Source organism: Prevotella sp. TF12-30 (assembly GCF_003436715.1).
In the GTDB taxonomy this organism is placed as follows: Bacteria; Bacteroidota; Bacteroidia; order Bacteroidales; family Bacteroidaceae; genus Prevotella; species Prevotella copri_A.
The window spans coordinates 1-56,483 of the sequence record NZ_QSQJ01000024.1 but is presented as its reverse complement, the minus strand read 5'-3'; the positions used below and the strand labels follow the sequence as shown (position 1 = coordinate 56,483).

The window sequence follows — 56,483 nt, the reverse complement described above, 5'->3', positions numbered from 1 at the left end:
AAGGGCAGAAGCTCCTAGCCCAGGGCAACGCCCTGGGTATAAGAGCAATCAGTAAGACGCCCTGAAAGGGCAAAAGCTTTGTATATTCTACTGCTTCAACGAACGATGAATTTTCGAGAGACTATACGCCAGAGAATCCAGGAACAGGAAAAGGCCCAGCAGCCAATAGCCCCAAGAATCTGCATCCCACAACCATACTACACCTCCTATCAGCAGCAGATTGAGAAGATGAACCACCAGATGCTTGCCTGCCAGGAAACTCAGGCGATAGGCATAATGAACATGACAGAAGATAAAGACTCCTACCGACTCCAGGACATAGGCAACAACAATACCTGCTCCCAAACCATCCAGACCATACCATAGATAGCCGATGATTTCGCTGACGATGAGCAATAATACGCAACAGCATTCCTGAACCAGAAATATCCGAGCCTCACCCCTAGACAAAGGTATATACTCCAGCGGCAGATAAAACGCCTTCCATAATAACCCTGCTGCAGCAATCTGAGTCATACCCAAGACACCTAGAAACTGACTGTTGTATAACAAAGGTATGCCTATAGGAAGCAACAGGATAATGGCAATGATGATTGGCCCCATCAAGAGGATATTCATCTCTAACTGTCTGTTAACAATCAGATTACGGTTTTCCGCCTCTACCCTACCACTCTCCTCACTCTTTACTGCAGAAAGACGGGGATAATAATCAGTTTCCATCACCGAAAAAATCATACCACCATACACCAGCACCAGGGTAATACCGGAATTGAAAAGACCAACCACGGCGAGATCTCCCTGCTGATTGAGAAAGGCTCTTACCAGAAATTCTGCCCCACTACTCATCATTCCAGCCAAGACAAACGAGAGTCCCAGACGAACCATCGGGAAAGCTTGAACCAACTGGCTCCTGGAAAAGCACAAGCGAAACGGCTTTTCCTTACGTGAAAACCAAAAGGCAAGAAACCATTGGCTTAATGCCAACAGAAAAAGTACTACGAGAATTCCCTGCTCTCCGAAGTAGCCATAGATGGGCACAGAAACCAGCAAAGACAAGAGCGCCAATAAAGAAGACTGCACAGCCAATGCCTTGAGCTTACCCAATCCTTTGAGAATAGCCGTCTCGCCACCAGCCAATATGGTAAAGAAGATAGTAGGAGCCAACAATATGAAATGCAGAGTATGGTTTCCCCACGAAAAGGTGAAGAGATTAAGCAAGGGGCCTAAAAGAGCACAAATCAAAGCACCCAGAAAAGCAGAAAGCAGACAGAGTGAACGGACCTGGGCAACAGCCTGGTCTATCCCATTTCCGGTATCAGCCTCAGAAACCACTCTAACGCCACTGGTAGGAATACCGAGATTGGAAGCAGAAGAAAGGAAATTGGAAGTAGAATTGAAAAGAGACAGCAATCCCATACCAGAAGGTCCCAGGAACATAGCGGTAAATTTATTCCTGACTACACCAACGAGCATATTCAGCCCCTGTACTCCTCCAAACAATCCGGTATATTTCAATATATGCGAATAGCTGTTCTTTTCTGAATCCAGTCTTTCATCCATTTTCTTAGTCTTTCCCATAATACTTTAACGCAAATCCAGGATATTTATTGTAAAAACGGGATATTTATTGTAAAAACAGACAACAAAAAAAAGGCCGACACTCTTCATAAGAGTAATCGACCTTTATACTTTTCAATCTCCAAAGAAGATTCTTTTAGAAGATTAAGCCTCAGCTGGAGCCTCCTCTGTAGCCTCAGTCTCAGCAGCAGCCTCTGCAGCAGCAGCGGCAGCAGCAGCCTTCTTCTCAGCTACCTTCTTAGCGATTGCCTCGTTCATCTTCTTCTCAGCCTCGAGCTCCTTAGCAGCAGCTTCCTTCTTAGCCTTAGCGTCGCCCTCGCGAACAGCAGAAACCTTAGCGTCCTTGCCATTCTTCCAAGCGTCGAAACGCTTCTGAGCCTCAGCATCGTCGAATGCGCCCTTCTTAACGCCACCCTTGAGGTGCTTCATCAAGTAAACGCCCTCGCCCTTGAGGATGTTGCGAACTGTGTCTGTTGGCTGTGCACCTGTCTCTACCCAGTAGAGTGCGCGCTCGAAATTCAAATCTACAGTAGCAGGATTGGTGTTAGGGTTGAAAGTACCAATCTTCTCAGTAAATTTACCATCACGTGGTGCTCTAACGTCAGCGATTACGATGCTATAGAAAGCATAGTTCTTACGACCGCCGCGCTGCAATCTGATTTTTGTTGCCATTTTTTAAATCTAATTTTAATTTAATTATTAATGAGGTTTGAATTTTATGCTGTCATCTCGTGACAGCGGGTGCAAAGGTACTACTTTTATTTGGTACCCACAAATTTTTCTCCTATTTTATAGGCTTTTTTAGCATTTCTTTTAAGAATCAGGGCTTTATCGGATGCGATCAGCGGCTTTTACCAGCTTTTCGTCATCATTTACGCCCTTATATGCCATAACGACAAGTATCAGGCTGACGATTGGCAGACAGGCTGCGAACTCGATGCCCATCTTGCCCTGAACCTCTGGAATAGGAATGATACCCAAGAGAATCAAGACATAATCAATCACCCACAATACCTGAAGCAGCATAGTACATTTGCAGATACTCATCTGTACCTTGCGATTCTTATAAAGGAATATCGTTACCAACGATAAGATTGCTGTTACGCTGAGCAGGACAAACAGAGGGATGCAGGTGGCAGAGACAGCAAGACCGCCCTCGCCTGTCACCACACCCAGATTGTAAACCATACTGTCTGTTCCCATTCCCTCTGGCGCTATACTGCCAATAGGAAAGAACAGACCCAGCGCACATACAATAACAGCTAAAAGCAAAAACAGGGTTTGTTTACGCTGTATCATAACTCTACCTGTTGTCTTGTTTAGAGTTCATCCTCATCAGAAGAGTGAGCTGGCACACTTGGATCACGCCAATAGATGCTCTTCTCTACAAACTCCTCTGTAGCAATCAAAGTTGGCTTTGGCAACTTCTCATAGAAACGAGAGATCTCAATCTGCTCACGGTTCTCGAAGACCTCTTCCAAAGAATCGTTGTAAGAAGCAAACTCAGAGAGTTTCTTGCTCAAGTCCTGCTTAATCTCAAGCGAGATCTGGTTAGCTCGCTTAGCGATGATTGCAACACTCTCGTAAATGTTATGCGTATCATCACAGAGATCCATGATGTTACGGGTAACTGTGTTAACTGGTGCTTTTGATTTCTTATAATCCATAATTTATAGTACTATATATATTATTCTATTTTTATCTATCGTTTCTTCTACTGGTAAGCTGTGAGGGGCATTATTTGTTGTCCCCTGCGAGCTTGTCGAGTGTATCCTCAGGATGTGCCTTCTCGAAAGCCTTGCACTTCTCGATATATTTCTCGGCAGTGGCACGCTCCTTAGAATCCGGATACTCATTGATGAAGCCATAGCATTCATCCTCAGCATCCTGATAGCGCTCCAGCTGCTTGCTCTCAACACTCATCTTCGCCAGTTCATACTTGCTCTTCATGATGAGTGTAGCAAATTCCTCGCGCTTGTTGCTGTAAGGATAATCCTTGAGGGCATTCTGCGCTGTAACGATGCAAGCCTCATAATTGTTGCCGCCGTTGGTGCAGTTGCCGAAGTAAGTACCCATATCGAAGTACATGCGTGCACTCTTATACTCCTTCTCTACCAGGAGATCCTGCAAGGCAAAGAGACGGTTGGTTGCCTGAGCCTTGAGATGAGCATCCGGGAAGAGATCGAGAAACTCCTGAAAGGCTGTAATCGCAGTATAAGTAGTACTCTGGTCGAGTCGAGGCTCCGGTGCATTCTGATAGAGGCTTTCGCCCACAAAGTACTTCGCCATCTCTGCATACTGTCCCTTCGGATAGCTGGCATAATATTTCTTGAAATACTCTGATGCCGTTTCGTAATCCTTCAAGCCATACTCAGCCATTGCCAACATATAGAGACACTCCTCGCCCTCAGTTGAACCCTTCTTCATGGTTACAACTTCCTGCAACAGAGGAATGGCACGAGAATACTTGCCCTGTGCAAAACACTGCTTGGCATACTCGTACTTATAGGTAGGTGTTGCTGCCTTATATACCTGATTATATTCGCTCGCACAGCCAGTAAGAAGCAATGCTACACTAGCTGCGATTAGTATTGATTTCTTCATATTATTACTTTTGTGGATGCAAAGTTACAGATAATTTGCTTATTATCAAAAGAAAAAATACATTTTTTCGCAAATAATTAATCTTTATAACGATTAATGCCGTTTTTTTTGTATTTTTGCACCCAAAAACAGAGATTATGGACTTTAAAATCACTTCAGAATATCAACCGACGGGTGATCAGCCGCAAGCCATCCGACAACTCACCGAAGGCATCCAGCAGGGAGAGCCCGCACAGGTGTTGCTTGGCGTAACCGGTTCCGGCAAGACCTTCACCGTAGCAAACGTGATAGCCAACGTGGGCAAACCGACTCTTATCCTGAGTCATAACAAGACGCTTGCCGCCCAGCTTTATCAGGAGATGAAAGGCTTCTTCCCCAATAATGCCGTGGAATATTACGTTTCCTACTACGACTATTACCAGCCGGAGGCATATCTGCCAACCACGGATACCTATATAGAAAAAGATCTCGCCATCAATGATGAGATCGACAAGCTCCGTCTGGGTGCCGTTTCCGCTTTGCTTTCAGGCAGAAAAGATGTCATCGTGGTATCTTCCGTATCATGCATCTATGGTATGGGTGGACCAGTAGCTATGCAGGAAAACATCATCAAGATTCACAGGGGGCAGCAACTCGACAGAAATGAATTCCTCAGGAAACTGGTAGATGCCCTCTATGTAAGAAACGACATCGAACTGCAGCGCGGCAATTTCCGCGTAAAGGGAGAAACGGTAGATATCTTCATGGCGTACAGCGACAATGTGCTGCGAGTAACCTGGTGGGATGACGAGATAGACAGCATCGAGGAGGTAGATTCCCTCACCTATCACCGACTCGCCTCCTTCGAAGAATATGAGCTTTATCCTGCCAACCTTTTTGTAACCAGCAAGGAGCAGCAGGAAATCGCCATCAGAATGATACAGGACGACCTGGTGAAGCAGGAAGAATTCTTCAAGAGCATAGGCGATGGCATCAAGGCACAGCGCATCAAGGAGCGTGTGGAATACGATATGGAGATGATCAAGGAGCTGGGACACTGTTCGGGCATCGAGAACTATTCGAGATATTTCGATGGCCGACACGAAGGAGAACGGCCATACTGTCTGCTCGATTTCTTCCCGAAAGATTTCCTTCTGGTGGTAGATGAGAGCCATGTGAGCATTCCGCAGATCGGTGCGATGTATGGTGGCGATAGAGCCCGAAAGAAGAATCTGGTGGAATATGGTTTCCGATTGCCTGCCGCCTTCGACAACCGTCCGCTCACCTTCGAGGAATTTCACAGTATGATTCATCAGGCCATCTACGTGAGTGCCACCCCAGCCGACTATGAGTTGAGAGAATCTGAAGGTGTGGTAGTAGAACAGCTGATCCGTCCTACGGGATTGCTCGATCCGGAGATTGAAGTCCGCCCAAGCGAGAACCAGATAGATGATCTGCTCGATGAGATTCTGACCAGAACCCACCGGGATGAACGTGTACTCATCACCACCCTTACCAAACGTATGGCAGAAGAGCTGACCGAGTTCCTGCTGAACCACGATGTAAAGGCTGCCTATATCCATAGCGATGTGGCAACGCTCGACCGCGTGAAGATCATGAACGATCTGCGAGCTGGTGTGTATGATGTACTGGTGGGTGTGAATCTGCTCCGCGAGGGACTTGACTTGCCTGAGGTTTCGCTTGTCGCCATCCTCGATGCAGACAAGGAGGGATTCCTGCGCAGTCACCGTTCCCTGACCCAGACCGCCGGCCGTGCCGCCAGAAACGTGAACGGTAAGGTGATTATGTATGCGGATAATATCACAGACAGCATGCAGAAGACCATTGATGAGACTGCTCGCCGAAGAAGCATCCAGCTGAAATACAATGCCGACCATGGAATTACGCCAAAACAGATTCAGAAGGCGATTACCTCTGCCCTGCCTATGGGCAAGGAAGAAGAAGCAGCTTCAGGTGCAGCCACCATCAAGAGCATCAAGAGTGCCGAGAAAGCCAAAGGCATCATGGTTCATAAGAGCATCAAGGGAGCCGAAGGGTCCAGACAGCGTGTCTATATCGAACCAGATAGCGCCACGATGGTTGCCGACCCTATCGTCCGCAGCATGAGCAGGGAGGAACTGGAGAAGAGTATCGCCAACACCACCGCCCTGATGAAGCAAGCCGCCAAGGACCTCGACTTCATGCAGGCAGCACAATATCGCGACGAAATCATCCGATTGCAGAAGGAATTGGAAGAAAAAGGATAGATATACGAAGAGGGTATGTCATAAGTCCTGATAATGGTAGCCCGAGGACGGATAAAAGCCCCAAAGTACCTAGGTGTCTTCAAGAGCGTAAACCCGCCAGGCGTCCCGGCGGATTTGAAATCCGCCGTAAAAAAAGGTTCGACCTATAAACACCGGGGGATTTGTAATCCCCCAATAAAAGGAAAAGCATACTCCTTTGCTGCGGATTGCAAATCCGCAGAGCCTAAATAGGTTAGGACATTTTTTAACGCCGGATTGCAAATCCGGCGGGACGCCTGGCGGACTTACGTTCTTTAAAAACTAAAAAAGGGTGCGTTGTGGACTTATGACACACCCTCTTTCAGGGCGTGTGGGAACTCTGTGATTTTCCGTTATTCAAACGACAGTTTTTTCAGGCGGGTACGCAATTGCTCAGCCTCGCTCTTCCTGATTGACAGCTTGATGCTGCAGGTATTGTCGAAAGTCTGATCCACAATACGGGGATTCATCTCTTTCACTATCCTCATCACATCATTCATCATTGGATAGGTGAAATCATAGGTTACGATTTCCTCTACCTGCTGCGTTACCTCCTCGCAATGCGCCAGGGCATCTATCGCTGCTTCACGATAGGCAACGATCAATCCGCTGGTACCCAACTTCACACCTCCGAAATAGCGGATGACGACAATGAGAATATCCGTCAATTCTGCCTTTGTTATTTGTCCCAGTATCGGTTTTCCTGCCGTAGAAGATGGTTCACCATCATCATTGGCACGGAACTCGGTGCGCTCAGGACCCAACATATAGGCATAACAACAATGTCGGGCATCGTAATATTTCTTACGGTACCCGGCAACAATCTCCTTCACCTCGTCAACAGTGGTAACGTGGTGAGCAAAGGCGAGAAACTTACTCCTTTTCTCGGTGTAATATCCCTCGCCTACAGTATCTGATATGGTTTTAAATTCGTCAATCATTAATCCAACTTGTGAATAATCAATCCGCTGCGCAACTTTGGCTCAAACCAGGTTGCCTTAGGAGGCATAATCTTGCCACTGTCAGCGATGTCCATAATCTGCTGCATAGTAACTGGATGCAAGGCCAATGCCATCTTCATCTCGCCACTATCTACACGACGCTTCAACTCGCCGAGTCCACGAAGACCGCCCACGAAGTCGATACGCTTATCAGAACGCAAATCCTTGATGCCCAGAATATCATCCAGAATCAGACGGGAAGAGATATCTACATCGAGCACGCCGATAGGGTCCTCATCATCATAGGTTCCTGGCTTGGCAAACAAACCATACCATTTACCGTCGAGATACACGAGGAAAGAATGGAGAGCGGCAGGCTTCAGAATATCCAAGCCAAACTGCTCGATTGCTTCATCAATGGCAATCTTCTCATAGCATGGGATACCCTCCTCATCGCCTGATACATTCACATTAATCGCATCAATCTCTATCACCTCGAAGTTCTTGGTAAGAGCATCGAGGAACTGTTCTGATGTCAAGCCATTCAGATCCTTTACTACACGGTTGTAATCAAGAATAGTGAGCTGACTTGCCTGGAAGCAGACAGCCATGAAATAGTTGTATTCCTCCTTACCGGTATGGTTCGGATTCTGCTTCGCCTTCTCAGCACCCACCAAAGCTGCGGCAGCAGAACGGTGATGACCATCGGCGATATAGAGGCTAGGCATCTTGGCAAATTCAGCGGTGATGGTTTCAATATCCTTGTCATCGCTGACAATCCAGAACTGGTGACGGAAGCCATCGACTGGAGCGATGAAATCATACTCCGGTGCTGTAGCAGCATAACGCATCAGAATCTCATTGAGCACAGAATTATCAGGATAAGCAAAGAAAACCGGTTCGATGTTTGCATTGCAGACACGAACGTGCTTCATACGATCCTCTTCCTTATCACGGCGGGTAAGCTCATGCTTCTTGATGACACCCGTCATATAATCATTAACGTATGCACCCACAACAAGACCATACTGTGTCTTGCCATTCATGGTCTGTGCATAGATATAATACTGTTCTTTATCATCCTGCTTCAACCAGCCGTTCTCCTGGAACTTCCTGAAGTTCTCTGCAGCGCTTTCATAGACGCGAGGATCATATTCAGATGTACCTGGTTCGAAGTTGATTTCAGGTTTAATGATATGATAAAGGCTTTTCTCGTTATCGCCAGCCTCAGCACGAACTTCCTCTGAATCGAGGACATCGTATGGACGAGACTCAACTTGCTCTACTAAATCTTTTGGAGGGCGAATGCCCTTGAAAGGTTTTACTATTGCCATAATGTTTTATTTACTTTGAACTTTGAATTTTGAACTTTGAACTTTATGATTAGCATTATTGATGCTTGGTAGATTTTACAATTTTAATCAAAACAGCTTGTAGATGTTCACAATCATCAGATATAGAATCATAAGCTTCTTTAGTAATGTAATCCGCATCATATAACAAATCCAACCAATAACCACTTTCTGTTGCTTCTTTTAATGAAATATTCATTTTAGAAGAGAAATCCGGACGAGATTGCGCATTCTTTGCTTCATGCACATTGGCCCCAATACTAGTGCCACTTCGTAAGAGCTGCTTAGAAATTACATATTCATGTTTTTGCTCTGTAAGAAACTTATATAGATTTACTATTCGTAATGCAAAAGCCTTAGATAAAACATAAATATCATTCTCAACGACTTTTCGTTCTAACATAACCAAAAACCACAAAACTTTGGGACTCGAACTAAAACTATACAATTATTGGTAATCATAAAGTTCAAATCTCAAATCTCAAAGTTCAATGTCATTATTACTTATTTACCTGGAACTTGGTGCAGCCATCTGCAAAGAATGCATTGATCTGCTTGGCAGCTGCGATACCAGCATTGATGTTAGCCTCGGCTGTCTGCGCACCCATCTTCTTAGGGGTTGAGAAGTAGCGGCCCTCGAACTTGGCGAAGTCGGCGTCAGCATCTGGCTTGATGTCGGTGATGAACTTCAAATCCTCACGCTCAGCAAGAAGCTTCAGGAGCTCAGGCTCATTGATGACCTCCTTGCGGGCTGTATTGATAAGAATACCATCCTTTGGCAACTGGTTCACGGTCTTGTAATCGATGCTCTTGATAGTCTCTGGAGTAGCAGGGATATGAAGAGAAACGATATCGCAAGTCTGGAACAGCTCATCCTGAGACTTCACGGCGTGAACACCGGCAGCCTCGATGACATCTGCAGGGCAGAAGGCATCATAAGCAGACACTTCCATACCGAAGCCCTTGGCGATGCGAGCTACATTGCGACCCACGTTACCAAATGCCAGGATACCCAACTTCTTACCCTTCAACTCACAGCCAGCCTTACCATTGTAGAAATTACGAACGGCAAATACCAGCAAGCCGAATACCAATTCGGCTACAGCGTTAGAGTTCTGACCAGGAGTGTTCTCAGCTACTATGTTGTGAGCAGTAGCAGCAGCCAGGTCGATATTATCATAACCGGCACCGGCACGAACGATAATCTTCAGGTTCTTGGCTGCGTCGAGCACCTCGGCATCAGCCTTGTCAGAACGGATAATCATCGCATCCACATCCTTCACGGCATCGAGAAGCTGAGCCTTCTCTGTATATTTTTCGAGCAGCACGAGTTCGTTGCCTGCTCCCTCTATTTCTTTCTTAATGCCCTCCACAGCAGCTGCTGCGAATGGCTTTTCTGTTGCAACTAATACTTTCATATTACTTTGAACTTTTTTACTTGGAACCTTTTTACTTTGAACTTGGAACTTTGAACTTTGAACTTTATGATTTGCTTTTTCCTTTAAAAGCTCCCCATTTATAATAGATTATAATCTTTGGAGTAATCATAAAGTTCAAAGTTCAAATCTCAAAGTTCAAAGTTTCTCAAAATCCTGCATAGCCTTGACGAGTGCCTGAACACCCTCCATGGTCTGTGCATTGTAGCAGCTGGCACGGAAACCACCTACAGAACGGTGACCCTTGACACCAACCATGCCACGCTCTGTAGCGAAATCAAGGAATGGCTTCTCCAGCTCCTTGTACTCATCGTTCATCACGAAGCAGATGTTCATCAATGAGCGGGATGCTTCTTCTACGGTACCCTTGAAGAGCTTGTTGCGGTCAATCTCAGCATAGAGAACCTCAGCGCGCTCGTGAGCTCGCTTGTCAGCAGCCTCTACACCACCATTTGCCTTCAACCAGCGGAGGTTCTCCATCAAAGTATAGATAGGAACTACAGGAGGAGTATTGAACATACTGCCCTTCTCTACGTGAGTACGATAGTCGAGCATGGTAGGAATCTCGCGAGGAGCCTTGCCGAGCATATCATCCTTGACGATGATAACGGTAACACCAGCCATAGAGAGGTTCTTCTGGGCACCAGCATAGATGGCGGTGTACTTGGAAACATCTACCGGACGGCTCATGATATCTGATGACATATCAGAAATCAAAGGCACGTTCACGTCTGGATCTACACGGAGTTCGGTACCATATATTGTATTGTTGCTTGTGAGATGCAAATAATCACAATCGGCTGGCACAGTGTTAGGAACCTGAGGATAGAAAGTGTAGTTGGCGTCGGACGATGATGCGATCTCCACGACCTCACCAAAATGCTTTGCCTCTTTCATTGCCTTCTTAGCCCAAGTACCAGAATTAATGTAGGCAGCCTTCTTGATGAGGAAGTTGGCAGGAATCTGCATGAACTGCAACGACGCACCACCACCAAGGAAGATTACGGAGTAACCCTCAGGAATGTCAAGAAGCTCCTTGAAAAGGGAGACAGCCTCATCAACAACTGGCTGGAAATCCTTAGCACGGTGGCTGATTTCCATCAATGAAAGACCTGAACCATTAAAATCCAAAATCTGCTTTGCTGTGTTCTCAATCACTTCACGTGGAAGCATTGATGGACCTGCGTTAAAATTGTACTTCTTCATCTTGTTTAATTATTTTAGTTTTCTGACCATGCCATTCCTGTTAGCAGGAACAGTATAAGCGCAATCCACCCATATAGTCAAATGAGCAACCCTTATGTATGGATTTACGGATGCGAAATTACATATTTTATTTGAATCTACCAAATTTTCCTGCACATTTTTAGCGATTTGGGCAAAAATCTTTCATTTTGTCAGTGCTTTTAACATATTTATCGCATATTTATGCCATAAATATCAATTTACAATAAGAAAAGCCTCCTCTGGATATAATTTCCAAGAAGAGGCTTTTATCTATATTAAAATCATCGCACTTCTTCTACGATGGTCTTTACGCCCTTAATTTTCTCACCCTTTACATTGTTGAGCACACTTCTCAACTTTGGTCGGGCTATCGCTGCATAGGCATAGCGGTCGTTGACATCAATCTTTCCAATTTCAGACGAATTCAAACCGCCCTTCTTGCAAAGGAAGCCCAGGATATCGCCCTTGCTGATCTTATCCTTCTTTCCCTTACCTATATATAAGGTAGCCATTTTTGGCTTTGCAGGCATCGGCAACTCCTCTACGGCAGGAATCTCGTAATCCTCTACCTCTGCATCAACATATTCAGGAATGTGCTCCTCCGGACCCAACAGGAAGAAAGCTCTACCCTGCGCCTCCCATCTTGCGGTACGCCCTACACGATGGATATAGCCATCCTCGCTTTCCGGCATGTGGTAATGGATGATGTTATCGATGTCTGGGATGTCGAGACCACGTGATGCGAGATCGGTGCTTACCAGGATATTGGCACTGCCATTGCTGAAACGATAGAGTGAAGCCTCGCGCTCCTTCTGCTCCAGACCGCCATGGAAGAAAGAGGTAGAGAACCCCTGCTCCACCAGATACTTATTGGTACGCTCTACGCTATCACGATAGTTCAGGAAGACGATGGTGCTCTGGTCGCCCAAACTGCGGAGCAACATACCCAGACTCTCCAGTTTATCCTTCACCGGACTTTCCACCTTATATATATGTACACGTTCAGGTACCTGCTCCTCGTCCATTCGATAATCAATCTTCTCTACTCTGCCCATGTGTACGAAACGCGGAATTTCCTCAGCCTCGGTAGCAGAAAGCAGGAAGTGACGGCGCAAGCCTGGAAGCGATTTCACCAGACGGCTCATCTCATCCTGGAAACCCATTTCCAGACATTTGTCAAATTCATCAATTACGAGATATCTGATATGGTAACGGTTCAGATTACCCTTATCAAGATGATCGTTCAGACGGCCTGGAGTTCCGAAGACAATCTGTGGGCGCACCTGCTTCATCACACGATGCTCATCCATTGTTGCACGACCTCCATAGCAAGCCATGGCACGAAGTCCGCTACCCATATTCTTGAGCACGGTGGCAGACTGCAGCGCCAGCTCTCTACCAGGAGTCACCACGATAGCCTGCGGCTCGTCGTCGCCGGCATCAATGAGTTGCGAGATCGGCAGGAGATAAGCCAGCGTCTTACCACTACCCGTAGGCGAAAGCACTACCACATCTCTATCGGTGTGCAGCACGGCCTGCATCGCATCCTGCTGCATATCGTTGAGTTCGATACCCAACTTATCTAAAATTCTATCTATCATTGTCTTTTATTTATTGAAAAAGAGATTACTTTTTCTTCATGATTTTATCTATTTCATCAAACTCCTTACCCATATTCAGGTTCAGATAGATGGTATAGAGCGGAAAAGCCCACTTGGATTGTTCATTAGGCTGGAGCTTTCTGTATTTTACCAAATAAGGGAGTGCCTTCCTGTAATTGGCATCCACCTGTTCACGCACCTTTCTCGAAGTCTGCGAACTCTTATCCTGCTCCACTGCCATATTGAAATAACAGATGCCTGCATTATAATATGGATCGGCAAGTTCCTCATTCACGGAGATAGCCTTATCGCTTACCTTGATACACTCCTGGAGCTTGCTCTGTTCGAAGAGGATGTTGCTCTTGGCAACAAGATACATATCACTGTCTGGCACAATGGTGAGAGCCTTATCTACTACTGCCATCGCAGAATCCAGCTGATTGATATCTACATAAAACTCCACGAGTCGTGGGAAGAAATACGGGAAGGTAGGTACCCGTTCGAATCCTTCCTTGAGCGATGCCAGATAGCGCGCTGTATCCTTCTCCAGATAATAGGTTTCGGCAAGATACTGCAACATATAGTTGTAATGCACGGTATCTTTCAGCGCTACATAAGAATGATGCAGCGTTGCCTTGGGATCCTTCATCTTATAGCCGGAATATACGGCATAATAGGCAGCCAGAGGCAGATGCTTATCCTTCTGACTGTAATCGTATGACTGGAACAGCGGCTGGTTGGCACAATCTATATAACGGTCGAAGAACTTATAGGAATCGGCATACTTCTTCTTACCGAGGAACCACAGTCCACCATTAAAGAGATTGGTGCGGATATGGGAAAGATAATCAGCATGCTGCTTACGGAATTCGATTTCCACCTTTCCCTTTTTATTAGGAACCATCTCAACAGAATCAAACTGCTGCGCAATCTCGAAGAGCTGTCGGGTGAGGTTGAAGAGCTGGGCTGTATCATACTTCTGCTTGAGATAGAGCTTTTCGTTACCCTGCTCGTATTGCTTGCGCACAGCATCGAAGTAAAGGTTCCAGATTTTCTTGTTGTTCTGATTGGCAGAATCAGCCAGAAGTTTCTGCATGCTCGCCTGCGCTTGAGGCAGGTTCTTGCCCGACTTCACCTGATCCTTCGCCAATTGTATTTCCTTCTTCTGGGCAAAGCCCGCAGATGGCACAAGAAGGAGCATCCACAATAGGACACTCGCCAAGTTGCGGAAAAACGGATATCCCCATTTACTACTATATCCCGATATTTTATGTCTCAATCTATTATTTATTTCCATAATCATAATAGTACCAATATGTGTTGCTGTATGTATCGCGGAGAACAGACTGGCGTTCTACCGGATTGCTATATTTACGCTCCATCGACTGATAATCGGCAAAATCGGCATCCATCACGTTGTCGTGAAACTCTACGATAGGATGCGTCCGAAGATGACAATAGAGCAAAAGTGCCTCTTTGTAATGAGTTGGCAGCTTGGTCAATTCGTGATACTTAACCAGCTTGCGGACAAATTCATCGAGCTTCTTGTCCAGCAGGAGCGCACAAAGCTCGTACTCCTTCGAGAGGCGATACTTCAGGCGATGTTTCTTCATCCAGGGCGATGTTCCATACATCCACACCGGAGCCTGCCACATCAATGCCTTGACGGACGTGCCATTGATATACATCGACTGGCTGCCGCCTACCAATGGATAGGAGAAAAGACGGCTGCCCAGCTCGCCCGTTCTATAAAGACAGGCTATACGGAGCATCGTAAGCGACGAATCGGTCTGCAGGGATTTCTCTCCAACCTCTAAAGCTTTTTCATACTGTTTTTCTTTCATCAGATGTTCCATCTTCATTCTTTCGTGAAAGAGGCGATCATTGTTGGTGATGAAGATAACAGCCAGCATCATCACGACAAGCTGGGAGATGTTCACCCATGAGTAACGCGAGAACCAGCCGAAACTATGTGGCTCCTGCTCAAGAGGTTCCAACTGTCTGGCGACCCAAATCACGCCAGCCCAGACCAGCAGGCTGAAAGGCAGGACAAGCCACCACCAGCCCAGCGACACGCCAGCATCTACATGGGTAGGCACATCGGCTATCAGGGCCAGCAAAAGGAATGAAGGGAAATAAGTAAGTCCGTGGAAGCGGCGCTTCACACGGGTCACCGCGTATGCTCCCAACTGCAGCAGAAAGCATACAAAGGTAACAAGCAGCGGTGCAAGCGTATAGAAATAATCAGTCTTACCTTCTGATAAGACATGCTGCGCCACGGCTAGAATATCTGCCTGGTAACAAGCCAGGAATGTATAAGCAAAAACTAAAAAAATGATAGCACAGGCGAAGCGCATCTTCGCCGTGCTATTCCTTTTATGATCCATATATCTATGTTTAATTTTTCTTGAGCACCAGTGCCGAACGGGCTGGCAAGTAGAGCTTCAACCACTCCTTGCGATCGTTCACATACACAGGGTCATAGTTGGTGAGGTGGGTCATCTCGTCATCATTCAGACCGTTGCCACCAAACGCCTTGTTGTCAGTATCGAGTACCACGCTATAGGCACCGGTTGGTACCAGGAAGCCATAGTCGGTAAACGAGCGGGTTGGCGAGAAGTTGAAGACGAAGAGCAGGTCGCCTCTCATATAAGCGAGCACCTGATCGCCATCATTGTGCCAGATTTCAACAACTGGTGTCTTGTTAAAGTTCTTTTCACTCTTAATTGTCTTGAGCATCTCCTTGTCGAAGTCGCCGAGATAGTGATAGCAGAGATCCTTGTTATCTACCAGATTCCACTGTCTGCGAGCATACTTGTAGCTCCATCCGTTACCCTCGCGAGGGAAATCAATCCACTCTGGATGGCCGAACTCATTACCCATGAAGTTCAGGTAGCCGCCATTGATGGTAGAAGCAGTAGCCAGACGAATCATCTTGTGCAAGGCAATGCCTCGGTGAACCATATCGTTCTCATCACCCTTCTTGAAGTGCCAGTACATATCAGCATCTATCAGGCGGAAGATGATGGTCTTGTCGCCTACCAGTGCCTGGTCGTGGCTCTCGCAGTAAGAGATGGTCTTCTCGTCTGCACGACGGTTCTTGATTTCCCAGAAGATGCTGGATGGCTTCCAGTCTTCATCCTTCAGCTCCTTGATGGTCTTGATCCAGTAGTCTGGAATATTCATCGCCATACGATAGTCGAAGCCATAGCCGCCATCGGCAAACTTGGCAGCCAATCCAGGCATACCGCTCACCTCTTCGGCAATGGTGATGGCATTCTTGTTCACCTCGTGAATCAGACAGTTGGCAAGGGTAAGATAGCAGATAGCATTATCATCCTCATGGCCATTGAAGTAGTCACCATAATTGCAGAACGCCTCTCCCAGACCGTGGCTGTAGTAGAGCATAGAGGTTACACCATCGAAGCGGAAACCATCGAAGTGGTATTCGCTGAGCCAGTACTTGCAGTTGCTCAGGAGGAAGTGCATCACCTCATCCTTACCATAGTCGAAGCAGAGACTGTCCCAAGCTGGATGCTCATGTCTGTCGCCAGGGTAGAAGTACTGGTTAGGATCACCGGCAAGATTGCCGAGACCTTCCATCTCGTTCTTCACTGCATGAGAGTGAACGATATCCATAATGACAGCTATGCCATTCTGATGGGCTGTATCGATGAGATCCTTAAGCTCCTCAGGGGTTCCGAAACGGCTGCTGGCAGCAAAGAAGCTGCTAACGTGGTAACCGAAGGATCCATAATAAGGATGCTCCTGGATTGCCATGATCTGAATGCAGTTGTAACCATCCTCAATGATACGTGGCAGCACCTTCTCCTTAAACTCTGTGTAGGTACCAACCTTCTCTGCATCCTGTCCCATTCCGATATGGCACTCATAGATGAGCAGCGGAGTGGTGTTAGGTCTGAAGGTCTTCTTCTTCCACTTGTAAGGCTCAGGGCTCCATACCTGCGCAGAGAAAATCTTGGTCTGCTCATCCTGAACCACACGGTTAGCCCATGCAGGGATACGCTCGCCTTCTCCACCTTCCCAGTGCACTTTCATCTTGAAGAGATCACCGTGCTTCATTGCCTTTTCCGAGAGTTTCAACTCCCAGTTGCCGGTGCCCTTGATACGCTTAGCACGATACTTAGGGCTTTCCTGCCAGCCGTTGAAATCTCCGATGAGATAGATATCTGTAGCATTTGGCGCCCACTCGCGGAACACCCATCCCTTCTCCGTCTTATGCAATCCGAAGTAGTCGTATCCGTTGGCGAAATCGCTGAGCGAAATCTTGCCGTTACGGGTAAGCTGGTTGAGTTTCCAGAGCGCATGCTCATGTCTTCCTACGATAGCAGGCTCAAAGTCTGCCAGATATGGATCGTTCTTCACGAGTCCGATATGTTTTGGGGCAGCAGCCTTCACGGTTTTCTTGGTAGCGCACTTGGCGGTTGCCTTGCAGGTAGCCTTCTTGGCTGTTGTCTTCTTTGCTGTAGTATTTTTAGCTGAAGTTTTCTTTTCTGTTGCCATATATCATGATTTTAGATGGTTCTACTATTTGATTAAGGTTTTTAAGCCTTTACCTTGAAGATAGCCTTATGGATATCACCCTTGCCGATGCATGGCTGATGACCGTCCTGTGGGAAGAAGATAGCAAACTGGCCTGGCTTGCAGGTTACCAGTGTCTGAGCCTTCACGCCAGGATACAAGGTGCAATCCTTAGCCTCGTTGTATTCCACTTCCGGGAGATCCTTCACTGGAGAATATCCATAGGTTTCCTCTGTATTCATAGGAATCTGAATATCAATCATCTGACGATGTGCCTCGATGGTAGCTTCTTCCTCGGTCTTGCCGTGAGCTACAGCGATATTCACAAAGAGATCATCACCCAGGATAGGATGCTTGCCGGTCTCCAACTTAGTGAGATCATTCTCGTTGATAAACTTCACTACTTCTGTGAAGAGTGGATTAAGAGAAACATATTTCTCCAAATTGTCTAATGTATCAATTACCATAGTATATTGAATTTTGTGATTGATTTCTACTTTCTTAAGTTTATATTTCAGGAAAGCATAGAAGCGGATAAGCATTTCATTGCCTCTAGATTGAATCATAATTCAATTCTTGCCGGAAGTTTAATCCTCAAATCGCTTTCCGTTCTCATATACACCCTTGGCTGTAACCTGACCATTGCGGTCTTTCTCTACAAATCTGCCATCGCGTGCATCCTTCTTATAGTTGCCCTCGAAGCGCTTGCCGTCCTTGTTTTCCTCGATACAGAAGCCCTCGCGCTTGCCATTGTGATAGACACCCTTGAAGCGGTTGCCGTTGGCGTAATGTATCACCACATTGCCATCGACATATCCCTTCTTGAACTCGCCTTCAAAGATGTCACCGTTCTTCTTGGTCAGCTTTCCCCTACCATTCTGCAGGTCGTCCTTCCAGCTGCCAACATAGATGTCGCCATTCTTCCATACGAAAGTACCCTGTCCGGAACGCTGGCCATCCACAAACTGTCCGGTGTATTTCGAACCGCTGGCTGAGCGGAAAATTCCTTCACCGGTACGTTCACCCTGCGAATAATCACCTTCGTATATATCGCCATTATGGAATTTGTAGATACCCTTACCGTCCTGGATATCATCCTTCCAGTCACCAATATAGGTATCACCGTCAGCATATTTAAAGGTACCCTTGCCTGAGCGCTGGTTATCTACCCACTGTCCATCATAGGTGGTTCCATCTCCCCAGTCAAAGAATCCATTTCCATTCTTCATGTCGTTCATCCACTGGCCTTTGTATTTGGCACCGTTGGAATAGGTGTAGGTACCCTTTCCCTGTCGCTTATCCTTATACCAGTCTCCGTCATACTTATCACCATTGTAATAGTACATCACGCCATGTCCGTGCTGGAAATCGCGGAACCAGAGTCCTACATACTTATTATTGTTCTGGAAGTAATAGGTACCCTTGCCGTGCTGCTGGTCCTGCAGCCACTGTCCTTCGTATCTCTCGCCATCCGAGAAAGTATAAACGCCATAACCACTGCGCTTTCCCTTGACGTAGGCACCCTCGTAAGTATCACCATTCTTATAAACGGTAGATCCCTTACCCTGTGGTTTGCCGCTTACCATCTCTCCCTTATACTGACCGCCATCACGGGTGATGCAGCTACCGAGCGAGATTTTCTGCGCCGACATGGCAAGAGGCGAACATGCCAGCATCATCGCCAGCATCATCTGCTTACCTGTAAGCAAAAACGTGCTTACAGAAAAATATCTTATAGAATTGTTTTTCTTATCATTCATGTCGTTTATCATCATTTTGATTTCGAAAAGAACCGGTATTACAGCCATTCCCGGACCACATGATTGCGAGTCCAGAACGGAGTTTGACCGATTCCGAACCGATATATTCGATTCAATCCCCAAAAGTAACGCTTTTTCGGCAAACTGCCAAATAGATTAAGCAAATTTAAGGGAAAAAGAATAAAAATAAGATTTCCAGAAAAAAAAGCTCTTCCGGATACAATAAAACGCAAAACCAGCCGTTATTATGCAAATAAATGATAATACCATCAAACTAATCAAATAAAATAAGTATGATATTAAACTGCGCTATCATAGATGAAGATCCTGAGGCTTTGGCTTTGCTGAAGCATTATGTTGAGGAGACACCATCCCTCAACCTTATCGGTGCGTACCACAACGCCATCGAAGCTGTAGATGGAATCCACCACAACCATCTCGACATTCTGTTTCTTGCCATCCACATGCAGCAGATCAGCGGACTCGAGTTTGCCAAGCTCGTGCCGATGAACGTGAAGATTATCTTCACCACCGCATTCAAGGAGTATGCCATCGAAGCATACAAGGTGAACGCCTTCGACTATCTGGTCAAGCCTATCCTATACGAAGACTTCATGCAGACATGCCAGAAGGTATTCGACCATTATATGCAGGACGATGCCTACAACCCCATCAAGCGCGATGGCTTTGTAGTGGTGAAGAACGAAAGCAAATACACCAGGATTCCTTTCGAGAACATACTCTTTATCGAGAGCGTGAAAGATTACGTGAAGTTCCACATGGCGGATGGACGCAACATCATGACCCTGGGCAACCTGAAACGCCTGGAAGAGAAACTTCCGCGCGAGAAGTTCAGAAGGGTGCACCGCTCTTTCATTGCCAATCTAACTAATTTCGATTACATCCAGAACATGAAGGTCATCTATGGCAAACTGGCGGTGCCTATCTCTGACACCAACAAGGATGATGTGGTGAAATTCGTAGAAGAACACGGAATCAACTAACAGATCTGCAGTGGGGATGTAACAAATATTCTAGCATCATGTGCGATAAGGAATTCGAGATTCCGGAATCCCCAAAGCACACTGATGCAAGGCATTCCGCTGTTCTTGGCGGTCATGACATCCACATCACTGTCGCCGATATAGACAGCGCTTTCCCTATCAGCATTCATCTGGCGCAAAGCCTCATTTACCGTATCTGGGGCTGGCTTTTTCTGAATATCCTCACGCTCACCTATAGCCACATCTACCAAGTCGCCAAAGAAATGGCGGCAGAGGGCTTGGGTGGCAGCATAAAACTTATTGCTCACCACGGCAATATTCTTGCCTCTATCCTTCAATTCCTGTAACATTTCCATCACACCCGGATAAGGCTGCGTGGTATCAAGATTATGCATCATATAGTGCTTGCGGAAATCGGCAAACACCTGTTCAAACTTCTCATTTTCCCAACCATCCGGAATGGCACGTTCCATCAATTTCTTGACACCGTTTCCAACAAAGCGGCGCACCTCATCTATGCTTCGCTCAGGAAAGCCATTCGTCTTGAGGGCATAATTGCAGCTCGCAGCCAAATCGCCCAGGGTAGAAAGCAAGGTACCATCCAAGTCGAAGATATAGGTATCGAAATTAAACTGAGCATGAGGCGGCATTTTCTTCACACGGAATTCACCGCCATGAAGGATACAGACATCCTTGGAATAAAGTCGGATTTCATCCGGACCGCTAGCCGCATAGCGGTTGGCTTTCTCCTCCTCATCATGGCCATAGGCAATACCTGTTCCCATGGTGCGATTCTCACCAAACTCCCATCTCTTGAACTGATGGGTCTTGGCATCCACTACCACATATTTATACTCCAGCGGAGCCTCCAAAGCCTGTACGTTGACAGAGAGCACCCAACTGGTTCCGCCCTGATGAATCATCGGAAGATAATGGTCGGTATTCCACTCGCCCAAGGTTGGATGATTACCCAGCAGTGCCACAGCCTCACCCTCGTGAAGCTGAGGAGCAGAAACCTTGAAGATCACGGTCTGCTCGAACAGAGGCAGCTTGGCAACCTCATCACCCGTCCAGACTACCGGAGCCGTATAGTTGATGAAACCGCCCAGCAGCTCATTCTCATCATCCAGCCAGAAGTCGGACAGGATATAGTTTCTGTTCGCCTCATACACATAGGCTCTAGGAGAAGCAACAGATTCCCTGCGCACCACATTTCCCTCGGCATCTACCACCTTATAATAATAGGCTACAGCCACAAAGGGATGATGACGGTTTTCCAAAGTATGGGTTTCAGCCATCCAATGATAACCATCTACTGTGTTCATCGCCAGATCTACCACCTTCCGCTTTCCGTCACGTGCGAAGAAGGTGATATCAGCATGCAGAGACTCCCCCCACTCTGCCTTGTATGATATTGTAAATTTCATTCTCATATCATCAATCGTTTTAATATGTCAATATTCCTCAGTTTCAATGATGCAAAGGTAATGAAATTCTTCATACCACGGATAAAGAATCGGCGAATTAACCTATTTTAATTGCATACGCTTTGCTATTTGGCATTTTTACTGTACTTTTGCACCAAAATGTTTCAAGAAGAACAGATCAAGTTCAAAGACAAACAGAAATGTTTCAAGAAGAACAGAAAATATTTTAAGTAGATAAAGAAAATGAAGAAAAAGAAAACAACTTCTAAGTTTTACCTCTATGGCGCCATCGGCTGCATCGCCGCCATCGCCATCGTAGGTTATCTCTACTGCTTCTCATCATTCTCGAAAAGCAGCGAAACCAAGTATGTATATATCGACGCCGATGACAACATCGACTCTGTATATAATAAGGTGCAGCCTTTCGCCAAGAGCATCCCGATGCAGGCATTCCGCACACTCACCCTTCATTCAGGCTATGCCGACCACATCCGCACCGGTAGATACGCCATCCATCCTGGAGACGGAGCACTCAAGGTCTGGCGTCACATGAAGAACGGTTTGCAGGAACCTGTCAACCTCACCATACCTTCCGTACGCACCATCGACAAGCTCGCCGTGGAGCTGAGCAAGAAACTAATGCTCGACAGCACAGAAATCAAAAAGGCACTCACTGATGAGGCGGTTTGCGAGAAGATGGGCTACGATACAGCCACCATCGCCTGCATGTTTATCCCTAACACCTACGATATCTACTGGAATGTATCCATCGAGAAATTCCTGGAACGCATGAAGAAAGAGAGCGACAAGTTCTGGAACTTTGAGCGCACGGAGAAGGCAAAGACGATGAAGCTCACTCCTAACCAGGTGATTACACTTGCCAGTATCGTGGATGAGGAAACTGCCAACAACGGCGAAAAACCGATGATTGCAGGTATGTATTACAACCGACTGATGCTGCGCAATGCAGAGTATCCGGAGGGTATGCCACTGCAGGCTGACCCAACCATCAAGTTCGCCTGGAAGCGTTTCGAACTGAAGCGTATCTACAACAACCTCCTGTACATCAAGAGCCCATACAATACCTACAAGAATCCAGGTCTTCCTCCTGGCCCAATCCGCATTCCATCGGTTGCCGGCATTGATGCCGTACTCAACCATGTAAAGCACGAGTATCTCTATATGTGCGCCAAGGAGGATTTCAGCGGCACCCACAATTTTGCCCGCACCTATCAGGAGCATCTGCAGAATGCTGCAAAATATTCCAAGGCACTCAACGAAAGAGGAATCAAGTAAACGACATATCAGAAAACTTGCAAAATGTCTGGCATTTTGCAAGTTTTCTGTTTTTTATTTGGTAGTCTCCCTAAATTGTTGTAAATTTGCAGCATTAAACTTTCCATATAAAATAATTTATTACATGAACAGAACGATTATTACAGTAGTGGGCAAGGATACAAAGGGTATCATCGCCAGAGTTTGTACCTATTTGGCAGAGAAGGACGTCAATATCCTGGATATCTCTCAGACCATCGTACAGGAGTACTTCAACATGATGATGATTGTTGACATGGGTAAGATGAATACATCTTTCGAGACTGTTGCCGACGAACTCGCTGATCTTGGCAAGAGCATTGGTGTTCAGGTAAAATGCCAGCGTGAGGAAATCTTCAACATGATGCACCGCATCTAAGTTTATCACATTTAAAAGCAATAGAAGGAATATGATCAATATATCTGAGGTTATCGAAACCAACAAGATGATTGAGCAGGAGAACTTCGACGTGCGCACCATTACCATGGGTATCAACCTCCTGGACTGTGCCACTTCAGATCTCGACCAGCTCTGTCAGAACATTTATAATAAGATTACCCGCCTCGCCAAGGATTTGGTGAAGACCGGTGAGGACATCTCTAAAGAGTATGGTGTGCCTATCGTAAACAAGCGCATCTCTATCACTCCGATTGCACTCGTAGGTGGTTCTGCCTGCAAGACTACCGATGACTATGTGAAGATTGCCAAGACTCTCGACAAGTGTGCCAAGGAATTGGGTGTCAACTTCCTCGGTGGATACTCTGCCATCGTTAGCAAGGGTATGAGCAAGAGCGATGAGCTCCTCATCCGTTCTATCCCTCAGGCTATGGCTCAGACCGATTTCATCTGCAGCTCTGTAAACGTAGGTTCTACCAAGACCGGTATCAATATGGATGCCGTACGCCTGCTGGGCGAAATCATCAAGGATACAGCCGAGGCTACCAAGGATAATGGTTCCTTGGGTTGCGCTAAGCTCGTTGTTCTCTGCAATGCTCCTGATGATAACCCATTCATGGCTGGTGCCTTCCATGGCGTTTCTGAGGCAGACGCTGTTGTCAGCGTAGGTGTCAGCGGTCCTGGTGTAGTAAAATATGCATTGGAGCAGGTGAAGGGCGAAAGCTTCGAGGTTCTCTGCGAGACTATCAAGCGTACTGCTTTCAAGATTACACGTGTAGGTCAGCTGGTTGCCAAGGAGGCATCACGCCGCCTGAACGTACCATTCGGCATCATCGACCTTTCATTGGCTCCTACTCCAGCCATCGGCGACAGCGTAGCTGATATTCTGGAGTTGATTGGTTTGGAGCGTGCAGGTGCTCCAGGTACAACCGCAGCGCTCGCACTTTTGAACGACCAGGTTAAGAAGGGCGGTATCATGGCTTCTTCTTATGTTGGCGGTTTGAGCGGTGCCTTCATCCCTGTTTCTGAAGACCAGGGTATGATCAATGCCGTAGAGGCAGGTGCACTTACTATCGAGAAGTTGGAGGCAATGACTTGCGTTTGCTCTGTAGGTTTGGATATGATTGCTATCCCAGGCGATACTGCAGCTACCACCATCTCCGGTGTCATTGCAGATGAGGCTGCCATTGGTATGGTAAACCAGAAGACTACTGCCGTCCGCATCATCCCTGTTGTGGGTATGAAGGTGGGAGATACTGTAGATTTCGGCGGTTTGTTGGGTTATGCTCCAATCATGCCGGTTAATCAGTTCAGCTGCTCTGATTTCGTAAATCGTGTAGGTCGCATTCCTGCTCCTATCCACAGCTTTAAGAATTAAGACATTAAAAACTTTCCATATCGTTTGGGGGAGGCATCAGTCTATCATGACTGCTTGCCTCCCCTTTTTCACTAGTAGAAAGTTCCGTTCAACGTCATTGAACCGACATTCAACGTCGCTGAACGTACATTCAACGTCGCTGAACGGAGATTCAACGTCGCTGAACGAAGTTTTCTACTAACTCTAAAAACATTTTCCTTTAAAGGTAGAAAGTAATTTTCCTAGCACTTGCAGCTACTTCTCTATACTGGCACCAAACTGCAGCACATACTTAATCTGCTTGCCGGCAACATGAGAAGGATTCTTCCATTTACCACCCAAAACCAGAATGGTAGCTGGCTGATTGGCAGGAACAGCATCTACAGCCTGCTGCAAAGTCATGAAGTTACCCCTACCCTCGGCACTTACCACATAATCATAATGACGAACATGCTTCTTCAGTGCAGGCACCTGCTCGGCCAAGGCATCAGCCAATGCATTAGCTACCACATGCGCACCATAGACATTATAATGGGTGTTATCTTTTTTACCCTTTGGAACCTGAGGATTCTCGCCTGGCATAAACCACATGTGAAGCTTTCTGCTGCCTTCGATACCCATCTTGGTTTCAATGTCGTGGGTAATCTTGGTAGCATCCACGAATGGCACATTCAATGCCTTGGCTACATGGCGTGGAGCTACGACATAAGCTCCGTGGGTATCTATGAGCGTATCACTGTTGATGAGTTCTTTGCCATCATATTGTTTGTCACGTAGTTTCTCGTCGTTATCATTCTTCAAATCCTCAGAATAATAGCAGCGGCGAACCACACTGTTCAGAAGCACAGGGATGCCCCCCTTCTGGCGGGTTTCGTTTACATACTTGGCGAGATGCGCATCAAAGGTACCGCCAGGCTCGGTATAACGATCAGAGAAATGCTTCTCATCATTATGACCAAACTGGATAAGAACATAATCGCCTGGCTGCATCTTATCAAGAACTTTCTGCCATCTACCCTCATCCAGGAAGCTCTTGGAGCTTCTGCCGTTTACCGCATGGTTGTCAACGATAATCTGGTCGTCGAAGCAACCTTGCAGCACCATACCCCAACCACGTTCCGGACTAGTCTTATACCATTGCTTTTCGGCAGCAGTAGAGTCACCAATAACGAAAATAGTAGTTTTCCTGGAACTGGAAGTCATCATCAGAACCAAGACAAATACAGACAAAAAAGTTATTATTCTTTTCATTGTTTTATATAGTTTGAGTTTTTAAATGTTTCTAGCCCTAAAGCTAATAAAAATCCGCCTCCTATGCAGAGTTTTCACAAATTCACACATAAGAGAACGGACGAATGGTAAATATATACGGTAGAAAAACCTTATACCAGAATTATATAGCCTTTATTATTACTTAACGACAGCGATGAGCTCCTCTGCAGAAACCAAAGTCTGCTCACCACTCTCCATATTCTTCAATGTAACCTTGCCAGCTGCCATCTCATTCTCGCCAGCGAGAACTACGAATGGAATCTGCTTCGCGTTGGCATAGCTCATCTGCTTCTTCATCTTCGCCTTGTCTGGGAAGATCTCAGTGCGGATACCAGCTGCACGAGCGGCAGTCACGATAGGAAGACAATAGGCAGTCTCTTTCTCACCGAAATTGATGAAGAGCACCTGAGTAGAATTGACCGCCTCCTTTGGATAGAGATCGAGGGCATTGAGCACATCGTAGATGCGGTCGGCACCAAAACTGATACCTACTCCACTCAATCCTGGCAAGCCAAAGATACCGGTAAGGTTGTCGTAACGACCACCACCAGTGATACTGCCCATAGGAGTATCAAGCGCCTTCACCTCGAAGATGGCACCAGTATAATAGTTCAAGCCACGAGCCAAAGTAAGGTCGAGCTCAATCTCATTGTTCAAACCTACAGACTTCAAGGTATCAAGGATAAACTTAGTTTCCTCTACACCCTTCAATCCGATTTCAGAACCTTCGAGCACCTTGGAAATCACTTCAAGCTTCTCATCATTAGAACCTGACAATGAGATGATTGGCTGCAACTTCTCAATAGCTTCTTCAGAGATACCATCCTTGCGCAGCTCCTCGTTCACATTGTCAAGACCAATCTTGTCGAGCTTATCGATAGCCACGGTGATATCTACGATCTTCTCAGCCTCACCAATTACCTCAGCAATACCGGTAAGGATCTTACGGTTGTTGATCTTGATGCAGACACGCACACCAAACTTGGTAAAGACTGTATCTACAATCTGCATCAACTCAACCTCGTTGAGAAGAGAATCAGAACCAACCACGTCGGCATCGCACTGATAGAACTCGCGATAGCGACCCTTCTGTGGACGGTCGGCACGCCATACAGGCTGAATCTGATAGCGCTTGAAAGGCATCTGCAACTCATCACGATGCTGCACCACGTAGCGTGCGAAAGGCACGGTAAGATCGTAGCGAAGACCCTTCTCGCAGAGCTTTGCTGCCAACTTGAGTGATCCGAGCGAATGAATATCTTCATCGCTCACCTTATTCATATAGTCACCTGAATTCAAAATCTTAAAGAGCAGCTTGTCGCCCTCCTCGCCATACTTACCCATCAAGGTCTGAAGGGTCTCCATGGCAGGAGTCTCAATCTGCTGGAATCCGTAAAGGGCATACACATCCTTGATGGTGTTGAAGATGTAATTACGCTTTGCCATCTCAACAGGACCGAAATCGCGGGTACCCTTTGGAATACTTGGTTTCTGAGCCATTTATTTATGTTAAATATTAAATGTTAAATGTTTAATGCCCAGTGCTATGCTCACCCTTAAGCAAACATCATACACCAAACATTAAACACTATCAAATTATTTACGAACAATAGTCTGAGCGCGGTCTGGACCGATAGAGATGATACCAATCTTGGTCTCAAGGAACTCCTCTACGAATGCAATGTAGTCCTTGAATTCCTGTGGGAACTGATCCTCAGAAGTAAACTGAGTCATATCAGTCTTCCATCCCTTGAACTCCTTGTAAACAGGCTCTACGTTATCAATCTCGTAAGGGAAATCTGTAGTAACAGTGCCATCAGGCAACTTGTAAGCCACGCAAGCCTTGATGGTATCGAAACCATCGAGCACATCGCTCTTCATCATGATAAGCTCGGTTACACCGTTTACCATCACAGAATACTTGAGCTGTACGAGGTCGCACCAGCCACAACGACGCTCACGGCCAGTAACCGCACCATACTCATGACCCAGGTCACGGATCTTGGCACCAGTCTCATCGAAGAGCTCTGTTGGGAATGGACCTGCACCTACGCGAGTACAGTAAGCCTTCATGATACCATAGACATTGCCGATACGGTTAGGACCGATACCCAGACCGATGCAGGCACCCGCACAGATGGTATTAGAAGAAGTTACGAATGGATAAGAACCGAAGTCAACATCGAGCATAGTACCCTGAGCACCCTCGCAGAGGATGTCCTTGCCAGAGCGGAGCACCTTGTTGATCTCCACCTCGCTGTCGATGAGCTTAAACTGCTTCAAGTATTCGATGCCCTCCATCCAGGTCTTCTCTACCTCAGTAATATCGAAATCAGTGTATCCGAGGCTAGCGATAGTCTTGAGATGAGCAGCCTTGTGAGCAGCATACTTCTCCTCGAAGTTTTCGAGGATATCACCTACGCGAAGACCAGTACGACTTACCTTATCAGTATAAGTAGGGCCAATACCCTTACCAGTGGTACCTACCTTGTTCTTGCCCTTAGAAGCCTCAATGGCAGCATCGAGCACACGGTGAGTAGGCATGATGAGATGCGCCTTCTTAGAAATGTAGAGACGGCTCTTGAGGTCATGGCCACTCTTCTCCAAATCCTTAGCCTCGCCCATAAAGAGGTCTGGAGCCAAGACTACGCCGTTACCGATGATGTTTACCTTGCCACCCTGGAAGATACCAGAAGGGATAGAACGAAGAACATACTTCTCGCCTTCGAACTCGAGAGTATGACCCGCATTAGGACCACCCTGGAAACGAGCAATGACATCATACTTAGGGGTCAAAACATCAACCACCTTACCTTTTCCTTCATCGCCCCACTGCAAACCGAGCAGGACATCTACTTTACCTGTGTTCATTTCTATAAAATATAGTTATTTTTATTACTTATCGTTTTTCTTGCGTGTAAGCTTTGCCTGGCATGCACTGCATACGCCGTAGATATAGAGGGCGAATGTATCCTTTCGGAAACGCTGCAGCTTGAGGTCATTCACTGCTGCCGTAACAGCCGGCACATTGATCTCCGTTACCTGCCCACACACGCTACACACCTGATGGATATGGCTATCATTGTAATAGCACGCCTCGTATTTGGTACCATCCACCAGACTGTGTCTCATCACGAGCCTCAGCTCGATGAAGAGATGCATTGTATTATAGAGCGTAGCTCTGCTCACCCGGAAGTTTCTCTTCGTGAGCTCAGCATCCAGCTCTTCAAGAGTGAAGTGCCCATCAATGCTATAAACCGCATCCAGAACTGCATATCTTTCCGGGGTCTTGCGGTGATGATTGCACTCCAAATATGTGTCCAAGATTTCACGAACCTTGGCTTTATTTTTCTCAGTCATAATCCTTGTTAGTTACATAAAACGCACAAAGATACTCATAATTCCGGACATAAGGGCATATTTAAATTTAAAAAAACTAAATTGCCCTATTTTTGATGATTTTCCAGCTGTTTCTTCACCAATCTGATGGCTGTTTAGGGATTATTGATGCAAATCGGCACAAAGCCAGACCTATTATTCTGCTAATTTAAGCATTTCAGCATAGATGCGCTGCACAGGCAAGCCCATCACATTGAAATAACTGCCCTTGAGTCCGGTACATCCGATGTAACCTATCCATTCCTGGATGCCATAGGCACCCGCCTTGTCGAATGGTTTGTAATGGGTGATATAATAATTGATCTCCCATTCTTCAAATTCCTTGAAACTTACTTCCGTACATACCGAGAACTTGCGCTGTTCTTTTTTCGTAGTAAGACATACGCCCGTAACCACATGGTGAGTCTTGCCGCTCAACATCTTGAGCATGCGAACCGCATCATCGGCATTCTGCGGCTTTCCGAGAATGATTCCCTTACCCTCCTGATCGTTCTGTTCATCGGCAGCAGGAGCAATCACTACGGTATCCGCTGTAAGAATGAGCAAATCATCGGAGAAGGATTTTTCTGAAGTAGAATCTTCAGAAACCTCTTCAGAAGCCTCATCTCCATCCAATAAAGAGCGATAAGCATCCGCTTTCTTCTGAGCAATATACTCTGCCACATCGTATGCATCCAAATCTTCAGGATAGCTTTCATCAATACCACGCAATACCTTCACCTCGAAATTAACATCCAATCCTGCCAACAACTCTCTGCGGCGTGGCGAATTGCTCGCCAAAATAATCTTATACTTCATCTGTTTATTTACTTTGAACTTTGAGCTTTGAACTTTGAACTTTATGATTACCATCCAAACGCCTTGGCATTGGAAAGCCAATGGCCCTGGGCACGAAGCACCTGCTCTACAATATCCCTGCCTACTCCTTCGCCACCATTTGCAGAAGAGACGTAACAGGAAATCTCCTTGATATCAGAGCAGGCATCGGCTGGGCAGCATGGGCAGCCACAACGACGCATTACCTCGTAATCCGGGATATCATCACCCACATAGATGATTTCCTCATCAGAAAGCTGATACTTCTCCAGAAAAGCATCATAGGTGTTGATTTTCACAGCACATCCCATATAGATATCCTGCACGCCCAATCCCTCATATCGCTTGCGGATAGCCTCGGTAGTTCCGCCCGTAAGGATGACGATGCGCACACCCACCTTCTGAGCCAACTGAATTGCATAGCCATCCTTGATATTCACGGTGCGAAGAGGTTCACCCGTACTGGCAAGCGTAATGGTCTGGCGGGAAAGCACCCCATCCACATCAAATACAATTGCCTTTATCTTCTTCAAATCGTAATTAATCATACTTGAAAACTTTTTCTATTTAGTAATCAGACACTTGAACTCTATTCCTTGATACTCAGCTTATGAATACTCATGCTCATTCTGTCATAGATATCCTTCATCTGCGGATTCGACTTGAGCAGAGCTCCCTGCGCCCGAAGCACATTCTCATCATACCTTACAGCCGGCCCCGTCTGTGCATCTTTCGGATCCAGCTCGTGCACCTTCGCAGCCGTCTCGTCTATCAACGGAAGCATCACATCGAACGGTATTCCGTGCTCCTCCAGGATTTCCCGGCTCAAGGCATAGCAATGATTCACGAAATTGCAGGCAAAGACGGCAGAGAGATGCAGGTACTTGCGGTCTTCACTCGCCAGATGATACACCCTACTGCTCACCTGATGCGCCACATCACCGATCAGCTGCAAGGCATGCTCATCATTCGCCTCGATAAAACAAGGTATCTGAGAGAAATCCACCTCACGCTGCTTGGAGAAAGTCTGCATCGGATAAAGCACACCATAATGCAAAGCCATTCCCTGGAAAACATCCATCGGGATAGAGCCTGCCGTATGCAGAAAGACCTTGGTCTCCTTTCCTTTGCAGAGAACAGGAATCAACTCTACAATAGCACTATCCTTCACCGAAACGACGTACAAATCTGCATCTGAGCGAACATCTGATATATCCGAAACAGGCTGTGCGCCCACCTCGGAAGCCAGAGCCGTAGCCGATGGCATCGTGCGGCTGAACACTTGCACCACATCATGACCTGCGGCAAATATCGCCTTCCCCAAATGAGTGGCAAGATTGCCAGCACCAATCAATATCACCTTCATATCTTTTTCTTTTTCAATCTTATTTTTACCTAAAGCCATCAAGCCGCTTTACGCAAGCCATCAGGCCATTTTTACCTAAACAATCCTTGATAATGTGCAAAAATACTAAAAAAGAGCCACACAATGGAAGAAAACTTGTTTTTTTATAATTAATTTATTATTTTTGCAATGTGAAAAGAATAGAAGTAAGAATATATTCGGAAAACGAGGAGCTGCCCCATCTGCTGGAGGGCAACTTCTTCCATAGCTTGGAACTCTTCCAGATAGGTGAAAAAGTACCAAGCGACACCCCCATTATGGCTGTAGCTACCCAGGAAGGAAGAGTAGTCGGACAAATGCTAGCCATGATACACCGCCGCCATATCCTTATTCCACCTTTTATATATACACATGCGCACGTACATGGAGAAGGAGCCTATCTGGATGAAGAAACCGCCGAAGCCACCTTCCCTACTCTTCTGCATGCGATGACCCGCGAACTCGCCCGCCGCCATACCCTCTACATCGAATTTTCAGAGATGCAGAAAAAGATGTTCGGCTACCGACATTTCCGTCGCACGGGCTATTACCCTATAGCTTGGCAGGAAGTATATAATTCGCTACACAGCAAGACTCCGGAAGAGCGTCTCACCGAAAAGGCTAAAATGCAAATTGAAGCAGCAGAAAGAAAAGGATTGAAATGCCATAGCACTTCTGACGAAAACGAAGTGGGAAAATTCTATCAACTCTATAGAAACTTCTACAAGATGAAACCTCGCCGCTATGTGCCACCAAGAGAATACTTCGAGCAAATAAGCAAAAGCAGCGAAGCAAAGGTCTTTGTGACAACCTACGACAAGAAACGCCTGGGTATCAAGAAAGCATCTTACGAAAACAAGATACTGGGCGGATGCACCCTGGCCTTCAGCGACAGCGATGCCTATCTGTGGCACCTGGCATCGCTCAGGAAGAGCTACCGATATCTGCATCCCGATGCCCTGACCGTCTGGCACGCCATCCAATACGCCCATCAAAGGGGCTTCAAGCACCTGCACTTTATGGATGTAGGCTTACCTTGGAAGCGAAATCCGTATAGAGAATTCATTCGCAGCTTCGGAGGCAAGCCCGTGGCAAAATACCGCTGGTTCAGATGCAACATCGGCATCATCAACAGACTGATGAAATGGATATACAAGCTTTAAAGCTGTCCGATTGCCTTATCCAGCAATTCGAGACCGCGATCGGTACAGAAACCACGAATCATAATGAGGGTGAAATTATCGAAGAGCTCCTGCATCGTAAATCTCTTATAGAGCTGCTGATGCATCATCTCTGACATACAGATTCTCGAAGACTCATAAACCACCTCGAAATTTACATCCTTGCGGAAGTACCCCTCATCTACACCAGCCTGGAAGAAGCGCATACTATCATCATACTCCTTATCATGCTCCTCTTTCAGGAACTCCAGGATGCGGGGCATTCTATGAATCTCTTCATAGAAAACTACCCCCACCTGCTGGTTACGCTCCATCTGAAGGCGATAGATATAGCCAATCACATCCATTACATTACGCGCATGCGCAAGAGCATACTCTTCAACGCGGGCCTTGTATTCTGCCCGCTCTATCTTCATTCCTGCAAGCAGCAGTTCCTCCTTATCGCCGAAGATTTCATACACCGTACGCTTCGACACACGAAGCCCACGAGAAATCTCATCCATCTTCACCGCCTTCACGCCGCGCTGGTGAAACTCCCTCATGGCATAAGCTATGATCTTATCGCGCAATTCCTTTCTATATTGATTAATTTCTGCCATATCTCTTATTTTATCTGCCATATCTCTTATTTTAATAGTTTGTTGCATATCCGATTCTGCCAACTCCATATAGCAAAACCGCATCCTTTAAATAATTTTTGTGCAAAGATACAAAAAAAAATAAAAATCCATCTTTTTTTAATAAGTTTTTTATTACCTTTGCACAATCTTTAAGATAAAACGCATTTTTTGCGAAAAACAGAAAGAAATAGAATCATTAAACCAATACATTGTTATGGTAAAAATCACAAAAGAGGCGGCTCTCGAATATCACGAAGCAGGCCGTCCTGGTAAGATTGAGGTTAAACCAACAAAACCTTATCACACACAAACGGACTTGAGTTTGGCGTATTCACCAGGCGTAGCTTTCCCATGCTTGGAGATTCAGCAAAACCCAGACGAAGTTTACAAATACACAGACAAGGGTAACCTGGTAGCTGTGATCAGTAACGGTACTGCTGTGCTCGGACTCGGCGACATCGGCGCGATGAGCGGCAAGCCAGTAATGGAAGGTAAAGGATTGCTGTTCAAGATTTATGGTGGAGTGGATGTCTTCGATATCGAAATCGACGAGAAAGATCCAGAGAAATTCTGCGAGACCGTTGAGAAGATCGCACCTACCTTCGGTGGTATCAACCTGGAGGATATCAAGGCGCCTCAGTGCTTCTACATCGAAGAGCGCCTGAAGAAGACCCTCGATATTCCTGTAATGCATGACGACCAGCATGGTACTGCCATCATCTCAGCTGCAGGTTTGAAGAACGCCCTCGAAGTAGCCGGCAAGAACATTGCCGACGTGAAGATTGTGGTTAATGGTGCCGGAGCTGCAGCCATCAGCTGTACCAAGCTCTACGTTGCCCTCGGTGCACAGGTGAAGAATATCGTCATGCTCGACTCTAAGGGTGTAATTACAAGCGACCGTGAGAACCTGACAGAGCAGAAGAAGTTGTTCGCTACCGACCGCCGTGATGTTCACACACTCGAAGAGGCTGTGAAGGGTGCCGATGTATTCGTAGGACTCAGCAAGGGTAACGTACTCTCTAAGGATATGATCCGCTCTATGGCTGACAGCCCTATCGTATTCGCCCTCGCCAACCCTGTTCCAGAGATCAGTTACGAGGATGCTATGGACAGCCGTCCAGACGTATTGATGTCAACAGGCCGTTCCGACTATCCAAACCAGATTAACAATGTTATCGGTTTCCCATATATCTTCCGTGGTGCACTCGACGTTCACGCCCGTGCCATCAACGAGGAGATGAAGATGGCTGCCGTTCACGCCATCGCCGACCTGGCTAAGCAGCCTGTGCCAGACGTGGTGAACGACGTATATCACGTAAACGACCTCACATTCGGTCCTAAGTACTTCATTCCAAAGCCAGTTGACCCACGCTTGATCACAGAGGTATCTGCAGCAGTAGCCAAGGCAGCTATGGAAAGCGGCGTAGCTCGCACTCCTATCAAAGACTGGGAGAAGTACAAGCAGGAATTGCGCCAGTTGCTCGGCCAGGAGACCAAGCTCACCCGCAAGCTCCACGATACAGCCCGCCTCCACCCACAGCGCGTAGTATTCGCAGAGGGCGGTAACCCAACCATGCTGAAGGCTGCTGTCCAGGCAAAGAACGAGGGTATCTGCGAGCCAATTCTGTTGGGCAACCCAGACCGTTTGAACCGTGTGGCAAGCCGATTGAAGCTCGATCTCTCAAACATTGAGATTGTAGATATGCGTGCCGACAACGAGCAGGGTCGCCGTGCCAAGTTTGCCAAGCACCTGGCAGAGAAGCGTGCCCGCGAGGGTTACAGCTTCGAAGAGGCTTACGATAAGATGTATGAGCGCAACTACTTCGGTATGTCTATGGTTGAGCAGGGTGATGCTGATGCATTCATCACTGGTCTCTACACCAAGTATAGCAATACCATCAAGGTAGCCAAGGACGTTATCGGCATCCGTGATGAGTACAAGACATTCGGAACCATGCACATCCTTAACACCCAGAAGGGCGTATATTACATTGCTGATACACTGATCAACCGTCACCCAGACGAGGATGTCCTCACCGACATCGCCAAGTTGTCTGCCGGCACAGTGAAGTTCTTCAACGAGGAGCCAGTAATGGCTATGTTGAGCTACTCTAACTTCGGTACCGATGCCATCGGTTCTCCTGTAAAGGTAAAGAAGGCAGTGGCAGAGATGCAGAAGGAATTCCCAGACCTCGCTATCGATGGCGAGATGCAGGTAAACTATGCACTCAACAAGGATCTCCGCGATGAGAAGTATCCATTCTCACGTCTCAAGGGCAAGGATGTGAATACTTTGGTATTCCCTAACCTGAGCAGTGCAAATGGTGCATACAAGCTTCTCCAGGGCTTGAACCCAGAGGCTGAGATCATCGGCCCTATCCAGATGGGATTGAACAAGCCTATCCACTTCACTGACTCAGAGAGCAGTGTACAGGATATCGTAAACATCACAGCCGTAGCTGTAATCGATGCTTACGTGGAGAAGATCAAGAATCAGAAATAATTTTTGTTTGAGAGGCAAATCTGCCTCTTGCCATACTTGAGGCAGGAACTTGTGAAAGCTCCTGCCTTTTTTGTTGCTGTAGTCTTTCTTTTGTATCTGTAGCCACCTTTTCTTGTATCTGCAGCCATCCTTTCTACTCATTTTTATGTGAACGATAGTTAAATATCGCCTCTGTGCTCCCACACACTTGATATAGAGCAAAAAAACATCGCAAAAAATTTGGTGATATAGGAAATAAGCCTTACCTTTGCAGCAGTTATCCTGAAAACAATCTTTTTACCTTAAGGAAAACTAATACCTATTGAAGATTTGGAGCGGTAGCCTGTGAAGGTCATCGCTTTTTTTTGTTAATAACCTTGCACCATTTTTGTTAATACCCACATTTTTTGTTAATTCTTCCTAAAAGAAGAAAGATTTTCATCCCCCTATTCTCTTATTTCAAAGAAAGTTAGTAATTTTGCACCCCGAATGCTCATGGATTGGGCAAATATTACAGAAAAAGTTAAGTTCGTTGGGGCTCGGTAAAGATCCGGCACGAAGCTGGACGCCTCGCGGAAAAACCCGTTTATATAAATAATTAAATGTACGCAATCGTAGAAATTAACGGTCAGCAGTTCAAGGCTGAGGAGGGCAAGAAGCTCTTCGTACATCACATCAAGGATGTTGAGGCAGGTCAGACTGTTGAGTTCGACAAGGTTTTGCTCGTTGACAAGGACGGCGCAATCACTGTCGGTGCACCAGCTGTAGAGGGTGCAAAAGTAGTAGTAGAAGTAGTGAACCCACTCGTAAAGGGTGACAAGGTTATCGTCTTCAAGATGAAGCGCCGCAAGGACTATCGCAAGAAGAACGGTCACCGTGCACAGTTCACTGAGGTATCAATCAAATCTGTAATCGCTTAAAATTAGGAGGAATTAGAAAATGGCACATAAGAAAGGTGTTGGTAGTTCTAAGAACGGCCGTGAATCAGCTTCACAAAGATTAGGCGTTAAGATCTGGGGTGGTCAGAGCATCATCGCAGGTAACATCATCGTTCGCCAGCGTGGTAACAAGCACTTCCCAGGTGAGAACGTAGCTCAGGGTAAGGATGATACATTGTATGCTTTGGCAGACGGTATCGTTTACTTCCACAAGGGCCGCAAGGACAAGAGTACAGTTTCTGTGCTCTCTCCAGAGGTTTACGCTGAGAAGACTAAGAAAGCTGACGCTTAAATTTTAAAGTTTTAGAAAAAACTATTCCAAACAAACAACATAGAAGCCTGCTCATACCTAGAGCAGGCTTTCTTCGTTTAACCCCCATAAAAACCACGAAAAAACTTTAATTCTACCCTTCTCTGCAAAAAAGTTGGCATTTTTTTGCGCTATCACAAATATTTTTTGTAATTTTGCCTTCAAATAGGAAAATTAATATAAAAAAGAAATATTATGCTTACACTTAAACTCATCAGTGAAGAAACTGAACGTGTAGTTAAAGGTCTCGAAAAGAAGCATTTTCCAAATGCTCGTGAGGCAGTAGAGAAAGTTTTGGAGTACGACAAGATTCGTCGCGAAGCTCAGCAGAAGTTGGATAACAACAAGCAGCAGGCTAATCAGTTTGCCAAGCAGATTGGTGCCCTGATGAAGGAAGGCAAGAAAGAGGAAGCTGAGAGCGCTAAGGCTCAGGTAGCTATGCTCAAGGCTGATGCCAAGGCTCTGGAAGAGATCATGGAGAAGGCTCAGAACGATATGACCAACCAGTTGCTCGAAATCCCTAACATTCCTTGCGAGCAGGTTCCTGAAGGTAAGGATGCTGCAGACAATGTAGTTGTAAAGGAAGGCGGCGAAAAGCCTAACCTCGGCGCAGACGCTCTCTGCCACTGGGATCTCCTGAAGAAGTACAACCTCGTTGACTTCGACCTCGGTGTGAAGATTACAGGCGCTGGTTTCCCTGTATATATCGGCAAGATGGCTCGCTTCCAGCGTGCTCTTGAGGCATTCTTCCTCGACGAGGCCCGCAAGAGCGGATACCTGGAGATTCAGCCTCCTTACGTAGTTAACGAGGATTCTGGTCGTGGCACAGGTCAGTTGCCAGACAAGGAGGGTCAGATGTATCACGCTAATCTCGACAACCTCTTCCTCATCCCTACTGCCGAGGTTCCTGTAACCAACATCTTCCGTGATGTTATCCTCGACGAGAAGGATCTCCCTATCAAGCGCTGCGCTTACTCTGCCTGCTTCCGTCGTGAGGCTGGTAGCTATGGCAAGGACGTTCGTGGCTTGAACCGTCTGCACCAGTTCGACAAGGTAGAGATTGTACGCATCGACAAGCCAGGTCACTCATACGAGAGCCTGAACGAGATGCTCGACCACGTAGAGGGTCTCTTGAAGAAGCTGGAGTTGCCATACCACATCCTCCGTCTCTGCGGTGGTGATATGAGCTTCACCTCTTCTATCTGCTACGACTTCGAGACATGGAGTGCAGCACAGGGCCGCTGGTTGGAGGTTTCATCAGTATCTAACTTCGAGAGCTACCAGGCTAACCGTCTCCACTGCCGCTACCGCCATGCAGAGGACAAGAAGATTGAGCTTTGCCACACCTTGAACGGTTCTGCTCTCGCCTTGCCACGTATCGTAGCAACCATCCTGGAGAACAACCAGACTCCAGAGGGTATCCGCGTACCTAAGGTATTGGTTCCTTACTGCGGATTCGAGATGCTCGATGACAAGAACTTCGATTAATTCGATTCATTCGATAAAACATCGATTCATTCGATAAAATTAAAATAAAACATATTGTACGAGGATAACTTCGGCTACCCAAAAGGCGGCCGCAGTTATCCTTTTGCATTTTATATACCATGAACAAACATCAAGACAACTAATTAAGAAATAGAATCACAGATAGTATTCAACATAAAAAGTTAATAGCCCATGAACAAGATTATCAAGAAAATACAATACTCTGAAAAGGTATTCCGTTTCGATGTGGAAGCTCCACTCATCGCCAAGAGCCGCAAGGCTGGCAACTTCGTCATCATCCGTGTAGATAACAACAGCGAGCGCATGCCGCTGACCATCGCCGATGCCGACATCGAGAAAGGCACCATCACGCTGGTTGTACAGAAGGTAGGACTCTCCTCTACCAAGCTCTGCGCCCTGAATGAGGGCGATGAGATTCACGACGTGGTGGGACCACTCGGAAACCCTACCCACATCGAAAACTTCGGTACCGTGATCTGTGCCGGTGGTGGCGTAGGTGTAGCTCCCATGCTCCCTATCATCAAGGCACTCAAGGCAGCAGGCAACCGAGTGCTCAGCGTGATTGCTGGTAGAAGCAAGGACCTCGTCATCATGGAAGATGAAGTGCGTGCATCCAGCGACGAACTCATCATCATGACCGATGACGGAAGCTACGGCGAAAAAGGCGTAGTAACCGTGGGCATCGAAAAGCTCATCAACCAGGAACATATAGACAAGGTGTTCGCCATCGGTCCTCCTATCATGATGAAGTTCTGCTGCCTCTTAACCCAGAAATATAATCTCTCTACTGATGTATCGCTCAATACCATCATGGTAGATGGTACCGGTATGTGCGGAGCCTGCCGTCTCACCATCGGCGGCAAGACCAAGTTTGTCTGCATCGATGGTCCGGAGTTTGATGGCGCCCAGGTAGATTGGGATGAGATGTTCAAGCGTATGGGCACCTTCAAGGATGTAGAGCGCGAGGAAATGGAGCACTTCGAGGAGCATCTGGCTACAGTGGATGCAGGGAAGAAGAAGGAGACTACAGACATTACGATGGATGTGGAGCCTACCGATGCACCAATAGAAGAGCTGACAGACCGTAACGCGGAGTGGCGCAAGGAGTTACGTGCTTCGATGAAAGCAAAGGAGCGCACCGCTATCGAGCGCGTCAAGATGCCAGAGCTGGACCCAGTTTATCGTGCAACTACCCGCACCGAGGAAGTAAACATCGGTTTGACCAAGGAGATGGCTATGACAGAGGCAAAGCGCTGTCTCGACTGTCCGAAACCAACCTGTATGGAGGGCTGCCCAGTGAGCATCAACATTCCATCCTTCATCAAGAACATCGAGCGTGGACAGTTCCTTGCCGCAGCCAAGGTTCTGAAAAACACCTCTGCACTCCCAGCCGTTTGCGGTCGTGTTTGTCCTCAGGAGAAACAGTGCGAGAGCAAGTGCGTACATCTCAAGATGAACGAGCCAGCCGTAGCCATCGGCTACCTGGAGCGCTTTGCAGCCGACTACGAGCGTCAGAGTGGCAACATCTCTGTGCCTGAGTGCGATGAGGCAAACGGCATCAAGGTGGCGGTAGTTGGTTCAGGTCCTTCCGGCTTGAGCTTTGCTGGCGATATGGCGAAGAAGGGATTCGACGTCACCGTGTTCGAGGCTCTGCACGAGATAGGCGGTGTATTGAAATATGGTATTCCAGAGTTCCGATTGCCAAATGCCATCGTGGATGTGGAGATAGAGAATCTCCAGAAGATGGGTGTGAAGTTCATTACCGACTGCATCGTGGGCAAGACTATCTCCGTGAAGGATTTGGAGCAGCAGGGCTTCAAGGGCATCTTCGTAGGTTCGGGAGCAGGACTTCCTAACTTCATGAATATCCCTGGCGAGAACGCCTTGAACATCATGTCATCCAACGAGTATCTTACCCGTGTGAACCTGATGGATGCAGCCAACCCTCATACCGACACCCCTATCAACCTGGGGAAGAAGGTGGTTGTTGTAGGTGGCGGAAACACTGCAATGGACAGCTGCCGCACCGCTAAGCGTCTGGGAGCCGAGGTAACATTGGTTTATCGACGTTCGGAAGCAGAGATGCCAGCCCGACTTGAAGAGGTAAAGCACGCCAAGGAAGAAGGCATCAACTTCATGACCTTACATAATCCAAAGGAATATGAGGCGGATGAGAAGGGCGCAGTAAAGGCTGTGGTCTTGGATGTGATGCAGCTCGGAGAGCCAGATGCCAGCGGCCGTCGCCGTCCGGAAGCTACAGGCGAGACCATCACTTTGGAGTGCGATCAGGTAATCGTAGCCGTTGGCGTAAGCCCTAACCCACTCGTTCCTCAGAGCATTGAGGGATTGGAACTTGGCAGAAAGAATACGATTGCCGTAAATGACCAGATGCAGAGTTCTATTGAGGAAATCTACGCTGGCGGCGACATCGTAAGAGGTGGCGCTACCGTGATTCTTGCCATGGGAGATGGTAGAAAGGCTGCGCTCAATATGAGTGAGAAGCTTTTGCAGAAATAGAATAAAAAAAAACAGAACTTTCGCATGTGCGAAAGTTCTGTTTTTTATACTATAGATTGAATCTCAAACCGAACTGGAGATTGAAATTCAACTTTTTATCCTTGAAGGTATTTTCCACATGGCTTCCGTTATCGAAATAATATTTAGCACCCGGTTCGATATACAGACCCACCTTTGGCGTGATGTCATACTGCGCACCGAGCGAAGCCTTTCCAGAGAACTGCACCCTGTCTCGCTTGGCATTCTCTTTCTTTACTCCCTCTTCTTCGGTATCATTCTTCACATTGTAATCAGCCTCAGCACCAGCCATCACGTAAGCATGGAAGCCTCCACTCTGCCAGAATTCATAATTCAATCCCACCGGAATACCCACATAATGAAGCACCTGATGAACATTGTAGTTACTACTTGGTGCGTATGGATAAAAATCAGAAGAAGTGCGTGTATATACCAAACCCGTACTCAAAGACAGACGAGGTGCAATACCAAAGGCTACCTGCAAACCTACGGATACCGGAGCATGATGCTTGGCATTCCCCTGCTGGTTTCTTTGAATCGCCTTATAGGATGCCAAGAGATACTCTTCTCCATATATGCCTCCAGCCGTTGGATCAGGGATGACACCCGGCATCGGTTCTGCCATCGTTCCATAGCTAAAATCATTATAGCCTCCAGACGCATCGGAATTCACACCGCCCAAACTTGGCGTCAGGTTTTCGGCATAGAGTTGCATCGACCAGCCAGAAACCTCCTCATTTTTTTCAAAATGATAAGACTGAGAAGCATACGCTGCCGCATGATGATCGGTAGAGCGGGTTAAGGCCTTATGATCGGATTTCTCTGCAAGCAAAGAGATTTCATTCTCAGATTCTTTTTTAAGGACATCACTCGCCTTCTTTTGAGATGCAGCGGATTGCAAATCCGCTGAAACAGCGTGGGATGGAGCGGGTTGAGATGCAGCGGATTGCAAATCCGCTGAAACAACGAGGGATGGAGCTGGTTGAGATGCAGTGGATTGCAAATCCGCTGAAACAACGTGGGATGGAGCGGGTTGAGATGCAGCGGATTGCAAATCCACTGAAACAACGTGAGATGGAGCTGGCTGGGATGCAGCGGATTGCAAATCCGCTGAAACTGCAGGAGATGAAAGAGATGCCAATTGCAGATTACCCTTTTCTACATCCTCCTGGTGCAGATAAACATAGCTTCCACCTATTCCCAATAATGCCACGGCTGCTGCAGCCGCAGACCATCGCTTGAAATAGACAATCCTGGCATTCTTTTGAACCTTTGAACTGTCGTGTAAAACCCTGGCATTCTTTTTAGCCTCTGAACCAACGTGTAAATCTGTAGATTCTGAGCTTTCTGAAGCTATCGTCTGTGGATTCGACGAAACGGATTCTATATTTTTCTGAGCAAGCGATTGTTCAATGCCTGCCCACAAGTCGTGGCTGACAGACTCCTGATAGCCTGCCAACTGGTCTTGAAGTTTGCTTGTCCAATCTTGATTACTCATATTCTTTCTCGTTTATATTATTTAGATATTCATTTATTTTCTTTGCCAGAAACTTCTTGGCTCTTAGATATTGCGAAGCAGAGGTACTCTCCTTGATGCCCAGCAGATCAGCAATCTCCTTATGGCTTCTTTGCTCAAACACAAACATGTTCAGAACCAGTCGATAGCCCTCGGGCAATTCACCGATCATCTTCGTCAATACGGCAGGCGGCACCCGTTCTACCTCCGGTTCGTCGTCACTCACATCTTCCGGAACTTCATCCACGAAAGTGATGCGACTCTGCCTTCGGGTAAAGCTGATAGCCTCATTTGCCACAATCCGGAGAAACCACGCCTTCAGCGAACCTTCTCCCCTGTACTCGAAGTTGGCAATACCAGAGAAAAGTTTCACAAAACTATCCTGCACCACATCCTCCGCATCATCACGTAAAGGGACATACCTCAGCGCTACCGCCATGGCATATCCTACGTAGCGGTCGTAGAGCCGGTGCATCGCCGCCCGACTGCCGCCTTTGATGTCGTGCAAAAGTAGTTTTTCAGATTCCAATTTTCTCTATCTTTTATATATTAAACGAATATCAACACAAAACCTTGCACCAAAAAACAAACTTTTTTTGATGCAAGGTTGTTTTTATACCGAGATAACCATTCCTTCATTGGTGAGATAGCTTTCCTCGAAAACCTCTTTGGCTTCTTTCAGCAGAACCGTCTCATCATTATATCTCGCACTATAATGTCCCAGGAGCAACTTGCCTACCCCGGCAGCCTTTGCCACCATCGCAGCCTGCTTCGCCGTACTATGGTTGTAGATCTTAGCCCGGTCTTCCTGTTCCGAAGTATAAGTACTTTCATGATAAAGCACCGTAACCCCCTTCACCTTCTCCCAGAGATTCGGAATATATCGGGTATCACTCATATAGGCATAACTGCGGGGCGTGTCGGCAGGTGTCACCAGACGGGCATTCGGAATCACCTCGCCATCCTCGTTGGTCCAGTCAGCCCCATTCTTGATGTTGTTGATCTGACTGATTGGGATGCCGTAGTAATCTATCATATCCCTCTTGATATGAGGCAGCGTAGGCTTCTCTCTGAAGATATAGCCGCAGCATGGCAGACGATGCTTCAGAGGCACCGTCTCCACCGACAGAGAATGATCTTCGTAGATAATCTGCTGTTTCTCCGTATCCACCGGAATCATCTCCATCTCATACTCCATCGTCTGCATAAAGAAGTCAACCTGTTGTTTAAACAGAGGAGCATAATCCTTTGGAGCATAGACTCTTAACCTAGATGTACGTCCGAGCATTCCGAGCGTAGAAAGCAAGCCCATCAAACCAAAGCAATGATCACCATGCATGTGGGTGATGAAGATGGCATTGAGCTTGGAGAAATGGATATGAGAGCGACGGAACTGCATCTGTGCACCCTCGCCACAATCTATCATATAGCACTTTCCCCGCATCTCTATGAGCTGCGAGGAAGCATTGTGTTTCAGGGTTGGCAGCGCACTGCCACACCCCAGTATATGTATCTTAAATGGTTCCAACTTTATCTAAAATTTAGAATGACTATTTACTCCTGGCGCTTGAAGACATAGATGCCCTGGGTATTCTCGAGCATCAAGCTGTCAGAGCCCAGTTTGTCGATGGCAAAGGTATCCTTGTTGAGCAGGAGCTTTCCGTTCAGGATTTTCCATGAAGTCCAAGGATTGGTCTCAGCCTTCACATTGTTTTTTACCTCTCCACCTTCCAGCAAATCGAAGTTCTTGTCGAGTGAAGTCCATTTGCCCAAGAGTGAAGTAAGATTGATGATTTTCTGTGCCATCATCTCTCCATCCTGTGCCTTGTAACCGATAAGAGCGATGCGGTCGCCTGCCAGCAAACCACCCAGCACGATGTCTGGCTGCTCATCATCGATGAAGACAGAGAGCGTATCTCCCTCATCAGAAATCAGCTCCAGATTGTGCATAGATGTACCCTCACCACAAACACCGTAGATGGTTGAATCATCGGCAACCTCCTCCAGATCGAGGGAATCTGTAGGAGTGATTACCTGTGCGGTTTTCTTATCCTTGCAGCTATTGGCAGCAAAGAGTACCACCAAAGCCATCATCATATAAACTAATCTTTTCATAATCCTTATAGTTTTTTGTTGTTATAAAAACGTCCTATTTATCTTGTTTATCATGAAGCTCCTCCTATTGAAGCTTACGATTCTTTCTGAAGTCTTTCCTGTTTCTTGGCTTCATCCCACAGTTTATCCATCTCTTCCAAACTCATGTCTTTCAGATTCTTACCCTGCTTGAGCGAATGATCTTCTACATAGTTGAAACGGCGGATAAACTTCTGGTTTGTCTTCTCCAGCGCATTGTCCGGATTGAGCTTGTAGAGACGGGCTGCATTGATCACGGAGAAGAGAAAATCGCCGAGTTCCTGGGTAGAGTTTTCCTTGTCGTCCTTGGCAAGTTCTGCCTTGAGTTCTTCCAGTTCTTCGTGTACCTTATCCCATACATCCTCCTTCTCCTTCCAGTCGAAGCCCACGTTTCGTGCCTTGTCCTGAATGCGATAGGCCTTGATAAGGGATGGCAGGGAATTAGGCACACCGCTCAGAACGCGCTCGTTGCCATCTTTCTCCTGCTGCTTGATCTGCTCCCAGGTTTTCTCTACCGAAGCAGCATTCTTGGGTTTGCTGGCACCAAGAGCCAGGGTTTCTTCCGAATTGGCAGCTTCTGCCTTCCCGGTTTCTGCTTTTTCAGACTCCTTATATACCACCTGTCCCGCATCATTGATATACATATCAGGATTCGAAACAGTCCAGTTGCCCTCTTCCTTCCAGTTGATGAAAGGATGTCGGAACATCAGCTTGTCAGCTTCCTGATTGCAGACATCGCAGATATCGAACTCGCCGTCTTCTCTGCCGATGATGCTATAGAACATCACGTGCTCCAGCACATCGCCCAGCTCCTTCTTGATATCCTTGTAATCGCGCTTCATCAAGGCATCACAAAGTTCGAAAGTCTCCTCGATGGTATTCGGACGAAGACTCTCGAATGTCTGTTTCTTATCCCATGGACACTGCAGGCGCAAACGATCCTGTACATCCAGCAAGCGGCTGAACGCCACTAACTTTTCTTCTTTCGTATGCATTGTTTAAATTCCTTTATAAATTTCTCTTCCACTTCTCTCCCGCTTTCGTATTAAGAAAGATGGCGAAAGAAAGAGCCAACACAAATATAAAAACATTAAAGAACAAATATACTTCCATAATCTTTAAAGATTCTTCTTCCACTTCTTCCCCGCTTTCGTATTAAGGAAAATGGCGAAAGAAACAGCAGCCACACACACCATTACATTGAAGAGGAACCAAGCCCCCATAATATCCCAATTCATATTTACTAACCATCGTTTTGTGCAAAAATTAATAATTTTGATGCAAAGATAGCATTTTTCGCTCAAAAATTCGTATCTTTGCACCGTTTTTTAAGGAAAAAGAAAGAAAAAGAATAAAAAATAGATAGAAACAATGGAATTAGCAAGTAAATACGATCCACAAGCAGTGGAAAGTAAATGGTATCAGTACTGGCTCGACAACAAGCTTTTCAGCTCTAAGCCAGATGGTCGTGAACCTTATACGGTGGTAATCCCTCCACCAAACGTTACAGGTGTGCTCCACATGGGACACATGCTCAACAATACAATCCAGGACATTCTCGTTCGCCGTGCACGCATGGAGGGCAAGAACGCTTGCTGGGTACCAGGTACCGACCACGCCAGTATCGCTACCGAGGCTAAGGTGGTTAACCGCCTCGCTCAGCAGGGTATCAAGAAGACCGACCTTACTCGCGAAGAGTTCCTCAAGCATGCTTGGGACTGGACTCACGAGCACGGTGGCATCATCCTCAAGCAGCTCCGCAAGCTCGGTGCCAGCTGCGACTGGGACCGCACAGCATTCACCATGGACGAGACCCGCTCCCGTGCCGTCATCCACGTATTCTGCGACCTCTACAAGAAGGGTCTCATCTATCGTGGCGTGCGCATGGTTAACTGGGACCCTCAGGCTCAGACTGCACTCTCTGACGAGGAGGTTATCTACAAGGATGAGCACTCTAAGCTCTACCACTTGAAGTATTATGTAGTTGAGCAGGACTGCCAGCAGGTGGATGAGGAGAACGTGATGCACAAGGATGAGAAGGGCTACTATGCAGTGGTAGCAACCACCCGTCCTGAGACCATCATGGGCGACTCTGCCATGTGTATCAACCCAGAGGATAAGAAGAATACCTGGTTGAAGGGTAAGCACGTGATCGTGCCTCTCGTAAACCGCGAGATTCCTGTCATCGAGGATTCATACGTAGATATCGAGTTCGGTACCGGATGCTTGAAGGTGACTCCAGCTCACGATATCAACGACCACGCCCTCGGTTTGAAGCACGGTTTGGAGACCATCGACATCTTCAACGACAACGGTACCATCAGCGAGGCAGCAGGTCTCTATGTAGGTATGGACCGCATGGATGTGCGCAAGCAGATTTCCATCGACCTCCAGAACGCCGGCCTGATGGAGAAGGTTGAGGACTATAATAATAAGGTGGGCTTCTCTGAGCGTACCAATGTGCCTATCGAGCCAAAGCTCTCTACACAGTGGTTCCTCAAGATGCAGCACTTTGCTGACATCGCCCTCCCTCCTGTAATGGACGACGACATCGAGTTCTACCCTAAGAAGTATAAGAACACCTATCGCCACTGGTTGGAGAACATCAAGGACTGGTGTATCAGCCGTCAGCTCTGGTGGGGTCACCGCATCCCAGCCTACTACTTCGACAACGCCGGCAAGAAGGATTTCGTGGTAGCTGAGACTGCAGAGGAGGCTCTGAAACTCGCTCAGGAGAAGAACGCCAGCATCAAGGCTGAGGATCTTGAGCAGGAGAGCGACTGCCTCGACACCTGGTTCTCTTCATGGCTGTGGCCTATCTCTCTGTTTGATGGCATCGAGCATCCAGACAACGAGGAGATCAACTACTACTACCCTACTTCCGACCTCGTAACTGGTCCGGATATCATCTTCTTCTGGGTAGCACGTATGATCATGGCTGGCTACGAGTATCGTGGCAAGATGCCATTCAAGCACGTATATTTCACAGGTATCGTCCGCGACAAGCTGGGCCGCAAGATGAGCAAGAGTCTCGGCAACTCACCAGACCCACTGGATTTGATTGACAAGTTTGGTGCCGACGGTGTTCGTATGGGTATGATGCTCAGCGCTCCAGCCGGCAACGACATCCTCTTCGACGAGAGCCTTTGCGAGCAGGGACGTAACTTCAACAATAAGATCTGGAATGCCTTCCGCCTCGTGAAGGGTTGGGAGACTGCGGATATCGAGCAGCCTAAGAGCGCAGAAATCGCAGTGAAGTGGTTTGATGCCAAGCTCAAGGAGGTGAACGAGGAGATGCAGAAGCAGTTTAAGGACTACCGTATCTCTGAGGCATTGATGACTGTATATAAGCTGTTCTGGGATGAGTTCTCATCTTGGTACCTGGAGATGGTGAAGCCAGCTTACGGCCAGCCTATCGACCAGAAGAGCTACGACGCTACCCTCCGCTTCTTCGATGCCCTCCTGAAGATGTTGCATCCATTCATGCCATTCATCACCGAGGAGTTGTGGCAGCACATCTACGACCGCAAGGATGGCGAGAGCATCATGCGTGAGAAGCTGGAGATTCCTGCACCTACAGCTGAGGAGCAGAAGTTGGCAGCCGACATTGAGGCAGTGAAGCAGATTATCGCCGGTGTTCGTACCGTTCGCAACCAGAAGAACATTGCCCAGAAGGAGCAGTTGTCTCTGCAGGTAGTAGGCAAGAACGATTTCGAGGCTTACAACGACGTAACGCTGAAGATGGCTAACCTCGACAAGATTGAGGTCATCGCCGAGAAGAGTGCCGATGCATCCAGCTTCATGGTAGGCACTGACGAGTTTGCCGTACCATTGGGCGACCTCATCGACGTGGCAGCCGAGATTGAAAAGGCAGAGGCTCAGCTCAAGCACCTGGAGGGCTTCCTGATGGGTGTACGCAAGAAGCTCAGCAATGAGAACTTCGTAGCTCACGCTCCTGAGAAGGTAGTGGCCCTGGAGCGCAAGAAGGAGAGCGACTCTGTAGAGAAGATTGCTGCCCTCAAGGCAACCATCGAGGAGCTGAAGAAGAAGTAACAGATTCTTTTTATATATGTTGAATGTTGAGTGTAGAATGATGAATGTGGAATCAGACGGATGAATCCGTCAGCCATTCTGCAACTCAACATTCAGCATTCAACATTCAACTTTTTTATTATGATCAAGAAGCTTTTCACCTTATTTATATGTATGTTTTCGTTCGCCATGACTTTCACCAGTTGTAGCGACGAGGCTTTTGATGTGGATAGCGTCAACAAGCAGACCATTTTCGTGTTCTTTCCTTGGACCGGTGACACAAGCCATCCAGGTCTTTATGATGATTTAGAGAACAACTTAGACAGTATCAGCGAAGGCATCATCGCAAAGAAAGGACTGAATGATTCACGTGTGTTGGTTTTCTTCAGTGAAAAATATAACCAGAGTACTCTCTATGACTTGCAGTATGATGCCAAAACCAAAAAGGTGAATCGTGTTCCTATCAAGAAATACGAGGGTAACAGTTATTGTTCGGCAGAAGGATTTGCAGACTTGCTCAATGACGTAAAACAAAATGCAGAAGCACTCAACTATGCGCTCATTATTGGCGCTCATGGTTGCGGATGGACCTATGCAGAAGATTGGAACAATTACCCCTACAAAGCCCGACCAAGTTTTGGAAGTTCATCACCACAAGAATACAGTTTCAGTGGAATTAACTTTGGTAGTGATCCCAACAAACCACACACCCGTTTTTTCGGAAGTGTCAATCTTAAGGACAATGCAATAGATGTAGCTACACTTGCAGAAGGAATCAAGGAGAGTGGACTCAAGATGCAATACATCCTCTTCGATGCCTGCTATATGGGTAATGTAGAGACAGCCTACGAACTGAAAGATGTTACCAATTTCTTCATAGCGTCCAGCAGCGAAATTATGCAATATGGCTTGCCATATAAGTTATTGTGGAACTATCTCAATTCGCCTACCCCAAGCTATTCGAGCATCGTATCAACGTCTATAAACTTTTATAAAACGGCAAAGGCTCCTTATCTTAACATAGCAGCCATAGACTGCAGAGAACTGGATGGATTGGCAAACATCATGAAGGAAATCAACAGCAAATATACGCTTTCAGAAAATATAGATCCGGAAACTATACAGCGTTTAGATGCATTTTCTCCGAATTTATTCTATGATATGGAGGCATACGTTGATAGTCTTTATCCTAGCGGTTATCTGCTTGACCAGTTTAAGAATCAACTCAAGCTCACTGTAAAAGCAGCCGGACACACTGACTATGCCTATTCTGCTTTATATAATAAAGTAACATTTATAGAAATAAAGAACTATTGCGGCCTTTCCATCTCCGACCCTAGCCAAAACAATGTAGCTATCAAGGGAAGAGAGAAGACTGGATGGTGGAAGGCAACCCACTAATACCTGAAGCAGCACGCCCTGAAAGGGCAAAAGCTCCTAGCCCAGGGCATCGCCCTGGGTATAATAGCAGTTTGCAAGACGCCCTGTAAGGGCAAAAGCTTTGTATATTGCCAGGTATTTGAAAGCTTTTGCCCTTACAGGGCGACAGGTTTGCGTCCATAAACACCCAGGGCGTTGCCCTGGGCTAGGAGCTTCTGCCCTTTCAGGGCGTGTGGGGCTTACTTGCAAAGAAAGATTAAGTACTCATAAAGTTGAATGTTCACATTTAAAAATTAAAAGGACAAAGATGGAATTTTTTATAATCGATCGTAATGGACAGCAGGCAGGTCCTTTCAGTTTCGATCAACTTGTACAGAAGGGTATCAGTCCCGAAACACTGGTGTGGAAACAGGGAATGGCAGACTGGACTCCTGCCTGGAAGGTAGAGGAACTGAAAGCCGTACTGGAAGCTGTAGAAGCCAACCAAAGCAACCAGAAAGCCCAGAGCAACCAGAAAGCCCAGCAGGAAGCCAACCAGGAGCAGGATTATCAGAAAGCCCAGCAGGAAGCCTATCAGCAGGGATTCCAGCAGGGAGCAGCGATGAATTCGAATTTCCAGCAGCAGCCCAAGAAGAAGACAAGCCATTTCGCCATGAAGATGGTGATAGGTCTCATCATTTTCATCCTTGCCCTATTTGCCGTAACCAATCCGAGCGCAGATGCTCATAAGGAGAAGGTTCGCACGGAGGCAAGCAAGGCAGTAGAAAAGGCGGTAGGATCTACCGACAACAATTTCTTCTCGCAGGCACTCCGCTCTGTAGCCAAGATGATGGCTGGCAGCATGATGGACGAAGCGATGAACCAGCTTTTCGAATACCACAACTATATCGTTTGCTCTACGGGTTCTGTGGAGTTCAACGGCAAGCCGCATACCGTGAGTTTCGGTATCCTCGGCAACGTCTATACGATGAATGCCGACGACATGGTGAAAGCACTGGAATCAGCCGATAATCTCCATATCGAGGAGTCAGAATCAAATGTATCCTCTGACAATCCTAATATGGATGGATCAGATTCAGAAGCCAATGTCAATGAGGACCAGGCTGAAAGCGATGAAGGCAGCCTCAGCACAAGAATGCAGAAGAAACTGGAAGAGAAAGCCAATCAGGCTTTCGATAAGGCGGCTGATAAAGTGAGCAAGAAGGTAGAAGAGAAAATCAACCAGAAGCTCGAAGAGACCACCGATTCTTCCAGCATCGAAAAGATTATCGATAAGATCCTGGAGCTATTTTGAAATGTCCCGCTAGGCGTCCCGGCGGATTTGAAATCCGCTGTAAAATAAGGTTCGACCTATAAACAACGGGGGATTTGAAATCCCCCAAATAAAAGGAAAAGCATACTCCTTTGCTGCGGATTGCAAATCCGCAGAGCATAAATAGGTTAGGACATTTTTTAACGCCGGATTGCAAATCCGGCGGGACGTCTGGAGGACTTCGCAGGCGACATGCGTCAGACTTATAGGGAGATTTTTTGGTTAAAATAGCCTATCAATAGCAGCACAGATATCAGGCTACTTCCAGAAAATCGGGAGAGCGGGATATCTTGACCACCACTGCGTGATGGCGCACAAACTGCATGCGAATGCGGGCAATGAGAAGATCATAGCACGCCTCGCTATGAATGAGGAAACCCAGATGGAGACACTCTCCTACGATGATGCAGTGGTTGCGCCAACCGTGAATGCCATTACCCCTGGAGAAGGACACACGGGAATCAACAGGGGAGTCAACCCCTGAATCAACATCTGCCAGTCTTATATAATAAGGTAATGCTAGCTTGCTGTTGCGCTGCAGGGCATACTCGCCTTCCGGCAGACAATGCACATCCTCCTCCAACGTATCACAAACATGCTGACCATCAATCAGCAATCTACCACTTACGGCATGATGATAACTGCCAAAACGATCTATAACTATTTCCATAAACTTTTGATTTTTCCAAACTATTATTTTCTAAACCTTGAACCCATCCCCATCTTCTCTCCATATCCGTGTAAACATTATTCAAGGTAGAGAGAATCAGGCAAAAACGCTCGAAAAATGGGGAAAAAAGAGATTGAGAATTTTCCCTTAAGGGTTTTTATTTTTTTCCTTAAGGGAAAATATATTTTTCCTTAAGGGAAACGACAGCTTCTCTTAAGAGATTTTTCTGCCACGCTTAACTTGTAAAGTTATTTATTACTACCAATGCTATATCCCCACTCCATCCGGCTCTCCGAGATAGTAAAAGATATAATCTACCATCTTGGGCGTGAAACTATGCAGCGAAGGTTTATAACCCAATTCCTGCAGTTTGACATAGAGCGGAGTGCAGCGCTTCACCCAATCCATAAACTCATCTCTCGCAGCATGCCCCTTGGAACGGCTGTGAGGACAGTAGAGGTGAGCAAGCTCCTGCTTGCTCATCACTCTACGTTCTACGAAATGTTGCTTGGTAACATTCATCTAGTTTTAATTTTTAGTTAGTAATCTATTCTTCTGCGAAGATACAAAAAAATCGGATAGGGTGTTTCATCTGATTACAAAATTTAATATTTACAATTCAGATGTAACAAGGGCTGCAGCGTGGTGGCATCAAAGCTGGGACACGCCTTCTGCACTCCAGGCAGGTCACGGTGCCCCAGAATGGTGCGGATGCCGGGAAACTGTATCTTCAGCTGAACAATCAGTTTCTCCATCGCCTTCTTCTGCTCCCCGGTACGGGTATCCGCCACATAGCCGTTCTCATCCAATCCACCCTCATAGCAGATACCGATGGAATGTGCATTCCAGCCACGGGCATGGGCACCCATGCGCTCCAGCGGACGGGTGGCATGTACCTTGCCGTCACGGCTGATGAAGAAATGGTAACCGATGTAACGCCAGTGGTTCACCTCCACGTGGTCGTGGTAAAGCTGATGCACGGTGTAAGGGTGGTTGCAGCGGGTTGCGCTGCAGTGTACCACAATCATTGTAATTTCTCTAGTCATAAGCTGATGTTTTTAATGTTTCAACACTGCAAAGATAAGACATTCTCCTAACTCCAACTGGCGATAGCCGTCGATTTCCGGCGAAATTCCGCCTACCCCGGAATGTTTTATATTTAGTTAACTAGTTACCTCTCGTGGGAGAAATGTCTAGATAGTTACTTCTCGTAGGCAAGCCTACCAAAGGGTTACATCTCATCAGAGAAAACCGTTACATCTCGCGGGATAACGCCTTCTGCCAGTTACCTCCCATGGTAACAGCATTTTCTATTCATCTGTCTATCTGATAGTTACACATTAAAATAGCGCCACAAGAAATATGATAATATGATATATAAGAAATAAACAAGAAAAATGGTCATGATGGGTTCTCAAACTTTTTTTCTCTTTTTTCTAAAAAAACTTGTAAAATACTTGTTAGTTTCAGAAATTTTATATATCTTTGCAGCGCTCTTTCAGTAGAAATACAGGAGGAGCGAACATACGGCACCCTGGCAACAGGATGCCCAAGCATGATCGACGAGATCAGAATTTGGTTCAAAATGTTCCGCAGGATAGGTTTTTAGAGAGAATATATCCTGCTAATGGAATTTCAATTACAAGTTCTGACTAGGATTTTTCGTGCGCATTCGTTAATGATTAATTTCATTGGGGGTGCGACATGGGAGAATTCTGGTCCAGTACGATAATTGATAAGAACCAGAACTTCTCTCTAAAAAAACCGTTTTGGTTCTTTGTTTTGAACTCGTACCCCCAGTTTCTTTTCATTGCCACCCCCATTTTATAACTTTATTAAAACAACGAGCAATGAACAAGAACCTTACATTCAACGTAGCCGAAGCCACAGAGCTTGGCACTCATTGCGCCCTGCATCACAGCTACAGCCCGCAAGAACAGAAGTACATCTTCAGACTTGACGTGTACAATCAGAAACAGAACAAAATGGCTATCAGCCAGAACGCGCACCACGGACAACTGGACCTCAATGGTTTCGAGCACCTTGAAAATATGTTACGTTTCGAGGTACCCTACAGAGCTTTGGAAGCTACCAAATCTCATTACAACAACCTGGAGACTGCCCTTATCGACATAGGCAAAAAGCCGGTCTATATCCCTTACACCGTCGCAGATTCTGGTAATCCTGGAACATACCACTTGTGCTACAAGCAGTTCGACTACCTCTACCACTTCGTTGACTACACCAAGAAAGGTCAGGAGAAGAGAGCCATCCTGGAGATGCCGATTCCCGTGGCTCAGTACTACTTCGCCCTGGACCTGGGCTACTTCAAGGTTTCGCCGCAGCTTTACGAGTCATTCCATCACCAGTCTTCCCGCTGCCTTTATCTCCTGACAGAGAGCCGACTGAAGAAGGGCTACACCAAGTTTACGCCTCCCGAGATCCTTGCGCTCCTCACCAGCCACACCCAATATCGCGGCACGGGGAATCTGGAATATACCCAGCTTTCTACTGCCGAAGAGGAGATAAAAAATGCCTACAAGCTGAACCGTCTCGACTATATCGTGATACACACGCTAGAGACTACCCGTAACCAGGTAGTAGGCAAATACGGCTGCTTGGTCATCTTCGGCCTCAAGTACCGCAGCGATGACCCAGATATGCTGAGCGATGAAGACAGAACAAAGCTGACAATGAAGAGGCTAGACTTCAGAAAGGTCCTCACCTCTTCCTACTGGAACGTGAGCCATAAGGTGGCTGAGGCGTTGAGCGATCGCCTCACCCTGTCAGACCTGGATGCCGTGAACCAGTGCTTTCTGGCAGCCTATGCGGCGAAGAGAAAGCACGAGATCAAGAATCCCGCAGGGTATATCGTGTCCAGCCTGGATAAGGTTCTGAGGAAGAATCAGCCAGGCAGCTCTTCAAAGCCATAACCACTAACGGCATATAAACAGCAATCCCCCCATCCTACTTTCTCAAGCCGGATGGGGTTTGCTTATGTAATAGAGAGATTTATGAATGTCTATCAGCCAGTTTTCTCACTTTTTATTTGGTCGTTTCAGGAAAAAAGCGTAATTTTGCAGTGAAACAAATTATGGAATTAAATGAATGGCGTATGAAACAGGTAGAAGAAAGATACATCAGCTTGCTGACCGACTTCGGCTTCAAGCGAATATTCGGAACGGCAATGAACAAGGATTTGCTCATTTGCTTCCTCAACAGCTTGTTTAATGGCAGACAGGTTGTGAAGGATGTGTCGTATCTGAACCCGGAGCACGTGGGAGATGTATATACCGACCGCAAGGCCATCTTCGACGTGTATTGTGAAGGAGAAAACGGCGAGAAGTTCATCGTGGAAATGCAGAATGCCTACCAGACTTATTTCAAGGACCGCTCCCTCTTCTACTCCACTTTTCCAATCCGTGAACAGGCTCCCAAGGGAAGTGACTGGGATTTCAAACTCAATCATGTCTATACTGTTGCGCTGCTCAACTTCAACATGAATGAGGATGCCTTCGACAAGGAGAAGATCCGCCATCATGTACAGTTGTGCGATACCGCTACCCACAAGATTTTCTACGACAAGCTGGAGTTTATCTATGTAGAAATAGCTAAATTCAATAAGACTCTGGAAGAACTGGAAACGCTCTACGAGAAGTGGCTTTATGCGCTGAAGAATCTCTATAAGCTTACCCAGCGCCCGAAGGAGCTGTACGACAAGGTGTTCGACCGTCTCTTTGAGGAAGCCGAGATTGCCAAGTTTACGCCTCAGGAAATGAGGGAGTATGAAGCAAGTAAGATGGCATATCGGGATATCAAGAACTCCATTGATACGGCGAAGCAAAAAGGTATTGAGGAAGGTATGAACCAGAAAGCCCTGGATATTGCCAGAAATATGCTTGCTGATGGCGTTGACATCAATCTGATTATGAAGTATTCCGGACTAACCCAGGAACAGATAGAAAAACTGAAATAAGATATTATTTTAGAAGTAACAGATAAACAGAAATCCCCCATCCTGCTTTCTCAAGCCGGATGGGGGTTTTGCTTAAAATATAGGATTGAATGAGTGTTAATGCCGGATAGAATTATCGGTCAATTTCAGCACGGATGAATTTACCGGTACTGCTGTAATACAGGTCGTAGCCAGGGATGTCGATTTCGTAACCACCTATCTCCTTCTCTATCTT

At 46.7% G+C, this 56,483-nt stretch carries 49 protein-coding genes and 1 pseudogene; 16 read left to right on the top strand and 34 right to left on the bottom strand.

Annotated elements, in window-relative coordinates:
- Positions 1-87: 87 nt before the first annotated feature.
- The 5 genes from DXD25_RS10205 to DXD25_RS10185 form a co-directional block, all read right to left on the bottom strand.
- Positions 88-1,578: a hypothetical protein gene (locus DXD25_RS10205; RefSeq protein WP_147327895.1), complete on the bottom strand. Its 1,491-nt coding sequence runs from the start codon at positions 1,576-1,578 to the stop codon at positions 88-90.
- Between the two features lie 144 nt (positions 1,579-1,722).
- A complete protein-coding gene (locus DXD25_RS10200) occupies positions 1,723-2,250 on the bottom strand; it encodes a 30S ribosomal protein S16 (protein ID WP_117663404.1) in 528 nt (175 codons plus the stop codon).
- Positions 2,251-2,406: 156 nt separating this feature from the next.
- Positions 2,407-2,877, bottom strand: coding sequence for a DUF4293 domain-containing protein (locus tag DXD25_RS10195; RefSeq protein ID WP_117663403.1), 471 nt, complete (start codon positions 2,875-2,877; stop codon positions 2,407-2,409).
- A 20-nt stretch (positions 2,878-2,897) separates the two neighbouring features.
- On the bottom strand, positions 2,898-3,245 hold the full coding sequence (locus DXD25_RS10190; protein ID WP_117663402.1) for a DNA-directed RNA polymerase subunit omega: 348 nt from the start codon (positions 3,243-3,245) through the stop codon (positions 2,898-2,900).
- Between the two features lie 70 nt (positions 3,246-3,315).
- Positions 3,316-4,182, bottom strand: a complete 867-nt coding sequence (locus DXD25_RS10185) for an outer membrane protein assembly factor BamD (protein ID WP_117663401.1) — start codon at positions 4,180-4,182, stop codon at positions 3,316-3,318.
- A gap of 137 nt (positions 4,183-4,319) precedes the next feature.
- Here DXD25_RS10185 and uvrB point away from each other — a divergent pair, with 137 nt between their 5' ends.
- The gene (gene uvrB / locus DXD25_RS10180; protein ID WP_117663400.1) at positions 4,320-6,428 is read left to right on the top strand and encodes an excinuclease ABC subunit UvrB; all 2,109 of its coding nucleotides are present in this window, start codon (positions 4,320-4,322) and stop codon (positions 6,426-6,428) included.
- A gap of 371 nt (positions 6,429-6,799) precedes the next feature.
- On the opposite strand, the gene DXD25_RS10170 is transcribed toward uvrB, so the two are convergent.
- From DXD25_RS10170 to DXD25_RS10120, 11 genes are all read right to left on the bottom strand, one after another.
- Positions 6,800-7,387, bottom strand: coding sequence for a YigZ family protein (locus DXD25_RS10170; protein ID WP_089543369.1), 588 nt, complete (start codon positions 7,385-7,387; stop codon positions 6,800-6,802).
- Positions 7,387-8,721: a DUF1015 domain-containing protein gene (locus DXD25_RS10165; protein ID WP_117663398.1), complete on the bottom strand. Its 1,335-nt coding sequence runs from the start codon at positions 8,719-8,721 to the stop codon at positions 7,387-7,389. The genes DXD25_RS10170 and DXD25_RS10165 overlap by 1 nt, the downstream gene beginning before the upstream one ends.
- Before the next feature lie 55 nt (positions 8,722-8,776).
- On the bottom strand, positions 8,777-9,142 hold the full coding sequence (locus DXD25_RS10160; protein ID WP_117663397.1) for a four helix bundle protein: 366 nt from the start codon (positions 9,140-9,142) through the stop codon (positions 8,777-8,779).
- A gap of 97 nt (positions 9,143-9,239) precedes the next feature.
- A complete protein-coding gene (locus DXD25_RS10155) occupies positions 9,240-10,157 on the bottom strand; it encodes an NAD(P)-dependent oxidoreductase (protein WP_117663396.1) in 918 nt (305 codons plus the stop codon).
- 156 nt (positions 10,158-10,313) lie between these two features.
- Positions 10,314-11,381, bottom strand: coding sequence for a 3-phosphoserine/phosphohydroxythreonine transaminase (serC, locus tag DXD25_RS10150; protein WP_117663395.1), 1,068 nt, complete (start codon positions 11,379-11,381; stop codon positions 10,314-10,316).
- Positions 11,382-11,683: 302 nt separating this feature from the next.
- Complete coding sequence (locus DXD25_RS10145) at positions 11,684-13,003, bottom strand: DEAD/DEAH box helicase (RefSeq protein WP_117663394.1); 1,320 nt, start codon at positions 13,001-13,003, stop codon at positions 11,684-11,686.
- A 25-nt stretch (positions 13,004-13,028) separates the two neighbouring features.
- Positions 13,029-14,300: a M48 family metallopeptidase gene (locus DXD25_RS10140; RefSeq protein ID WP_233522267.1), complete on the bottom strand. Its 1,272-nt coding sequence runs from the start codon at positions 14,298-14,300 to the stop codon at positions 13,029-13,031.
- Positions 14,287-15,390: a DUF6057 family protein gene (locus DXD25_RS10135; protein ID WP_117663392.1), complete on the bottom strand. Its 1,104-nt coding sequence runs from the start codon at positions 15,388-15,390 to the stop codon at positions 14,287-14,289. The genes DXD25_RS10140 and DXD25_RS10135 overlap by 14 nt, the downstream gene beginning before the upstream one ends.
- Positions 15,391-15,400: 10 nt before the next feature.
- The gene (locus DXD25_RS10130) at positions 15,401-17,527 is read right to left on the bottom strand and encodes an alpha amylase C-terminal domain-containing protein (protein ID WP_117663391.1); all 2,127 of its coding nucleotides are present in this window, start codon (positions 17,525-17,527) and stop codon (positions 15,401-15,403) included.
- Positions 17,528-17,568: 41 nt separating this feature from the next.
- Entirely contained in the window at positions 17,569-18,012 is a 444-nt protein-coding gene (locus tag DXD25_RS10125; protein WP_117663408.1) for a YhcH/YjgK/YiaL family protein, read from the bottom strand.
- A gap of 120 nt (positions 18,013-18,132) precedes the next feature.
- Positions 18,133-19,236, bottom strand: a complete 1,104-nt coding sequence (locus tag DXD25_RS10120) for a phosphatidylinositol-4-phosphate 5-kinase (protein WP_222847546.1) — start codon at positions 19,234-19,236, stop codon at positions 18,133-18,135.
- Positions 19,237-19,598: 362 nt separating this feature from the next.
- On the opposite strand from DXD25_RS10120, the gene DXD25_RS10115 reads away from it, so the two are divergent.
- Positions 19,599-20,309: a LytTR family DNA-binding domain-containing protein gene (locus DXD25_RS10115; protein ID WP_117663390.1), complete on the top strand. Its 711-nt coding sequence runs from the start codon at positions 19,599-19,601 to the stop codon at positions 20,307-20,309.
- Here DXD25_RS10115 and DXD25_RS17190 read toward each other — a convergent pair.
- Complete coding sequence (locus tag DXD25_RS17190) at positions 20,306-20,959, bottom strand: HAD family hydrolase (RefSeq protein WP_233522268.1); 654 nt, start codon at positions 20,957-20,959, stop codon at positions 20,306-20,308. The genes DXD25_RS10115 and DXD25_RS17190 overlap by 4 nt on opposite strands.
- Before the next feature lie 138 nt (positions 20,960-21,097).
- Positions 21,098-21,607 (bottom strand): annotated as a pseudogene (locus DXD25_RS17185) (carbohydrate-binding module family 20 domain-containing protein); the annotation flags it as partial.
- A gap of 372 nt (positions 21,608-21,979) precedes the next feature.
- Between DXD25_RS17185 and mltG the strand changes: the two are divergent.
- The 3 genes from mltG (at position 21,980) to DXD25_RS10095 (ending at position 24,825) form a co-directional block, all read left to right on the top strand.
- On the top strand, positions 21,980-23,032 hold the full coding sequence (mltG, locus tag DXD25_RS10105; protein WP_117663388.1) for an endolytic transglycosylase MltG: 1,053 nt from the start codon (positions 21,980-21,982) through the stop codon (positions 23,030-23,032).
- Positions 23,033-23,156: 124 nt separating this feature from the next.
- Complete coding sequence (locus DXD25_RS10100; protein ID WP_089543380.1) at positions 23,157-23,429, top strand: ACT domain-containing protein; 273 nt, start codon at positions 23,157-23,159, stop codon at positions 23,427-23,429.
- A gap of 31 nt (positions 23,430-23,460) precedes the next feature.
- Complete coding sequence (locus tag DXD25_RS10095) at positions 23,461-24,825, top strand: PFL family protein (RefSeq protein WP_089543381.1); 1,365 nt, start codon at positions 23,461-23,463, stop codon at positions 24,823-24,825.
- Positions 24,826-25,059: 234 nt separating this feature from the next.
- Here the strand turns inward: DXD25_RS10095 and DXD25_RS10090 are convergent, their stop codons facing one another.
- The 7 genes from DXD25_RS10090 to DXD25_RS10060 all read right to left on the bottom strand — a co-directional run bounded on the left by DXD25_RS10090 (position 25,060) and on the right by DXD25_RS10060 (position 31,696).
- A complete protein-coding gene (locus DXD25_RS10090; protein ID WP_117663387.1) occupies positions 25,060-26,055 on the bottom strand; it encodes a rhamnogalacturonan acetylesterase in 996 nt (331 codons plus the stop codon).
- A 159-nt stretch (positions 26,056-26,214) separates the two neighbouring features.
- Positions 26,215-27,576, bottom strand: a complete 1,362-nt coding sequence (gene hisS / locus DXD25_RS10085; protein ID WP_117663386.1) for a histidine--tRNA ligase — start codon at positions 27,574-27,576, stop codon at positions 26,215-26,217.
- A gap of 96 nt (positions 27,577-27,672) precedes the next feature.
- The gene (locus tag DXD25_RS10080; protein WP_117663385.1) at positions 27,673-28,947 is read right to left on the bottom strand and encodes an adenylosuccinate synthase; all 1,275 of its coding nucleotides are present in this window, start codon (positions 28,945-28,947) and stop codon (positions 27,673-27,675) included.
- A gap of 24 nt (positions 28,948-28,971) precedes the next feature.
- Positions 28,972-29,436 carry a Fur family transcriptional regulator gene (locus DXD25_RS10075; RefSeq protein WP_117663384.1) on the bottom strand — a complete coding sequence of 155 codons (465 nt, stop codon included), beginning with the start codon at positions 29,434-29,436 and terminating at the stop codon, positions 28,972-28,974.
- A gap of 174 nt (positions 29,437-29,610) precedes the next feature.
- Positions 29,611-30,273, bottom strand: a complete 663-nt coding sequence (locus DXD25_RS10070) for a Maf family nucleotide pyrophosphatase (protein WP_117663383.1) — start codon at positions 30,271-30,273, stop codon at positions 29,611-29,613.
- 47 nt (positions 30,274-30,320) lie between these two features.
- Entirely contained in the window at positions 30,321-30,839 is a 519-nt protein-coding gene (locus DXD25_RS10065; RefSeq protein ID WP_117663382.1) for an HAD family hydrolase, read from the bottom strand.
- A 41-nt stretch (positions 30,840-30,880) separates the two neighbouring features.
- Positions 30,881-31,696: a Rossmann-like and DUF2520 domain-containing protein gene (locus tag DXD25_RS10060; RefSeq protein ID WP_117663381.1), complete on the bottom strand. Its 816-nt coding sequence runs from the start codon at positions 31,694-31,696 to the stop codon at positions 30,881-30,883.
- A 131-nt stretch (positions 31,697-31,827) separates the two neighbouring features.
- Between DXD25_RS10060 and DXD25_RS10055 the strand changes: the two genes are divergently transcribed.
- Complete coding sequence (locus DXD25_RS10055; RefSeq protein ID WP_233522265.1) at positions 31,828-32,838, top strand: GNAT family N-acetyltransferase; 1,011 nt, start codon at positions 31,828-31,830, stop codon at positions 32,836-32,838.
- Here DXD25_RS10055 and DXD25_RS10050 read toward each other — a convergent pair.
- Positions 32,835-33,455, bottom strand: a complete 621-nt coding sequence (locus DXD25_RS10050; protein WP_158556325.1) for a TetR/AcrR family transcriptional regulator — start codon at positions 33,453-33,455, stop codon at positions 32,835-32,837. The genes DXD25_RS10055 and DXD25_RS10050 overlap by 4 nt on opposite strands.
- A 235-nt stretch (positions 33,456-33,690) precedes the next feature.
- Between DXD25_RS10050 and DXD25_RS10045 the strand changes: the two genes are divergently transcribed.
- From DXD25_RS10045 to DXD25_RS10025, 5 genes are all read left to right on the top strand, one after another.
- Positions 33,691-35,979: an NADP-dependent malic enzyme gene (locus DXD25_RS10045; protein ID WP_089543390.1), complete on the top strand. Its 2,289-nt coding sequence runs from the start codon at positions 33,691-33,693 to the stop codon at positions 35,977-35,979.
- Between the two features lie 581 nt (positions 35,980-36,560).
- The gene (gene rplU, locus DXD25_RS10040) at positions 36,561-36,878 is read left to right on the top strand and encodes a 50S ribosomal protein L21 (RefSeq protein ID WP_089543391.1); all 318 of its coding nucleotides are present in this window, start codon (positions 36,561-36,563) and stop codon (positions 36,876-36,878) included.
- Positions 36,879-36,897: 19 nt separating this feature from the next.
- A complete protein-coding gene (gene rpmA, locus DXD25_RS10035; protein ID WP_006848684.1) occupies positions 36,898-37,188 on the top strand; it encodes a 50S ribosomal protein L27 in 291 nt (96 codons plus the stop codon).
- Positions 37,189-37,401: 213 nt separating this feature from the next.
- Positions 37,402-38,694, top strand: coding sequence for a serine--tRNA ligase (gene serS, locus DXD25_RS10030; protein ID WP_117663378.1), 1,293 nt, complete (start codon positions 37,402-37,404; stop codon positions 38,692-38,694).
- A 192-nt stretch (positions 38,695-38,886) separates the two neighbouring features.
- Entirely contained in the window at positions 38,887-41,232 is a 2,346-nt protein-coding gene (locus tag DXD25_RS10025; protein ID WP_117663377.1) for a bifunctional dihydroorotate dehydrogenase B NAD binding subunit/NADPH-dependent glutamate synthase, read from the top strand.
- A gap of 49 nt (positions 41,233-41,281) precedes the next feature.
- Here DXD25_RS10025 and DXD25_RS10020 read toward each other — a convergent pair whose 3' ends face one another.
- The 5 genes from DXD25_RS10020 to mazG form a co-directional block, all read right to left on the bottom strand.
- Positions 41,282-42,748 (bottom strand): outer membrane beta-barrel protein, encoded by a 1,467-nt coding sequence (locus tag DXD25_RS10020; protein WP_117663376.1) that lies wholly within the window; start codon positions 42,746-42,748, stop codon positions 41,282-41,284.
- Positions 42,741-43,295, bottom strand: coding sequence for an RNA polymerase sigma factor (locus DXD25_RS10015; RefSeq protein ID WP_089543394.1), 555 nt, complete (start codon positions 43,293-43,295; stop codon positions 42,741-42,743). Before DXD25_RS10015 ends, DXD25_RS10020 begins: the two co-directional genes overlap by 8 nt.
- An 84-nt stretch (positions 43,296-43,379) precedes the next feature.
- Entirely contained in the window at positions 43,380-44,294 is a 915-nt protein-coding gene (locus tag DXD25_RS10010; RefSeq protein ID WP_117663375.1) for a ribonuclease Z, read from the bottom strand.
- Positions 44,295-44,320: 26 nt separating this feature from the next.
- Positions 44,321-44,881: a hypothetical protein gene (locus tag DXD25_RS10005; RefSeq protein WP_089543396.1), complete on the bottom strand. Its 561-nt coding sequence runs from the start codon at positions 44,879-44,881 to the stop codon at positions 44,321-44,323.
- A gap of 74 nt (positions 44,882-44,955) precedes the next feature.
- Positions 44,956-45,894, bottom strand: coding sequence for a nucleoside triphosphate pyrophosphohydrolase (mazG, locus tag DXD25_RS10000; protein ID WP_117663374.1), 939 nt, complete (start codon positions 45,892-45,894; stop codon positions 44,956-44,958).
- 376 nt (positions 45,895-46,270) lie between these two features.
- On the opposite strand from mazG, the gene DXD25_RS09995 reads away from it, so the two are divergent.
- From DXD25_RS09995 to DXD25_RS09985, 3 genes are all read left to right on the top strand, one after another.
- Complete coding sequence (locus DXD25_RS09995; protein WP_117663373.1) at positions 46,271-48,952, top strand: valine--tRNA ligase; 2,682 nt, start codon at positions 46,271-46,273, stop codon at positions 48,950-48,952.
- Positions 48,953-49,072: 120 nt separating this feature from the next.
- Positions 49,073-50,332, top strand: a complete 1,260-nt coding sequence (locus DXD25_RS09990; protein ID WP_117663372.1) for a clostripain-related cysteine peptidase — start codon at positions 49,073-49,075, stop codon at positions 50,330-50,332.
- Between the two features lie 286 nt (positions 50,333-50,618).
- Positions 50,619-51,605: a GYF domain-containing protein gene (locus DXD25_RS09985; protein ID WP_117663371.1), complete on the top strand. Its 987-nt coding sequence runs from the start codon at positions 50,619-50,621 to the stop codon at positions 51,603-51,605.
- A gap of 271 nt (positions 51,606-51,876) precedes the next feature.
- Here the strand turns inward: DXD25_RS09985 and DXD25_RS09980 are convergent, their stop codons facing one another.
- From DXD25_RS09980 to DXD25_RS09970, 3 genes are all read right to left on the bottom strand, one after another.
- Positions 51,877-52,293, bottom strand: a complete 417-nt coding sequence (locus tag DXD25_RS09980) for a DUF5675 family protein (protein ID WP_117663370.1) — start codon at positions 52,291-52,293, stop codon at positions 51,877-51,879.
- Between the two features lie 267 nt (positions 52,294-52,560).
- Positions 52,561-52,815, bottom strand: coding sequence for a DUF4248 domain-containing protein (locus DXD25_RS09975; RefSeq protein ID WP_117663369.1), 255 nt, complete (start codon positions 52,813-52,815; stop codon positions 52,561-52,563).
- An 83-nt stretch (positions 52,816-52,898) separates the two neighbouring features.
- Positions 52,899-53,339 (bottom strand): N-acetylmuramoyl-L-alanine amidase, encoded by a 441-nt coding sequence (locus DXD25_RS09970; RefSeq protein WP_117663368.1) that lies wholly within the window; start codon positions 53,337-53,339, stop codon positions 52,899-52,901.
- 804 nt (positions 53,340-54,143) lie between these two features.
- On the opposite strand from DXD25_RS09970, the gene DXD25_RS09965 reads away from it, so the two are divergent.
- Positions 54,144-55,226, top strand: coding sequence for a hypothetical protein (locus DXD25_RS09965; protein ID WP_117663367.1), 1,083 nt, complete (start codon positions 54,144-54,146; stop codon positions 55,224-55,226).
- 161 nt (positions 55,227-55,387) lie between these two features.
- Complete coding sequence (locus DXD25_RS09960; RefSeq protein ID WP_233522264.1) at positions 55,388-56,269, top strand: Rpn family recombination-promoting nuclease/putative transposase; 882 nt, start codon at positions 55,388-55,390, stop codon at positions 56,267-56,269.
- Positions 56,270-56,483 lie beyond the last annotated feature (214 nt).

Bases quoted from the DNA above. Each gene is read 5' to 3' on its own strand.
- DXD25_RS10155 (WP_117663396.1), bottom strand. From the start codon at position 10,157: ATGAAAGTATTAGTTGCAACAGAAAAGCCATTCGCAGCAGCTGCTGTG.
- hisS (WP_117663386.1), bottom strand. From the start codon at position 27,576: ATGGCTCAGAAACCAAGTATTCCAAAGGGTACCCGCGATTTCGGTCCT.
- DXD25_RS10185 (WP_117663401.1), bottom strand. From the start codon at position 4,182: ATGAAGAAATCAATACTAATCGCAGCTAGTGTAGCATTGCTTCTTACT.
- DXD25_RS10005 (WP_089543396.1), bottom strand. From the start codon at position 44,881: ATGAAAAGATTAGTTTATATGATGATGGCTTTGGTGGTACTCTTTGCT.
- DXD25_RS10170 (WP_089543369.1), bottom strand. From the start codon at position 7,387: ATGATTGACGAATTTAAAACCATATCAGATACTGTAGGCGAGGGATAT.
- DXD25_RS10115 (WP_117663390.1), top strand. From the start codon at position 19,599: ATGATATTAAACTGCGCTATCATAGATGAAGATCCTGAGGCTTTGGCT.
- DXD25_RS09960 (WP_233522264.1), top strand. From the start codon at position 55,388: ATGGAATTAAATGAATGGCGTATGAAACAGGTAGAAGAAAGATACATC.
- DXD25_RS10065 (WP_117663382.1), bottom strand. From the start codon at position 30,839: ATGATTAATTACGATTTGAAGAAGATAAAGGCAATTGTATTTGATGTG.
- rpmA (WP_006848684.1), top strand. From the start codon at position 36,898: ATGGCACATAAGAAAGGTGTTGGTAGTTCTAAGAACGGCCGTGAATCA.
- DXD25_RS10045 (WP_089543390.1), top strand. From the start codon at position 33,691: ATGGTAAAAATCACAAAAGAGGCGGCTCTCGAATATCACGAAGCAGGC.
- DXD25_RS10120 (WP_222847546.1), bottom strand. From the start codon at position 19,236: ATGATGCTGGCGATGATGCTGGCATGTTCGCCTCTTGCCATGTCGGCG.
- DXD25_RS10165 (WP_117663398.1), bottom strand. From the start codon at position 8,721: ATGGCAATAGTAAAACCTTTCAAGGGCATTCGCCCTCCAAAAGATTTA.
- DXD25_RS09965 (WP_117663367.1), top strand. From the start codon at position 54,144: ATGAACAAGAACCTTACATTCAACGTAGCCGAAGCCACAGAGCTTGGC.
- DXD25_RS10020 (WP_117663376.1), bottom strand. From the start codon at position 42,748: ATGAGTAATCAAGATTGGACAAGCAAACTTCAAGACCAGTTGGCAGGC.
- DXD25_RS10145 (WP_117663394.1), bottom strand. From the start codon at position 13,003: ATGATAGATAGAATTTTAGATAAGTTGGGTATCGAACTCAACGATATG.
- serS (WP_117663378.1), top strand. From the start codon at position 37,402: ATGCTTACACTTAAACTCATCAGTGAAGAAACTGAACGTGTAGTTAAA.
- DXD25_RS10025 (WP_117663377.1), top strand. From the start codon at position 38,887: ATGAACAAGATTATCAAGAAAATACAATACTCTGAAAAGGTATTCCGT.
- DXD25_RS09990 (WP_117663372.1), top strand. From the start codon at position 49,073: ATGATCAAGAAGCTTTTCACCTTATTTATATGTATGTTTTCGTTCGCC.
- mltG (WP_117663388.1), top strand. From the start codon at position 21,980: ATGAAGAAAAAGAAAACAACTTCTAAGTTTTACCTCTATGGCGCCATC.
- DXD25_RS09995 (WP_117663373.1), top strand. From the start codon at position 46,271: ATGGAATTAGCAAGTAAATACGATCCACAAGCAGTGGAAAGTAAATGG.
- serC (WP_117663395.1), bottom strand. From the start codon at position 11,381: ATGAAGAAGTACAATTTTAACGCAGGTCCATCAATGCTTCCACGTGAA.
- DXD25_RS10095 (WP_089543381.1), top strand. From the start codon at position 23,461: ATGATCAATATATCTGAGGTTATCGAAACCAACAAGATGATTGAGCAG.
- DXD25_RS10090 (WP_117663387.1), bottom strand. From the start codon at position 26,055: ATGAAAAGAATAATAACTTTTTTGTCTGTATTTGTCTTGGTTCTGATG.
- DXD25_RS10060 (WP_117663381.1), bottom strand. From the start codon at position 31,696: ATGGCTTTAGGTAAAAATAAGATTGAAAAAGAAAAAGATATGAAGGTG.
- rplU (WP_089543391.1), top strand. From the start codon at position 36,561: ATGTACGCAATCGTAGAAATTAACGGTCAGCAGTTCAAGGCTGAGGAG.
- DXD25_RS10050 (WP_158556325.1), bottom strand. From the start codon at position 33,455: ATGGCAGAAATTAATCAATATAGAAAGGAATTGCGCGATAAGATCATA.
- DXD25_RS17190 (WP_233522268.1), bottom strand. From the start codon at position 20,959: ATGCCGCCTCATGCTCAGTTTAATTTCGATACCTATATCTTCGACTTG.
- DXD25_RS10075 (WP_117663384.1), bottom strand. From the start codon at position 29,436: ATGACTGAGAAAAATAAAGCCAAGGTTCGTGAAATCTTGGACACATAT.
- DXD25_RS09980 (WP_117663370.1), bottom strand. From the start codon at position 52,293: ATGGAAATAGTTATAGATCGTTTTGGCAGTTATCATCATGCCGTAAGT.
- DXD25_RS09985 (WP_117663371.1), top strand. From the start codon at position 50,619: ATGGAATTTTTTATAATCGATCGTAATGGACAGCAGGCAGGTCCTTTC.
- DXD25_RS10200 (WP_117663404.1), bottom strand. From the start codon at position 2,250: ATGGCAACAAAAATCAGATTGCAGCGCGGCGGTCGTAAGAACTATGCT.
- DXD25_RS10100 (WP_089543380.1), top strand. From the start codon at position 23,157: ATGAACAGAACGATTATTACAGTAGTGGGCAAGGATACAAAGGGTATC.
- DXD25_RS10160 (WP_117663397.1), bottom strand. From the start codon at position 9,142: ATGTTAGAACGAAAAGTCGTTGAGAATGATATTTATGTTTTATCTAAG.
- DXD25_RS10140 (WP_233522267.1), bottom strand. From the start codon at position 14,300: ATGGAAATAAATAATAGATTGAGACATAAAATATCGGGATATAGTAGT.
- DXD25_RS09975 (WP_117663369.1), bottom strand. From the start codon at position 52,815: ATGAATGTTACCAAGCAACATTTCGTAGAACGTAGAGTGATGAGCAAG.
- DXD25_RS10130 (WP_117663391.1), bottom strand. From the start codon at position 17,527: ATGGCAACAGAAAAGAAAACTTCAGCTAAAAATACTACAGCAAAGAAG.
- DXD25_RS10190 (WP_117663402.1), bottom strand. From the start codon at position 3,245: ATGGATTATAAGAAATCAAAAGCACCAGTTAACACAGTTACCCGTAAC.
- DXD25_RS10195 (WP_117663403.1), bottom strand. From the start codon at position 2,877: ATGATACAGCGTAAACAAACCCTGTTTTTGCTTTTAGCTGTTATTGTA.
- DXD25_RS10205 (WP_147327895.1), bottom strand. From the start codon at position 1,578: ATGGGAAAGACTAAGAAAATGGATGAAAGACTGGATTCAGAAAAGAAC.
- DXD25_RS10135 (WP_117663392.1), bottom strand. From the start codon at position 15,390: ATGGATCATAAAAGGAATAGCACGGCGAAGATGCGCTTCGCCTGTGCT.
- uvrB (WP_117663400.1), top strand. From the start codon at position 4,320: ATGGACTTTAAAATCACTTCAGAATATCAACCGACGGGTGATCAGCCG.
- DXD25_RS10125 (WP_117663408.1), bottom strand. From the start codon at position 18,012: ATGGTAATTGATACATTAGACAATTTGGAGAAATATGTTTCTCTTAAT.
- DXD25_RS10070 (WP_117663383.1), bottom strand. From the start codon at position 30,273: ATGAAGTATAAGATTATTTTGGCGAGCAATTCGCCACGCCGCAGAGAG.
- mazG (WP_117663374.1), bottom strand. From the start codon at position 45,894: ATGCATACGAAAGAAGAAAAGTTAGTGGCGTTCAGCCGCTTGCTGGAT.
- DXD25_RS10080 (WP_117663385.1), bottom strand. From the start codon at position 28,947: ATGAACACAGGTAAAGTAGATGTCCTGCTCGGTTTGCAGTGGGGCGAT.
- DXD25_RS09970 (WP_117663368.1), bottom strand. From the start codon at position 53,339: ATGACTAGAGAAATTACAATGATTGTGGTACACTGCAGCGCAACCCGC.